Origin of the sequence: Dyadobacter sp. CY351 (assembly GCF_021502625.1) — a bacterium.
Classification (GTDB): domain Bacteria; phylum Bacteroidota; class Bacteroidia; order Cytophagales; family Spirosomataceae; genus Dyadobacter; species Dyadobacter chenhuakuii.
Genome location: NZ_JAKFFU010000012.1, coordinates 57,672 through 115,342 on the forward strand (window position 1 = coordinate 57,672; position 57,671 = coordinate 115,342).

Genomic DNA, 57,671 nt, shown 5'->3' on the forward strand with positions numbered 1-57,671 from the left:
GTAATCTCGAAATTATTGTAGTAGGAACAGGTTTAGCGGGAGCTTCGGCCGCTGCTACGCTTGCGGAAATGGGCTATAAGGTAAAAGCATTCTGTTTTCAGGATTCCCCACGTCGCGCGCACTCCATTGCTGCACAAGGCGGGATTAATGCTGCAAAAAATTACCAGAACGATGGTGACTCGGTTTACCGTCTTTTTTACGATACGATTAAAGGAGGTGACTACCGTTCGAGAGAAGGGAATGTGCATCGCCTGGCCGAGGTTTCGGGAAATATTATTGACCAATGCGTTGCAGCAGGGGTTCCTTTTGCACGCGAATACGGTGGTTTGCTTTCCAACCGTTCTTTCGGTGGAACACAGGTTCAGCGGACATTTTATGCTGCCGGACAAACCGGGCAGCAGTTGTTATTAGGTGCATATTCAGGTTTACAGCGCCAGGTGGGCATGGGAACCGTGAAAATGTACAACCGCCACGAAATGCTGGATGTGGTGAATATCGATGGCAAATGCCGTGGTATCATTGCAAGAAACCTCATTACGGGTGAAATTGAGCGTCACGGCGGCCACGCGGTGTTGCTTTGCACAGGAGGTTACGGAAACGTATTTTACTTATCGACCAACGCCATGGGCAGTAATGTTACTGCTGCGTGGAAGGCGCATAAAAAAGGGGCTTATTTCGGTAACCCTTGCTTTACACAAATTCACCCGACTTGTATCCCGGTTTCAGGAGAGCATCAGTCTAAGCTTACATTGATGTCTGAATCCCTTCGTAATGACGGAAGGATTTGGGTGCCAAAAGCAAAAGGAGATGCCCGTCCCGGAAATGAGATTCCGGAAGAAGAAAGAGATTATTACCTGGAACGTCGTTACCCTGCATTCGGTAACCTGGTTCCGCGTGATATCGCTTCCCGCGCTGCCAAAGAAAGATGTGATGCCGGATATGGTGTAGGAACATCCAAACTGGCTGTTTTTCTTGATTTTGCTGCTGCTGTTGAGCGTTACGGAAGAGGAGAAGCGAACAAAAACAACATTGTAAACGCATCCAAGGAAGATATTCTGACATGGGGTAAGGCTGTTGTAAAAGAAAAATACGGCAACCTGTTCGATATGTACAAGCAAATTACGGGTGAAGATCCATATGAGGTGCCTATGCGTATCTATCCCGCGGTGCATTACACAATGGGAGGACTTTGGGTAGATTATAACCTGATGACCACAGTGCCTGGTTTGTATGCATTGGGAGAAGCGAATTTCTCTGATCACGGTGCAAACCGCTTGGGTGCTTCGGCGCTGATGCAGGGACTTGCGGATGGTTATTTTGTAATTCCTTATACCATTGGTGCTTATCTGGCGAAGGAAATTGGAACTGGTAAAATTCCAACGGACCACCCGGAATTTATTAAGGTTGAAAAAGAAGTTACAGATCGGATTGACACATTGTTGTCGATCCAGGGAAAAACTTCTCCTGAGTTATTCCACCGCCGTCTTGGCAAGATTATGTGGGATAAATGTGGTATGGCGCGTAATGAGCAGGGTTTGAAGCAGGCGATCATTGAAATCCGGGAGCTTCGCAAAGAATTCTGGAAGGATGTGAAAGTAATGGGAGGCAAAAATGAATTCAATCCTGAACTGGATAAGGCCGGCCGCGTTGCTGACTTTATTGAACTGGGTGAGTTGATGTGCATTGATGCCTTGACGCGCGAAGAATCTTGCGGCGGTCACTTCCGCGAAGAGCACCAGACGGAAGAAGGAGAAGCGATGCGTGATGATGACAACTTCATGTTTGTGTCGGCCTGGGAGCATAAAGCGCAAGAGGAGTGGGAGCTGCATAAAGAAGAGTTGATTTACGAGAATATTAAGATTGCCCAAAGGAGTTATAAATAGGAGCCGTTTGGCTGTCGGCATTCGATCAGAGTCGTTTGCAGCCGGCTATCAGCTTGTTTCAATATTATTGGTTAATTACTAACCGTTAACTATTACAACAATGAGTGCAGGTAACATGCATATTAAGCTTAAAGTCTGGAGACAAAGCAATAGCAATACAAAAGGAGATTTTGAAAATTACAGTCTGGACCACGTATCCCCGGATATGTCTTTTCTGGAAATGTTTGACGTCCTCAACGAGCAACTGATTGAGGAAGGCAAGGAGCCGGTAGCATTTGACCACGATTGCCGCGAGGGAATTTGTGGAATGTGTTCCATGTACATCAACGGAAGGGCTCATGGACCATTGAAAGGCGTAACAACTTGCCAGTTGCACATGCGCTCGTTCAATGACGGAGATACGATCGTAGTTGAGCCTTGGAGAGCACAGGCATTCCCTGTCATTAAGGATCTTGTTGTGGACCGCGATGCGTTCGACAGAGTGATTTCTGCGGGAGGCTTTGTTTCGGTAAACACCGGTAATGCGCAGGATGCCAACAGCCTTCCGATTCCAAAAGTGGCTGCGGATGAAGCGTTTGCAGCAGCAGCTTGTATCGCTTGCGGTGCTTGCGTGGCAGCTTGTAAGAATGCGTCTGCCATGCTTTTTGTTTCTGCAAAAATTTCTCAGCTGGCATTGCTTCCGCAAGGACAGGCAGAAAGAAGCATTCGCGCAGAGAAAATGGTAGCGCAAATGGATGCAGAAGGATTCGGGAACTGTACGAACACAGGCGCATGCTCTGCGGAGTGTCCTAAGGAGATCGGACAGGAAAACATTGCCCGTATGAACCGCGAATATATTGGCGCTAAGCTTTCATCTTCGGCAGTTTAATATACCGAGTTATTTAGTATAGCACATAAAAAAGCAGGCCGCTAATTCAATTTAGCGGCCTGCTTTCGTTTTATACTTTATGTTGCTTACTTCTTTTTAGTAGAATCAGCTTTTGAAGCATTGCTTCCTTTGTATTCTTTGTTCAGGCCGTCAAGGATCTTTTGTGTTACGTCCAATGATGGATTAGCAAACAAAATCCCACCGCCTAACGAGTAACCCAAAACGTATTCGAAACCATTCTCTTTGTTGTATTTCTCAATATAAGAACGGATGTTTTTGTAAAGCTCCTCGTTTTTCTTAGCCTCTTCCTGCCCAAGCGCTTGTGCGGATTGGTCACGGTAAGCAACCAGGTCCTGCTGTTTTTTCATCAATTGCGCCTCTGTCGAGCGTGCTTGCTCAGGCGTCATTGTTTGTGCTCTCTGCTGAAAAAACTGAACTTCATTCTGCAATGAACGGCCTTTTGTATTCAATTCGTTTTCAAGCTGGAAGTTCTTATTTTCCAGTTCTTTTCTTGTATCCTTAAAGAATTCGTAGTTTTTCAACAAAGAATCAACCTGAACATACACGGTTTTACGACCTGCTACTACACCACCATCTGCTGTTGCACCTGCATCTCCCGAAGGCTTACCTGAAAAATGTAAAAAGAATAACACCGCCACAGCCAGGGAAAGCACGATGTTCCAAATCAATGAAGTATTGTTGTTCACGTTTTTTGAGTTTTGTTTTTTTGAACGAGCCGCAAAGATAATAATTTGTGTTTAAGTACAATGAATATCAGAGGCTGTGTAACAATTACGCGGCGTTTTATAAAGATATGCTTTTAGGCGGTGCAGAAATGAACATCCGGCGCACGAGCTGCCCCGATAATCCGGCCAATCCGCCCGTCAACCCGCCTATTAATGCTGAAACCAGCAGGAGCAATATGCCATTGGGCAAAGAAAATATGCCTGCAATCCGGTCGGACATGGCACCGTCGGAAATGAAGTGTAAATAAAAGCCATAAGCCATCCATAATAGCCCAACAGCCGCAAATCCTGTCCAGAATGCATTGGCTGCATTGGTTTGCCTTAGTAGGAAAACTAAAAATGGCACGATGGCTACCACCCACCACGGGGCGAAAATTTGCAGCAATGCGGTCACCACTAATATGATCAGGAAATTCATGAGGATTAAGGTTTTTGAAGCTTTACACTGGATGTCATACGCGGATGCTTCTGAGCTGGTTCAAGTAGATAGATGAGCTCATTAAGCTCCCCGTTTTCCCATTTTTTTAACAAATTCAAATAATAAGGACTTCCCGGGTTCCCCGATTGTCCGCCCGGATAAATGCCATAAGCCCGTGGCACAGGCCCCAGCTCCACCACCATCCGCCAGGAAGGTCCGTTCCGTTTTGTAATCGCATTTACAATGCTGCGGCCACCACCCACTTTCAACGGCGGCGCATTAAATGGTTTAAGGCTTCTGCTCAAATGCCTGATTTCCGTCCCTTTCACCTTCGCCCACTGCCACGATTGGCTCATCGGGCCGTGGTGCTTGGTTAAGGTGTCGAGTGCCGCTTTAAAGCTGCTTACCGTCAGATCGGCCAGCGTTTCCTTTTCAGGGGTTGCAATGTTGTCAAACCATTTTTTATCAGGCTCGTGGATGATCATATATAATGTTCGGTCACGCGTAGGATATTCCAGGTTTTCACCGAATTCGTCATTCCATATGCCAGCGTGCAGCAATGGCATCCATTCTTCAAAAATAGAGGTAGCAACCGATTCAGGTGCGTTTTGATAGTTCCAGTTAGCCAGTGTGATGGCTGCGGCTTTCTGAGAGGGAGTTAATGTTTTTGGTTTTAATATTTCCAATAGTTTCGGTAAAATGTTTCTTGCCAAAACACTGAAATTATCGTTTTGTAACATTCTCAAACTATCGGCATTGGCGCTTGTCATGGACATTAGTCGCTCATTAATACGCACGCCGCGTTCCGTGGGAGCGAAAACCCAGTTGATAAAATAAGGATAGGAGGGATCAGTGGAGGATTGGTTTGCACTGCTGACGAAACCTCTTTTCGGATTTTTCACATATGGATTCTGTGCTGCCGGGATCCAGCCCTGCCAGTCTTCCGATGCATTCGTGCCATCAAGTACAAATTTCCCTTGTTCCTTGTATTTCAATGGCAACTTGCCATTTACAGTAAGCGCAATATTCTTGCTGTTATCTGCAAAAATAAAATTTTGCGCGGGGCCCACATAATAGGTCAGTGCCTTGCGGTAATCGTCATAATTTTTGGCCTTATTCAGCTCATAAAATGTCAGAAAGCTATTTCCGGCCTCGTGTCCAATCCATTTGATGGCTAATTCCGGATGTTTTCCCGAGCTGTTGTCTGTTTCTGTAACCGGTCCGTGATGGGTGTATATAACTTCCTCTTCGTAAGGCTGCGCCTGTCCCTTCACATGAATTTGCTCCATGCGTTTCCTGGTCGGTTTCCATTGGTTATCATGCCAGTATTGCGCCCTGGATTCGTCTTTGAATTTTATTTTATATAAATCAAAAACATCTGCATCCGTATTGGTAACACCCCAGGCCACATGCTGATTGAAACCGATAATCACACTCGGAATACCTGGCAGCGAAACGCCATAAACATTCATCGACGGCGAATGCAGTTGAACCTGATACCAAATGGACGGCAATGTGAGTTCCAGGTGCGGATCATTGGCAAGGATAGGATAGCCGGTGATCGATTTCTCCGCGCTCACTGCCCAGTTATTACTGCCAATCCCCTCCGGTTTCGCTTCCCGTTGCGTTAATGCACCGGGAATTTTTTTGAATCGGGCCAGACTGTCGCTGTTGGCATGATTACTAGGCTTTCCAGGAATAGGAAGCGGCTCGAAATCCCACTTCGTCCCTGACGGAATGATAGGGCTTTCCTGGAACATTGGATAATCCGGGAACAGATCATTGACCACTTTTTCGCCGTACTTCTTCAAGACATTGCTCATATTGAGCTCATTGGACCGCCCGGCCAATGTTAATGTCATCTGTTCCAGCATATACATCGTATTGATCGGCTTCCATGCTTCCGGCTTGTAACCCAGCAGCTTAAACTCAATGGGATAATCTTTCGGCGCGAGCTGGTCAATATACGCATTCACGCCAGCGGTATACCCTAGCAGCGCTTCCCTTGATTGCGGGTCTTTCATAGCCACCTGAATGTTGGCTTCGGCACCATAACGCATACCCAGCCGCCTGCTTTGCTGGTCCATTTCCAATGTTGCCTTGCCCAGCACTTCCGAAAGTCTCCCCGAGGCAGCGCGTATTTGCAAGTCCATTTGCCAAAGTCGGTCCTTAGCCGTTACAAAGCCCTGTGCGTAGAAAAGGTCAAAGTTGTTTTTGGCAAAAATATGGGCAACACCCGCGTCGTCGTAACGGATCGTCACTTCCTCTTTCAGTCCGCTGAGTTTCAGGATTTCTTCCCCTCCCTTATCAATGACCTTGTCGCCATTTTGCCCAAACCCAGTAAACGGACTCAAAAACGGGCCTAATGCGGGAGCCGGGCCGAGGGGCTTGTTCAGGAAATAAACAAGGCAAATTGTCGCAGCGAGTGAAACAAAAGCTTTCAAATACTTCATAGAGGGAGAATTGGGTGGCGCACTTTTAAAAGTCGCGCGGCATCAGGAAACTACTTGCACAATAGCCTCAACGAGAGCCAGATCGGCATACATAACCGAATGTTCGTCGGGAATGCCACCTGCCATAGAAATGTCTGCCGGGAAGTATTTCTGTCGACCCGGACGGAATGCCTTGGCCGTCAGATGCAGCGAATGCACACCAGCCGCCGCTAACTGGGCAGCATTATCATGGTTTACACCAGCTCCCGCCATGATTTCGATTGAATCCCCTGCTTCCTTTGAAAGCTGTTCCAGCAGCGCAATGCCTTCCACTGCGGTTGGTTTCTGGCCGGAGGTCAGAATGCGCTCAGCGCCTGTTTCAATTACTGCTTTCAATGCTTTAACAGGGTCAGGCGTAAGGTCAAATGCGCGGTGGAATGTCACTTTCATAGGTTTCGCATGCTCTACGAGCGACTTCGTACGAGTGACATCGACCTGGCCGTCACTGGTTAAAATGCCTAATACTACACCATTTGCCCCTAATTTTTTAGCCAGATCAATATCCTTTCTCATGATTTCTTCCTCGAAAATATCGTAAACGAAATCGCCGCCACGGGGCCTGATCATGACAAAAATATCGATATCAATGTGTTGTCTTACGAGTTCTATCAAGCCTGCGCTGGGCGTTGTCCCGCCTTCGCCCAGTCCGCCGCACAATTCAATCCTCCCTGCGCCGCCAGCCTGTGCATTGATACAAGATTCCAAAGAATAAGCGCAAACTTCAATAGTCATAATATTGCTTTTATAATGATTGGGAAAATTACAAAAAGGTTTTCAGGATTGAAGACAGTGGCTGGGAATTGTACGCAAAGGCTTAGGCATATCTGCTGCGACTTTATTGGCTTCTTGAATATTGTAACTGGTTGGTAAATAGAGGATTAGTAATATTGGGAAAATTAAATTTTGAGGGAAGCAATTATTTTTGTTTTTTTTCGCTTTAAGCTTTTAAAAGATGTCAAATTTTTTACTTTTGCAGAAAAGTAAGTAACTATTAATAGGCGAAAATATTATGTACTGGACTCTCGAACTCGCGTCATATCTTGAAGATGCTCCCTGGCCAGCTACCAAAGACGAGCTAATTGACTTTGCAATCAGAACAGGCGCTCCGTTAGAAGTAGTTGAAAACCTACAGGAGCTTGAAGATGACGGTCAGCCTTATGAAAGCATTGAAGAAATTTGGCCCGATTATCCCACCAAAGACGATTTCTTTTTCAACGAAGATGAATACTAGATAGAGAGGACGGCACTAACCAGTGCCGTTTTTTTTGTCCCAATGCCCGAAAACTTTTACAGAATCTGCTGCGCATTATTTTTTTTATCTGATAAAAGGAATGTAAATTGTTAGCGTTATCATAGTTCAGATATCTATCCATTCCAACCGATGGAGCTTCGATTATTGAAAGAGTTGGTTAAGAAAGGTGAGGGTGAACATTTGGAATTCAAGTTGAAATCCAATCACCCGGAAAAGATCGTCCGTGAGGTTGTGGCATTTGCTAACTCCGGTGGTGGGAAACTCTTCGTCGGGGTGGGAGACGACAAAACGATAAAAGGCCTGAAAGATGCGGAGGAAGATGAGTACACACTCACGAAGGCCATCGACAAACTTATTTATCCCAAAATCAGCTATAAAAAAGAAAGGATCCCGGTAAGTTCGGACCGCGATGTGCTCGTGCTGACCATTCCCAAAAGTATTGATAAGCCGCATTATGTGGTGGACAACACGGGAAACCGGCAGGCTTATATCCGCGTTGAAGACAAATCAATCCAGGCTAGCCGGGAAATGAAAGAAATCATGCGCAGGGGAAGAGGCGAGCGGGATATCCGTTTTCAGTATGGTGATAAGGAGGAAAAGCTGATGAAGCTTCTGGACGAAAAGGAATCTGTTACGGTGGATCTGTTTGCTGCCTTCGCTGGAATTCCGAGAAAAATTGCTTCCAACACTTTGGTCGTGATGGTGCTGGCGCGGATCCTGGAAGTGCATCCGCACGAAATGATCGATAAGTTTACGATGTCAATGGCTTATCAATCCAATTAGTATCAAAAAAATAAAAATCCCGGCTCTGCACCATTTGCTGTCCATAGCAATGTGCGGAGCCGGGATTTTATATGCTTGATTTTAGAAAGGAAGATCGTCCGATTCGTCTTCGCTGAATGTGGTTACGGGTGGTAATGGCTGACCGCCTGCGTTCGAGCCTGAGTTGCCGCTTCCTGCTTTGTCCACTTTCCATGCCTTAACCTCGGTATACCAGCGAGAATTGTATTCGCGGCTTTCCACGTCGATCGACGCCGTTACCTGGTCGTTGATCTGCAAGTTGGCCTGGTCGATTTTATCTCCCCACAGCGCGATGCATACTTTTTTAGGATATTGAGAAGGGATCTCCAGAATGAATTCCTGCTTGCGCCAAGCTCCGTTTTTTCCCTGTCCTGTTACTTCGGGAAGCAAAGCGATGACCGTTCCTGTTAATTCCATTATGATTATATTTTTTAGTGCCTGAAAAAAATGTGATGCCAAAAGTAAGGTTTTTGAACTTTGATTGCAAAGCAAACAACAACCTATCCGATGGCCTGTTCCAGATCGGCTATCAGGTCTTCCACGTCTTCAATTCCGACACTGAGGCGGATTAATGTGTCTTTTAAGCCTGTTTTGAGCCTCTCTTCTTTGGGAATGCTGGCGTGCGTCATACTAGCCGGATGCGTGCAAAGCGATTCCACGCCTCCCAATGATTCGCCTAAGGAAAAAACTTCCAGGTTTTCCATCACGCGCACGGCTTCTTCATACACATCGCCTTTTAATTCAAATGACAACATGCCGCCATAACCGCGCATTTGCCTGCTGGCCAGGTCATAGGATGGGTGCGAGGGCAGCCCGGGATAGTAAACCTTTCCAACTTTTGGATGCGCTTCGAGCCATTGGGCCACTTCCAATGCGTTTTCACAATGCCGCTGCATGCGGATATGCAGTGTTTTTATTCCTCTCAAAACCAAAAAACAATCCTGCGGACCCGGAACCGCGCCGCTGGCATTTTGAATGAATGCCAATTGCTTAGCCAGCTCGTCATCATTGGTAATCAACGCGCCCATCACCGTGTCTGAATGCCCGCCGAGATATTTTGTCACCGAATGCATGACGATATCGGCGTGCATATCCAGCGGATTCTGCAAATAGGGCGAGGCAAATGTATTGTCGACAACGCTGTGAAACCCTTTTTCCCGGCAGAGATTGGTTATGGCTTTAATGTTCACGATTTTGAGCAGCGGATTGGTGGGCGTTTCGATCCATATCATTTTGGTTTTCTCAGAAATTGCGTTCCTCACATTTGTAACATTGCTCATATCCACAAATTTGAAAACCATTCCGAATGGCTCAAAAATGCGTTTCATAATGCGGTAGGTGCCCCCGTAAATGTCGTTGGTGGCGATAATTTCGTCGCCGGGCTTGTATAATTTCAGCACCGCGTCGGTGGCAGCGAGCCCGGATGCGTAGCAAATGCCGTGTTTGCCATTTTCCAATGCGGCAAGTGCATTTTGCAATGCGGTTCGCGTGGGATTATGGGTGCGGGAATATTCGTAGCCCTTATGCTTGCCCGGACTCTCCTGCACGTAGGTGGACGTCTGGTAAATGGGCGTCATAATAGCGCCGGTGGTCGGGTCCGGCTCCACGCCGGCATGTATGGCTTTTGTTGCGAATTTCATGTTTGTGATTTTGTTTGCCACGGATGCACCGCGCGGCGGACCGTGGCAAGAAGAACAAGGCATAAAGTCAAGATTAGGAAAAACCTTTTAACCAAACAAGTGGTTATCATTATACGCGGAACGAACTAAAAAGTTAAACAGAAAAGCATTGGAGACTTCCTCCCCCAAAAAGTTATCATTACCCGTCATCATAAGCATCCTGCTGACGGTGGTTCCGCTTGTTACAACCTCCATAGCAACGGCCTGGGCCGTTGGGCATGAGAGTCAGCTGCGCAGCTGGCCTTTTGAATGGTGGGTTATCGCAACGCTTATATTAACATTGGCATCCTCCGTCGCACTTACTCCGCCCACGTTTCTGGCATTGGTTTACGGATATTTCCTGGGATGGACCGCATTACCCTTGCTTTTTGGCTTGAATTTGGGCGCAATCGCTATCATTTACGCTTCTGCTAATTTCCTGCACGCATCTTCCATCCGCGGTTATCTGATCCAGGTTTACCCGCAAGTGAACTCGCTGCTCCGCAGGTTTTATCAAAATGAATTAAGGCTGATATTTTTCGCTAAACTTTCACCCGTTCTGCCTTTCGCCATTACCAACCTTTTTTTCGCTATGGCAGGCGCGCGGTTCAAACAAGTGATTGCTGGCGGGACGCTGGGAATGATTCCGCGAACGGTCCTGGCAGTTTGGGCGGGCCGTGAAGCGCGTGACATTCGTTATCTGCTGGAACATCCTAATGAGGGTTTAGCGACAAAAATTATATTGATCCTCCTCATCGTCGTCTCGACAATTGGCATCGGTTATTTCTTCAAAGACAAGAAGATAGCAGAATAATCACATTACGCTTTTCAAAGCGGCTCTCCTTTGGTAATATCGTACAATAAATAGGCATAAAACGACATAAATCCAGTGGTTCGATCCTGTTTCTTTGTCATAAAGTTATAATTGTCCGAAAAGTTTAATGAAATCCTTACCATTCGTCGATCTCGTCATCGTTATTGCCTACCTGGTTGGGATGGTTGGTGTCGGCATTTATTTTTCGCGCAACAACAACAGCACCGACCAGTTTACGAAAGCTTCGGGCAAAATTCCGGGCTGGGCAATAGGAATCTCCATTTACGCTACTTTTTTAAGCAGCAACACATTTTTAGGCGTTCCCGGAAAAGCTTATGGGAGCAACTGGAATTCGTTTGTTTTCAGCTTATCCATGCCATTTGCTGCCTGGGTTGCAACGAAGTTTTTCATTCCTTTTTACAGAAATACAGGAGCAGTTTCTGCTTATACGCATCTGGAAGAGCGTTTTGGTCCCTGGGCAAGAACTTATGCCGTAGTCTGCTTTTTGCTTACTCAACTGGCCAGAATGGGTTCTATCTTTTTTGGAATTGCATTGAGTCTTCAGGCGCTTACGGGTTACCCCATGTCTACAATCATGATCGTAGTGGGCATTTGCATTGTGCTTTACACGGTAATGGGCGGAATGGAGGCGGTGATCTGGACGGAGGTTGTGCAAGGGGTGATTAAAACGGTGGGCGCATTTGTAATTCTTTACCTGGTGGTGTCAGGAATGGAAGGAGGTTTTCCAAAGATCGTGGAAATCGGTAAGGCCAATGACAAATTTAGTCTGGGGAGTTTTGCGCCTGATTTTACGCAAGCATCGTTTTGGGTGGTGCTGCTATATGGGTTTTTCATGAACCTGAACAATTTCGGCATGGACCAGAATTACGTCCAACGCTATCATACGACCTCGTCGATTAAAGAGGCAGCCAGTTCGGTTTGGCTTTGCGTTTATCTTTATTTGCCCGTTTCGCTGATATTTTTTTTACTTGGATCTTGTCTTTACGCATACTACCAAAGCAATCCTGAGCTGCTCAACATTGTACGCATGCAGGTGGCAACAGAACGATTGCCGAACGGCTCTTCCCAGGCCATTGCCCAATTGGCTTCCACATTGACCCCAGCCGATTATGGCGATAAGGTAATGCCGCATTTTATGGTTAACAAAGTGCCCGTGGGCTTGCTAGGACTCATTATTGCCGCCATTATGTCTGCTGCAATGAGCACGATCAGCTCTGGCATGAATGCATCGGCAACCGTATTCTCTGTGGATATTTATCAAAAATATATCAAATCGGATCTCACACAAAAGGAGTCGTTGCGGCTGCTATACATTGCTACGACGGTTTTCGGACTGCTGGGAATGATCACCGGAATTGCCATGATCGGGGTGAAAAGTGTGCTGGATGTGTGGTGGATGCTTTCGGGAATTTTCGCCGGTGGAATGCTGGGGCTATTCTTACTGGGCATTGTATCAAGATCAACTAAAAACACGGAAGCGCTGACTGCCACATTAATAGGCATTGCGGTTATTATCTGGATGACATTTTCTACACAACTTCCCGCCCAATATGAATATCTGCGTAACCCGCTGCATCAGAATATGATCATGGTCGTAGGCACGCTTACGATATTTTTAACCGGCATGTTGCTGACGAGGCTGAAAGGCAAAACGCAGCCGGAAGAAGAAGTTTTTGCAGACAAACACTAACACAATACATTCGACATCAATATCATGAACTACGCAACACCCTCCTCTGACTCATTGCCCCAAGGATTCATCCCTGTTATGTTAACCCCGTTTCTTAAATCAGGAGCGGTGGATTATGTTGGATTAAGAGCATTAACAGAGCTGTATCTGGAAGCCGGTGCAACGGGCTTGTTTGCCAATTGCTTGTCAAGTGAAATGTTTGAATTGTCGGAGCAGGAGCGCCTGGATGTAACTCAGACTGTTGTGGATCAGGTGGATGGCCGGGTGCCGGTGGTTGCAACGGGCACTTTTCCTGGAAGTGTAGCCGAGCAGGCGGCATTTACAAAACGTATATATGCAACCGGTGTGCAGGCTGTAATCGTCATTACGGGACTTATGGCCGAAGAAACAGAATCAGATGAGGTTTTTACCAGCCGCATTCTTGAACTGATCTCGCTTACAGATAGCATTCCTCTTGGACTGTATGAGTGTCCCGTTCCTTACAAACGATTGATTAACAGTAAAATACTGGAAACGCTCATGTTGACGGGCCGCATCATTTACCATAAAGATACCAGTCTGGATCTGGATGAAGTGAAGCGGCGGATAGCCGTCGCGGATGGACATAAGTTTGGTCTTTACGATGCCTATATGGTGAATGCAGTGGCATCGCTCCGGGCGGGCGCTGCGGGGCTATCGTGCATTCAAGGTAATATTTTTCCGGAGCTTGTCGTCTGGATATGTGAGCATTACAATGATCCGGCGGCAGCGGATGCGCTTGCCGAAGTGCAGCAGTTTCTGGAAGATTCCATGGACGTTGTCCACTCCGCTTATCCTACGATTGCCAAGTACAGCCTGAAACGCCGCGGCTTCCCGATCTCCACTTACACAAGAAGGGAAGTGGATGCATTAACGCCCGCATTACAGTCACAAATGGACGAATTGCTGGAAGAAGTGGAGCATTTACAGGCATCATTAGGCATTACCAGCATTTTTAAAAAGAACCTGGTTAAATAAAAAACCATTTCTACCCTTAATTCTTAAAGCTATGGATTTCCCAAATCAACACATTCTTTATCAGATCAAACAGGGGGATGAGGCTGCTTTCACGCAACTTTGCTCATACTTTTACTTTCCTGCGGTGAAATTCTGCACAGTGATTTTAAAAGATCAAAAAGAGGCTGAAACGATTACGGAAAGCGTTTTTGCAAGAATTTGGGACCAGCGTGTTGACATTAAAGCAGAGGAAAATTTTCAGGCTTATCTTTTTTTAAATTTAAAAAGTGAAATCTTTTGCCAGATGAACCGCTACAACAATCCGGCGGCCAAGGAAAGATTTTTGAACAAGATCCATTCTTTCAGCAGCAATCAGGCATTTTCGACCAGCCATAAGAAGTAACCATAGTAAATTAAAATAATTGCCGGATTTGATATAACTATTTTAAACTTTTTACGATAAACGTAGATAGATATTCCAAAAAATTTCTTTTTAGATTGAATGTTGGCAACATAATGTTGTCAAGAAGATTTTTAAAAATGAAACCGCACTTTCATAAAGTTCCGATTGCGTCCCGGACTTCTTTCAGCATCCGCCACGACAAAGATTCCGGCTTCGGCACAGTATGGCATTACCATCCTGAATTGGAGCTTCATTACCTGATTAAGGGAACCGGCGTGCGGTTCATCGGAGATAATATCAGCAATTTTTCAGACGGAGAGCTCATTCTGCTGGGCGAAAACCTGCCGCACACCTGGCGTGTTGAAGAGGGTTCGAGCAATACAGCTGTGGAGGTGATCATTGTTCACTTTTTGCCTAATTGTCTGGGAAGTGAATTGCTACAATTGCCGGAAGCGTATCAAATCCCCAAACTTTACGAAAAAGCGCGGCGCGGACTTTTGATTAAAGGCAAAGCAAAGGAGGGGATTATTCCATTGATGAAAGCGGCCGTTAATGCGCAAAACCTGGACAGGCTGATTGCATTGCTTTCTATATTAAAGATTCTGGCGGAAGCAACAGATTTAGAAACCATCGCATCGGCACACGCCTTTTACAAATCCAATGATTCGGAAACGTTGCGGCTTAACAAAATATATGCCTATACGCTCTCAAACTACCGAAACGACATTTCCTTGCAGGACGTCGCGTCCATTGCGAACCTTGGGATAACTTCCTTTTGCCGTTATTTCAAATTAATGACCAAGAAGACTTACAATGATTTTCTGGTGGAAATCCGCATCAGCCAGGCTTGCCGGTTTTTGATTGAGGATAAATTGGCGACAGAAGTGATTTGCTTTGAGTGCGGCTTTAATAATGTTTCCAACTTTTACCGGCATTTCAAGAAAGTGACGGATATGACGCCATTGGAATACAAAAGAAAATATTTGTATAAAACCGCACCCGAGCTGATCTAACGGCTACCGGTCGTGCATTTTCATCCATTCATCCATCGAAAGCTTGCCGGAACCGACAACGGCGAAAGTGACTACCAGAATCAATGTGATCATGGAAAGCCAGAGTTCGGAGTTCAGGTAAGAAAATCCTGAGCGAAAGTTGACGAAAAATACCGCGACGAGCAAGATTGGAATTTGAATGATCGCAGAAATGCGTGTAAGGCAACCAAGTGCGATCAGAAATCCACCAAAAATATGTGCGAACGCTACGTAATGCACAGATGCAACCGTATACAAATGAAGATCAAGTCCTGTTACCAGCTTCGATAAGCGCGTGGTGTCGCTGATAAAGCTGATGCCTTTCACAAACAGAAATACTCCCAAAGCAATACGAACTATATCCAGCCATGCCGGATGATGCGTATCGCCCCAATGCTCGATTCGGTTCATCATGTTCATAACTTCTAAAAGTTTTGGTTTTCAGAAAGTTATACATTCGAATGGATTATGTCAAGAGATAATTTATCTTTTCCAAGGCTCTAATCGATGAGCGAAGTGTGTTTGGTATCCTTCATTTTGAAATAAATGATGAGCGAGATAAATATGCACCCAGTAACATACCAGTAATAGTAACTTTCATGACCCAAGTTCTTCGCCCAGAGCGCCAAATATTCTGCCGTCCCGCCGAAAACTGCAACCGTAATCGAGTACGGGAGCCCCACGCCCAAAGCCCGCACTTCCACGGGAAAAAGCTCTGCTTTTACAACTGCGTTAATGGAAGTATAGCCGCTCACAATGATGAGCGCCGCCATAAGCAGGCCAAATGCCGACCACATATCCGTCGTGTGGCTTAATGTGCTTAGCAACGGATAAGTGAAGATCGTCCCCAGCACACCAAATGAAATCAGCAGCGGACGACGGCCTATTTTATCGCTCAATGCTCCGAAAACGGGCTGCAAAAGCGCAAAGATCAACAAAGAGCAGAATGTCAGGATCGTCGATTGATATTTGGTCAGGCCGACGGTGTTAACCAGAAACTTCTGCATGTAAGTGGTGTATGTATAAAAGGCAAGTGTGCCGCCTAATGTTAACCCAACCACAACCAGAATGGCCTTAGGATGCTTCAAAAGCTCTTTCAGAGACCCTTTTTTCTTGATCGTTTCCTCTTTGGCAATGAATGCCTCAGTTTCATTTAAATGCGTCCGCAGGTAAAGGGCGACCAGCGAAAGTGCAGCGCCAACCACAAAAGGGATGCGCCAGCCCCATTCGTGCATTTGCTTATCATCCAGAAATACATTTTGAAGAATAAGCTGTAAGCCCAATGCCAGCAACTGGCCACCTATTAATGTCACATATTGAAAGCTGGAATAGAATCCACGCCGCTCTTTGGTAGCGACTTCGCTCAGATACGTGGCGGAAGTTCCATATTCACCTCCCACGCTTAACCCTTGCAAAAGCCTGGCAACCAGCAATAAAATAGGCGCTGCTATGCCAATGCTGTTATAACCCGGCAGAAATGCAATCAGCAATGAGCCAAACGACATTAGCAGCACCGACAATGTCATAGCCTCTTTTCTCCCTTTCGTATCAGCCAGTTTACCAAAAATATAGCCACCGATCGGGCGCATGAGAAAGCCCACGGCGAAGATTCCGGCGGTGTTGAGAAGCTGAACAGTGGGATTGGAATCGGGGAAAAAGCTGTTGGCAAAATAGAGGGAAAAAGCGGAATAGGCGTACCAGTCGTACCATTCAACCAAGTTTCCGGCGGAGCCGCCCATAATGGCTTTCAGGCGCCAGTTTGTATCATTCTTCTGTAAAGTTTGCTGCATGCGGCGGGTTTAGTTTCCTCAATTTACTTAAATAAAGCAAAAATCCATGAGGCCGCCTGCTCAACCAGCTGCGTATGACCGCTTTTGAGTTGAATATATTGGTTTTTAGGAATTAAATCGGCAAGTCGCCTGACGGCTGTGGGTTTCAATAGTTTATCAAATTGCCCTACGAACAAATAAATCGAAACATTATTGATTGAAGCCTTCTGGTAAAGCGCAGAAATGTCAAATCGCAAATCCCGAAAATGGACCCAGGAATTGTAAATGGTTTGCCGTTTTTCAGGTGTATTAAGCACTTGCTGCGTAAAACGATACAAACTCGCATTCACCAAGCCAGCTTTTTGAAGCACATCAGCAACCTTAAAAAAGGCATCCGGACGCTTCATAGACCAGCGAAAAAGCCCCCGTGCAGGAGCAAAGCGGCTCGCCAGCGAATAAAGCGGATGCTCCGAAACCCCATCCGGAGCAATCAGAAATACATCATTAACCCGCTCCGAAAAACCCTCCAAAGTAGCCAAAGCAAACCGTCCACCCATGCTGAAACCGGCAATGTCGAAACTGTCAATCTTCTCTGTTTCAAGAAAATGCCGCACCTGTTCCACCCAAAACTGCTTGGTAACAACCCCTGACTGGCTCCCCCAACTCAGCCCATGAAAATAGAGATCAAAAGCATAAATGGTATAACGTTCGCCTAGCATCTTCTCAAAAGGTCGGAAGCAACTCGCCCCATCCTGCCCGATGCCGTGAAATGCAAGGAGAATGCGGTTTCCGCGGCCTAGTTTGTGAAAGGGGAGTGGGACGTCAGAGGCCATACATAGATTTGGATTGCGGATTAAAAAAACCTCCAAGCATATCCATCGACCTGGACTTGCAAGGAGGTTTTGTTTTCAGAAATCTTACGACTCCATCAGATATGCCTTGATAAAATCATTGATCTCGCCATTCAATACAGCATCTGTGTTCGATGTCTGGTGATCGGTTCGGTGGTCTTTTACGCGGCGGTCGTCGAGAACGTAGCTGCGGATCTGGGAGCCCCATTCGATTTTTCGCTTGGATGCTTCCACTTCTGCGCGTGCAGAATTCCGTTTTTCGAGCTCGATCTGATAAAGCCTTGACTTCAAAAGCCTGATAGCCACTTCTTTGTTCATCAACTGCGAACGTTCCTGCTGACAGGCAATGATGATCCCGGAAGGCTTATGGTGCAAACGCACCGCGGTTTCCACTTTGTTCACATTCTGGCCACCTGCTCCACCGGAACGATAGGTGTCCCAGGTAATGTCGGCGAGGTTAACATCAATTTCAATGTTGTCATCGGCCAGCGGATACACGTAAACGGATGTGAACGAAGTATGCCTTCTGGCGTTGGAATCGAAGGGAGAAATGCGGACAAGCCTGTGCACGCCGTTTTCTGATTTCAAATTCCCGTAAGCGTATTCACCATCAATTTCCAATGTAACGGACTTAACACCAGCCACATCGCCATCCTGCAAATCCACTTCCCGGACCTTGTAACCATTTTTCTCAGCCCACATAATGTACATGCGCATGAGCATGGATGCCCAGTCCTGCGACTCCGTTCCGCCTGCGCCTGCATTAATCTCAATTACAGCCGGCAGTTCGTCGCCTTCTTCCCCCATCATTTTCCGGAATTCCACTTCTTCCAGCTTGTTGGAAAGTTTCAGGCCTTCTTCATCCACTTCTTCCTCTGTTGCTTCGTCGGCTTCATAAAATTCCCAAATGGTGTCCAGATCGTCCCGCAAGCGCGAAAGTTCTTCGTATCCATTGGTCCAGAATTTCAATCCACGGATTTCCCGCATTGTTTTCTCGGCACGTTCTGAATCATTCCAGAACTCCGGTTGAACGGTCTGCTGTTCAAGATCTTCTAGTTGTTTTTTTCGGTTATCGTAGTCAAAGATACCTCCCCAAAGCCTCTACACGGGCCTTCAAGTCTTTCAATTGCTCTGCAGTCATTGAATTTTTTGAATTTAAGTTTGAAAATAGTCTTGTTGGCCGTCGCCTATGAGTCTCTCTGTCAGCCTGAGCGGAGACGAAGGCACGCTACTCCTTGGTAACGCGTCTTCGGCTCCGCTCAGACTGACAAGGCCCGGCCGCAAGCAACAAAGCTACAACAAATAGCAATAACCCTCAGTTTCACGGCAAATACGAGGCGTTGTAGATGTAGTCTTTCCGGCAAATCGTCTTAACTTTGCAGGAAATTTTTGTCAACCCATTTCGTACAATAAAAATACCGGAAAATGGCTCAAGCATATGATGTGATAGTAATTGGCAGCGGCCCGGGAGGTTATCCCGCAGCCATTCGCGCTTCCCAATTAGGACTTAAAGTAGCAATTGTTGAAAAAGAAAGTTTAGGTGGAATATGCCTTAACTGGGGCTGCATTCCTACCAAAGCACTTCTGAAAAGTGCGCAGGTTTTTGAATACATTAAGCATGCAAAAGATTACGGGATCAATGTTGGTGAATATGCTGCTGATTTCGGTGCAGTGATCCAGCGTAGCCGTGGCGTTGCGGATACCATGAGCAAAGGCGTTTCTTTCTTGATGAAAAAGAACAAGATCGACGTCCTCATGGGAACGGGCAAAGTTAAGGGCCAGAAAACAGTTGCAGTTACAGACAAAGACGGTAAAACAACGGACTACACAGCTGGTAAAGGCGTTATTATCGCCACCGGCGCACGTGCTCGTGAGTTGCCGAATATCAAAATCGACGGTCAGAAAGTTATCGAATACCGCAAAGCAATGAGTCTTGAAAAACAACCTGCTTCTATGCTGGTAGTTGGATCAGGTGCGATTGGAATGGAATTCGCTTATGTATACGCTTCTATGGGCACGAAAGTGACTGTGGTTGAATTCCTGCCAAACCTGGTTCCGGTTGAGGACGAGGACATATCAAAAGAAATTGCAAAGCAATACAAAAAGCTGGGCATCGAAACTTACGTAAACTCAACGGTTGAGACCGTGGATACATCCGGAAACGGTTGTAAAGTTTCTGTAAAGACGCCGGACGGACAGAAATCATTTGAAGTAGATATCGTGCTTTCGGCTGCCGGGATCGTTGCTAATCTTGAAAATATTGGTCTGGAAGAAACAGGCATTAAAACGGATAAAGGCAAAATCACGGTAAACGAATGGTATGAAACCAGCGTTCCAGGATTTTACGCGATTGGTGACTGCACGCCTGGCCCTGCTTTGGCACACGTTGCTACGGCTGAGGGAATTATCTGTGCTGAAAAAATCGCAGGACACAAAACGGAAGCATTGGACTACGGAAATATTCCGGGATGTACTTACTGCCAGCCTGAAATTGCGTCTGTTGGATTTACAGAGAAAAAAGCAAAAGAAGCTGGTTACGACATTAAAGTAGGTAAATTCCCATTCAAGGCGTCGGGTAAGGCGGTTGGAGCAGGTGTTACCGACGGTTTTGTGAAAGTGATCTTTGACGCAAAATATGGTGAGTTCCTTGGTGCTCACATGATTGGTGCCAATGTTACGGAAATGATCGCTGAGGTGGTTGTAGCCCGTAAATTGGAAACTACTTCTCATGAGATTATGCGTGCAATCCATCCGCACCCAACAATGTCCGAAGCACTGAAAGGAGCAACGGAAGCGGCTTACGGTGAAGCGATTGATTTGTAACATTAAATAAGTTATTGCTTGAAATAAGGGTATTCATTCATTTGGATGCCCTTATTTTTTGCTATTTATGTAAATTTGGATCATTGTCCGACCGACAGTCTCAACCTTATTATCAGCGCATTTAAATTGCTCTTTCTTGAATAAATCTACATATACGAACGAGTTCAACGAACTGTGGAAAAAAGAAAGTGAGTTGAAGTCGCGGTGGGGCAACATTATCTTTTGTGTTGCTTATCTGGTTGGTTATCCTGCTACATCCATCCTCTATTTTTTGCGAAAAGATCCTGCGTTCCCGGAGGTTTTGGCGGCAGAACTGGTCCTGAGCGGCGTTATCATCTTTTTGCTCACACTTCATTTTACGGGCAGGCTAAGCGCTCAGAAAGCATCTTTCTATACAAATCTCGCATTGGTGCCGGTGCATGCGTATATACTGGCCGAAGTGCCGCATGCCTCCTACGACCGTGCCAGCCTGAACATGACGCTTGGCTTAATGTTCTCGTTCTTTGTACTCCGGTGGCCTGTGCATTACAGCATTATCCTGACCGTGTGTGTTATGACGATCTTCCCACCGGCATTGTATTACCGCCACCCGGGCTATCTGTATAATTTTTTCAGTCAGGGCGGGTTGTTTTTCTTTCTTGGGCAAATGCTGTTTCCCTTCATGATGTATTTTCATGAGAGCCGTAACAAACATGAATTTTTCTATCTTTTTTCGCTGGCCGAGCAAAATGACCTGCTGGAAAAGCAAAAGCAGATTGCGGAAGATGCAACATTGGCCAAGTCGGAGTTCCTGTCCACGATGAGCCATGAGATCCGCACGCCGCTGAATGGCATTGTGGGCATAGTGCATCTTTTGGAAGAGAATAAATCGCGGAGCGAGGAGGAAATGGAGCTGATAGAAACGCTGAAATTCTCCTCTATTCACTTAATGGCGGTTGTGAATGATATTTTAGACTTTAATAAAATCAATTCCAATCACGTCAAGCTTCATCCCGTTACGTTCGACATTGAAGAGCTTTTCAAAAACCTTTATAACAGTTTTCTGCCTCGCGCACGGGAAAAAGGCCTTGAATTGTCAGCAGATCTTTCGCCTAACCTTCCCCAACTTCGCGGCGACCAGGTCCGGTTGAGCCAGGTGATAAACAACCTGATCCATAATGCCATTAAATTCACGGATTCGGGCTTTGTAAAGTTCTCGGTTAAGGAGTTGGAGCGTACGAACGATGGCATTATCAAGCTTGAATTTGCCGTTTCCGATACAGGAATTGGTATTTCGGAAGATCAGCAATCCAATGTTTTTGAAATATTTACACAGGTAAGAAGCCTGGTGAAAAGGCAGGATGGCGGGACGGGGCTCGGATTGGCCATTTCCAGGGAGTTGGTCCGTTTGTTTGGCGGAGAGCTGAGGCTTAAGAGTAAGCTTGGAGATGGTTCTGTATTTTCATTTCAAATTGCGCTTCCCTATTCCGTTACCGTGGAAGATCCGGCAAAATCAGAAAAGGTGTCTACACCCGCATTAAACAAAGGCTCGAAAGTGCTGGTTGTGGACGATAATGCCACAAATTTGATTTTTGCCACCAGTCTTTTAAAAAGAAAGAACATTCCCTTTGATCTCGCATCGGACGGAAAGCAAGCGGTCGATAAATATTTCTCCGACCGCTTTGACCTCATATTCATGGATCTGCGGATGCCTGTCATGGATGGTTTCGAAGCCACAAGTATGATCCGCGAACGCGATCCGCAAATCCCCATTGTGGCGCTTACCGCATCTGCATTCGAAGACGAGCGCGAACGTGCATTAGCGAATGGTTTCACCGATTATCTCGTAAAACCATTCCTGCCACCCGATTTCTATAAGATCGTGTATGCACACATTGGGATTGAAAATCAATGATTTGATTCCCTCATCACTTCACTTTCTGTCTCCGCTGCATCGCCTCCCGCCAGGTGGTGAGAATGATGCCTTCTTTTTCAATGTATTTTTTCAATTCGGGATCAACCATCGCCAGGTAATCGCCCTCACGCGTAGGCCATGAATCCGAAATGTGCGGAAAGATGTCGGAGTGGATTGTGCAGTGCATAATGACCATCGTCAGGCCTGGTTTGAGCGCTTTGATGGCATTGATGTATTTGTCGGTCTTGTATTTTTGCAGCGCTTTTTCAGATTTGTCGCCGTTTTCAGGCCCTTTCCAGCCGTAACTGGTGTTTTCCAGATCGTCCAGCACAGGAAGTCCGGCATCCCAGAGTTGCTTTCCAATGGCTTGTGTCATTTGAAAACGCTCCGCACTCATTCTTTCGTCGGCCTGGATAGACGTGTTATGCCCGCCCGGGAACATGACCGGGATTTTTTCCTGCATGCCTACTTTCAGGTAACGCTCCAGAAATTCATTCTTTGCGAACAGTGTGCCCATGTGTGAATCCATATGCGTGGGTTCGAAACCCATCGCCCGCGCGCGGTCCAGCTGCGCCCGGATCTCCATTTCCACTTCATCGGCGGAAGCATTTTTTACAACATCGGCCACACTCCGCCACATTGCACCTTCGGGATCGACCAGCCCTTTCACATTCGGCTTCCCGGCAAGCGGTCCCCAGCGGTAATCCTTCCACTCAGACGTCATAGTAAGGTGAAGTCCCGCATCGAGATCTTTGTTTTCTTTCCAATAATTTACAAAACCCGGCACCCAGCCGCAAGGCATCATTACGCTCAGGGAATTGGCAACACCATTACGGATCGCCTTGATCGCGCCCTGGTTAGATTCATAAGACATGCCAACATCATCCACATGAATGATCAGCACTTTTTTCCCTTTCGGGTAACCCAGTTTTTCAGCGTAAGTTTCAGCAGTTTGCGCCATGGCAACATTGGATAGCAGAATGAATAAGAAAAGTAATGTTGTTTTCATATGAGGATTCATTCACATTGTTTTTAAGTTAAGGCAATTTGCGCTAGTTATTACCCGCTTTGGCGCTGATTGTACTATCACCGTGCAAGCCGGATCTGCTTTCAAATACAATAGCCCCCGGTTTTTCACGTTATTTGCCAAAATCAGCCACCCCGACTTTTCCGCATGATCCATTCCCGAAGTCTGCTAACCTGCTCATTTCTTTTACTTTTCGGCGCCGCGCAAGCGCAGCATTTCTCGCTAAGCCGCCTTTTTTATCCCAATTTGACATTAAAAGCAGATTATGCAGTGCCTTCCAGCATGAACGGGACGCAGGATTACGGCGTGACGAGAACCGGTTTTTTAGGCATAATTCCCATCCACAGCGAAGTGCAGTTGGGTTATAGTTTGAGAAAAAAGTTTGATCTGCGCGCTGTGCACACAGTTATGCTGGCGCAATACAACCAGATCCAGCCAACCGTTGATGGAAAAAATAATCCTGAACATGGGTATAAAACGCTCTCGCTGGGTGTAATAAGGCTGCAAGCCAGCATTAAGGACCGGCTTTGGGTGTATGGGGGCGGCTTGGGTATGACGGAGACCAATGAGACTTTTTTCAGTCCGCAGCCTTTTTTCTGGGGCGGCGCGGCGCGGATGCACATTCTCGGTTTGCGGACTCAGATCATGTATGGATCTGTTTTAGCATATAACCAAAAGCTGCGTTTTGTGCCTGTTTTTGGGGTTAATAAGGGTTTGGGTAGACATTGGCGCGTTTCCGCATTACTGCCTTTTATGGCGAATGCCAATTATAAGGCCACCAAATGGTTTAATGTGGATTTGCTCGCAGGATTAAGCGGTTATAGCGGCGGGTTCCAAATACAGATGCCTGAGGAAAAGATGCTTAGGAGAGAGAATTATCGTCAGATCAAAACCGGGATTTCTGCCAATGCGCACTTGTTTACGGCCATCAATGTGTCAGTTGAAGCTGGTGTAAGCACTTTCCGGCAGATCAAAACATTCAATAGTGCCCGGGAAAATCTTACTTCTTACACACCCGCAACGACTCCTTACATTGGCGCAAGTGTTCGCTATATCACGAGCCGGTCGAAGCTTTCTTCTAAATTTACGAGAAGAATGGGCTTAGGGCAGTCCGGGATCAACTGGTAATTTAAAACTTCATCAACTCCGGTTGTTGCTTATGCAAAAGCGGGTGGAATAATGAGGTTCATTGCTTCTGTTTTGAGCAATTCCTTGTCAATGGGCACCACACCCACCAATTCGCAAACCAAGCCTCCGCCCAGATTGGAAATCGCAGCAATGGTTTTTGATGGCAGTCCTAATGCAACGCAGCATGCCGCAATGCTGATCACCGTGTCGCCAGCCCCGGAAACATCCGCAATTTGTCGGATATGCGCGGGCAGTTTGTGGACTTCATCCTGATAATCAATGATTACGCCTCGCTCTGAAAGGGTTATTAATGCACCTTTCACATGCAATGCTTCTTTCAAATGCCGTACGGCATCACGAAGTTCCTCAGGATTATCAACGTCAAATTCGATTTTCAGGCCTTCCCGCAGTTCTTTGAGATTTGGCTTAAACAGCGTCGTATTGTTATAAGCCAGGAAGTTTCGTTTTTTGGGATCAACAACGGTAGGAACATTGTGCTCGTTGGCAAATGCAGTGATCGCGGAAATGGACTCAGGGGTTAGCACGCCTTTGTCATAATCTTCAAAAATGATCACATTACTGCTCGGAATCAGCTCCTTGGCTTTGGCAATAAGTTTTTCGGTTTCAATGGCGGAAATGGGTCTGTCGGTTTCCGTATCAATGCGGACAACCTGTTGAGAACCTGCAATAATGCGCTCCTTAATGGTCGTGATCCGGCTTTCGCTGCGAATTAAGCCTTCACAATTCAGGCCTTTTTCCTTCAAACTGTTTTTCAGCAGATCGCCTGAGCTGTCCGTGCCGATTACCGTGCATATAATAGCTTCCGCACCAAGCGATTGTACATTTAAAAGGACATTGCCGGCACCGCCGAGGCGATACTCGCGCTTTTGAACATTAACAACCGGAACCGGGGCTTCGGGGGAAATCCTTTCTACTTTTCCCCAGACATAAGAGTCCAGCATTACATCTCCGATAACCAGTACACGCAATGTGTTAAATGCTTCAAAAACCTGATTGATATCCATTTAAAATTCTGCCGCTATTAGTACAAATATTAGATATGACTTGACTGAAACATCATTCCTTACCCCTTATTAACCGGAATGGTAAGGTTGCTCAAATTGTGACCCATTTTATCTCTTTTTGTCAAAAGATATTTTTCATTGTGCGGGTTAGAAGGAATTTCAACGGTCACCGAATCCACAATTTCAAGACCGTAACCGATCAGGCCGGCGCGTTTTTTAGGATTGTTGGTAATCAGTTTCAATTTTGTCACTTCCAGGTCGCGGAGGATTTGGGCTCCAACGCCATAATCGCGGTCGTCCATCGGAAAACCGAGTTCCAGATTGGCCTCAACCGTATCTCTGCCCATTTCTTGCAGCTTATATGCCCTCAATTTATTCAAAAGCCCGATCCCGCGTCCTTCCTGGTTCATGTATACGATCACACCCTTGCCTTCTCTGTCCACCATTTCCATAGCAGCATGCAGCTGGGGACCGCAATCGCAGCGGCACGAGCCAAAAATATCGCCGGTAACACAGGATGAATGTACGCGGACAAGCACGGGCTCATCTTTTTCCCAGGTTCCTTTTACCAATGCCAGATGCAAATCGCCGGTGTTGATCTGGCGGTAAGCGATCAGATCGAAATGGCCCCATTTGGTGGGCATATCCACGCCGATTTCTCTTTTTATTAAAGACTCTTTTTGAAGTCTGTATTCAATAAGGTCCTTGATACTAACCAGTTTAAGGTTAAAACGGTTGGCAATTTCCCTGAGCTGAGGCAAACGGGCCATGGATCCGTCCTCATTCAATATCTCCACCAAAACCCCGGCTGGTGCCAAACCGGCAAGCCTTGGAAAGTCAATCGCAGCTTCGGTGTGGCCTGTTCTTCGCAAAACACCGCCTTGTTTCGCCTTCAATGGAAAAATATGTCCCGGACGACCCAGATCTTCGGGCAATGTATCCGCATCAACCAATGCTTTGATCGTTTTGGAACGGTCGCTGGCCGAAATTCCTGTGGTGCATCCATGCCCAAGCAAATCCACTGACACAGTAAATGCTGTTTCGTGCAACGCCGTGTTCGTGCCGACCATCATTTCGAGGTTCAGCTCGGCGCAGCGCTCTTCGGTGATAGGAACGCAGATCAACCCACGGCCTTCACGGGCCATAAAATTGACAATTTCGGGGGTTATGAGTTCGGCGGCACAGATAAAATCGCCTTCATTTTCACGATCTTCATCATCAACGACAATGATCATTTCTCCTCTTCTTATAGCCTCTATGGCCTCATCTATTGAATCCAGAACTATTGGAATGCTATTATTATTCATTAATCAGGTTGACGAAAAATAGTTTTAGGCAAAAACTCGTTTTTACTCAGCAAAGGTACATGCTTAATGTTGAAAAGTTCTATTTTTGAACCTCCATTGCATGCTAACAAAGCTTTTGGCTTATCCGTTTCAATGATGCGCAGGAACTGTCCCGTCCGTCATTTTGAAATAAATTTACTCACCTATGAAGATTAATCTACTGATATTGTTCCTGTTAAGCGCATGTTTGTTTATTAATAAAAACGTATCCGGACAAAGCTTCTGTGGTTCAAGCGGTAAATTTATCGTCACGCCTACCGAAGGTTGCGCGCCACTGACAGTGAACATTACCAATCAGATGGTTAATGCAGAAAACGTAACCTACGCCTATAACTTCGACAAAAACAGTACTTCACCGCCAGAAGAAAAGGACCGGTCCTTTGAGCTTTCGCATGTTTATGATCTGCCCGGGACTTACACCATTCTGCAATACGGCAGTATAAAAGATGTGGCGGGATTCAGTCTTTGCAAAGAAGTTATAGTCAAGGAAAATCGCGCTCCCAAGGCGGATCTGATGACTTGTAACAGCGGACGGGTGCGGCTTACGCTGGTTGATGATGCAATTGCACAGGCTTATGATGCCATCGAAATCAATTGGGGCGATGGTAAAAGTCAGTCCGTAAATATCAAGAATGGCGGGAGGCTTTTTTATGATCATCAATATGCTTCAGCCGGGAACATTCCTGCTATCACTGTGCAAGGGAAACATACTTCGGGGAATTGCAGCCAGACATTAAAAACAACATTAACCAAAGAAACCGCACCGCAGGCGCTTGCTAAAATCAGGATCCGAAGTGTGGAAATGCTTGCTTCCGGCGAGGCAAAGATCCTTTATGATGGCATGGAAGGCATAGCGACAGAGATCTGGATTGATAAGGGCGACGGGCAATTCGTATCAACGGGCAAAGGCGGTCAGTCGGACGGCGCGCAATCGGCAACCATTTCGGGTTTGAACGCCAGGCAGATTTACCGTTTTAAATTATCGTCCAAGAATTTTTGTGATAACCTGATAGACAGCCCGATTGTCAGCAGCATGGTGGTTAAGGAAGGTTTAGTGTCATTGGATGAGATCATTTCTGTGGCGTGGGAGCATTATCCCAACACGGATAATTTAATTCAGTATCAATTAAAACGCGATGGTTCTGTGATTTTTTCATCAGCAGAACAGCTTTCTTATCTCGATACGGATGTAAAATGCGGGACTAATTATCAGTATGAGATTGTTGCCATCATTGAAAATGACGTCCGTTCATACTCCACACCATTCAGCATTGCCCCTAAAAGTGCACTACCTGAGACGATAACGACCGGCAGTGTAACAGTCAAGGACGAAAATACGATTTCCACCCAGGTCGCACTGGTCGGTGAAGGCCTTACCAGCAGCTACAACCTGATTATCGAACGTGCTGCATTAGGAAGCCAGGATTTTCAGCAAGTGTCCCAACCGGGCAACCAAAGTCTGTTGTTTGACGACATCGACGTCAATCCAAATGAGAATTCATATTGTTATCGGTTTACTTACGAAAATGCCTGCAACCTCAGATCGCCTGCACCCAGCGTGCCGATCTGCTCAATTTTACTTCAAAACCGCATTTCTGATGTGTATTGGAATGCTGACGCTCCGTTTACTGCCAGCTTAGGATCTTATGATTTGATTCAAACCGACAATGCAGGGGTTGTTAAGGATGAGATTCCGAAGCAATTGGAAACCAGTCATATGCTTGATATCGGCTCCCAGTCTGCATTTTCGTTTCAGGTAAAGGCCCGGTCGGCAGACGGAAATATGGAAAGTTACTCCAATGTCCTCTCGCTGCGGAGAGACCCTATTGTGCTTATCCCGGACGCATTCACACCGAATGGTGACGCCCACAACGAACGGTTTGAAGTGAAGGCTTATTTTGTATCCAAATTCAGTATGTCTGTTTTTACGCGTTGGGGTGAGGTTGTGTTTCAAACAGATGACATTGCAGACGGTTGGGACGGAAACATTAAAACCGGGAAAGCGCCGGGAGGTTATTATTTGTACAAAATCGAGATGACGGACGCATTAGGAAATCAAATTTCCAGAAATGGGAGCTTTTTATTGATCCGATAGGATTTTTTTATTGGCTTGTAAATCAGAATAATACTTTGGATGCAATCCCGTTAAAATAGTAAGCGGCATTCTCGCCCGAAATAGATTATTTTTGCAGACCCTTTACAACCATCGCTTCTTGATAACACTCCATTATTAATATGGAGTCTCTAAAAAAGTCATGTTATAACATTGCACACTTATGAGATTAATACTACTATCACTTTTCTTCCTCTTCATTTTAGTTGGTAATACACTGCAGGCCCAGGGACTTTGCGACCGCGGAGGGGGCGGTTTCACAATGGACAAGTCGGAAGGCTGTGCGCCGCTCGTAGTTAGGGTGACAAATACGGTCCCGAACCCAATTTTGGTTGGTTATGACGCTTCTTATGACGGAAAATCTCCAAAAATACAGAATGGCCCCAGTTTTACATATTCTCTTCCAGGCACTTACACTATGTTGCAGCAGGGGGCCGTATCCTCCGGACAGTTCTACGCTTGTCAAAGTGTTAAAGTCTTCGAGACCCGCGTTGTCACACCGCAATATTCCTCGTGCGGTGGTGGAAAGATATTTCTAAGCCTCACCGACGATGTCATCCTGAGCGCCTATGACGAGGTGAAAATAGAATGGGGAGATGGAAAGACGGACATCTGGAAAAAAGGAAGCCCACTCGTGATAGAACACAGTTATGCCGATGTAAGCAGTAATCCGACAGCATTGATTACAGGACTATATGTCGGGAAAGGATGCGCTGCCGGCCGTGCGACGTCACTTCCTATCACTTTTCAGCAGGCGCAGCTTAATGATATCGCCATCAAATCGGTTGAAATGCGGGGGGACGGCACGCTACGGATCGTTTATCAGGGTTTGAGCGGTGTTTATACAGATATCAATTATAGTACAAATAATTCAACCTATACATCAGCAGGAAGACGGTCATCCGGCGGCGTACAGCCTTTTGATGTGAAAAATATGGTTACGACACAGGCCTATCAGGTGAAGCTCTCTTCTGAGGACCTTTGTTCGGGTAAAAATGACAGCCGTGTTTACAGCAGCATGACGCTTTCAGGAAAGTCGGAAGACGGGAAAAACATTCTGACATGGAGCAAATATCCGGATGCGACTGATTTTACATCGTATGATCTTTTACGCGACGGGACCATTGTGAAAACTTTCACTTCCATTAATGACATTACCTATACGGATGAAGACGTGGAATGCGGCAGTTATTCTGAATATCAGGTTGTTGCCAAGATCAATGATGTAACTTCCACATCGGCGCCGGTTGGTGTGAAAGCGGAAATTGCTTCTCCCAAACCGATCAAGGACGCAGCCGTAACGGTTGACGGAGATCATCTGGTAACGATTAAAGCAAGCGTTCCGGGAGCCGGTCCCAACAGCACTTACGACCTGACCATCGAGAAAGCGGAGGCTGGCGCAACATTGTTCAAGAAAATCATTACGCTTTTTAATCAAAGTGAATATTCCGATCCGGAAGTTAAGACTGACGAGCTTTCTTATTGCTACCGCATCAGTTATACCAATTCCTGCGGTCAGAAAGTCCCCGCTTCGCAGCCCATTTGCACGATTTTACTCAAAAAGAACTTAACCACGCTCAACTGGAGTACTGAGTCTCCAATTCTTGCAGGCGTTTCCGGTTATGATGTTATCCGTGTCGGTTCGAGCGCGCCGGAAGAGGCGATTCCGGTTCAGATGAATTCAAGCTACACGGTCAAGGTGAATGCCCAAAGCGATCTTGAATACAATTTCAAAGTCCGGGCAAATTCCACGCAGGGTGGTTTTGAGAGCTTGTCCAATGTAGTCAATTACAAAAGGAGTGCAGGCGTTTTTGTGCCGCAGGCTTTCAGTCCAAATGGTGATGGCTACAATGACGTTCTGGAAGCTAAATCCAATCAGCTTCAATCCTTTAACTTCTCGGTGATGAACCGCTGGGGACAGGTTGTTTTCCATTCCAACGACATTGCAAGCGGCTGGGACGGGACTATAAACGGGGCAAATGCGCCGGAAGGATCGTATGTTTACAAAATGACTTTCGTGGACGATATCAATCAAACTGTTGAAAAAAGTGGTACATTTATGCTTTTACGATAGGAACCATTTCCGGTAAAAAGGTTTTATAAAAGCATCACTTAATTAGTACGACTATGTTTGGTAATATGGCGGATATGATGGGGCTCATGGGCAAAATGAAAGACCTTCAGTCTCGCATGAAAGACGCGCAGGATTCATTGGTAACGCTGACCCAGGTTGCTGAGTCAGGCGGCGGAATGGTGAAAGCGACTGTAAACGGACAAAAAGCATTAATAGGACTGGATATTGATAAAGACCTTGTCAATCCGGACGATAAGGAAATGTTGCAGGATCTGATTGTTGCCGCAGTTAATAAAGCATTGGATAACATTGAACCAAAAATAAAGGAGCATTTGCAAAAAGCTACGGATGGTGTACTTCCCAACATTCCCGGGCTTGATTTAGGAGGGTTTATGAAATAACCACCTCATCAATGGCTCCCACTGTTGCGATTGTCATCCTGAATTATAACGGCAGACACCATCTCGAACAATTCCTTCCCAACATTTTAAAATATTCGGCAGGCTATTCAGTCTGGATAGCTGATAATGCATCTACGGACCATTCGCTAGACTGGTTAAGTGCCTCATATCCAGCATTAAATACGCTCACCATTTCCGAGAACAAAGGTTATGCGGGCGGATATAATGATGCATTAGGACGCATTGAAGCTGACTATTACATCCTGCTGAACTCCGACATTGAGGTTACCGAAAACTGGATACAACCGGTGATCTCCTTCATGGATTCGGACGAAAGGATTGCTGCCTGCCAACCGAAAATACGCGCCTACGATCTTCCAACGCACTTTGAATACGCAGGTGCGGCCGGCGGATACATGGATTACCTGGGTTACCCCTTTTGCAGAGGGCGCATTTTTGACACCCGGGAAGAAGATCTGGGTCAATTCGACGACGAGCAGGATGTGTTCTGGGCAACGGGTGCTTGTCTTTTTGTGCGTGCCTCAGCTTTCCATCGCGCAGGTGGTTTTGACGAGTCGTTTTTCGCGCATATGGAGGAAATTGACCTTTGCTGGCGGTTGCTGAACATGCAATATCGCATTACCTATTGCGGTAAATCAGTGGTTTACCATGTGGGAGGCGGCACTTTGCACAAATCCAACCCGCGCAAAACCTTCCTTAATTACCGGAACAACCTGATCATGCTTTTTAAGAACTTGCCAAAAGGCAGGAGATGGAAAACCGTTTTTATCCGGCTGATACTCGACGGGATTTCAAGCGTGCGGTTTATGGCTACCGGTGCCTGGCCCGACGTTGTTGCGATTTTGAGGGCGCACATTGCATTTTATATGATGATTCCTGCGCTTATCAAAACGACGAAAAGAACGTCATATCGCGCACCACTTTATTACAGAAGCATTGTTTGGGAGTATTTTGTGCTGGGAAAGCACCGTTTTAGTCAGTTGACGGGGATTGCTATCAATAAAATTACAGTTCCCAGATCGTAGGACTGTTGTGACGGCGCCAGTGTTTTTGCAGCTCCATCCAGAAAGCAAGCACCAGATAAAGGATAATCGGCGAACCGAAGGTCATGAAGGTGGCATAAATAAAGTATAACCGGACGCTGCTAGCCGGGAAATTGAGCTTTTCGCCCAACTTTGCGCATACACCAAATATTTGATCCTCAACGTAATACCGAAGTCTGCTCATACCCATTTTTCAATAATTACATCATAATTAAGGATTTTTACCCGCATATACAATTCGGTATTCAAATTACCCAAAAAAACAGGGCGAATTGGCAAAATACCGCTAAGTCGTAAATTTTCAAATTCTTTAATCAAATAAATTGTTTTCCAAACAATTTTTGTTTCTTTGTGATTCAAGATTTTGTAATTTGTTCATTATAATCGAGATGTCTTGATGAAAAAATCCAAAGTTTCTTTTACCAATGCAGTGAGCCTCCCTCAATTATTTGGTTAAGCGTTTTGGGTTTTTGATTGAAACGATTACAATTGTCTTGTATTTTCACCTTATTTCAATTTTTTTTATTCAACCATTATGCCAACAGGTACTGTAAAATTTTTCAATGAAGCTAAGGGATACGGCTTCATCGTTGAAGACGACACAAACAGAGACATCTTTGTCCATGTGACAGGATTGGGAGGACTTACTATCCGTGAAAATGACCAAGTGGAATACGAAGTCGTTGAAGGGAAAAAAGGACTAAACGCTGTCCAGGTAAAAAAGATATAATCGTATTTTTTTTGCAGGAATGAAAAATGCCACTCGGTCAGAGTGGCATTTTTCATTTGTTCTTTAAGCTATCCAAGCCTTTACATCATCCAGTAAAGGCATTTTTTCATCTATTTTAAGCTTTTTCCGCATACCGCCCAGATCATTGAAAATCTTGTTCGGATTAGCTGCTTTCAGCTGTTCGATGGTAAGAATGTTCATTTTCTGTAATGCAGGGACCCATGCAGCAGGCACTCCGGCATTAATATAATCCAGTTCCTTAGCCATTTCAACCCTGCGTTCCGGACGCATTTGCGGGAAGAAAATCACTTCCTGAATGCTGGAATTATTGGTAAGCAGCATAGTAAGCCTGTCAATCCCGATGCCTATGCCTGAACTTGGCGGCATCCCATATTCAAGGGCTCTTAGGAAATCATCATCCATTTCCATCGCCTCGTCATCGCCACGTTCTTTCAGTTTCAGCTGGTCTTCAAAGCGCTCGCGCTGTTCCAAAGGATCATTCAGCTCGGAATATGCATTGGCGATTTCCCTGCCATTGACAAAAAGCTCAAAACGCTCCACCATGCCTGGTTTTGTGCGGTGCTTTTTAGTCAGTGGGGACATTTCAACGGGATGGTCGGTAATGAATGTAGGCTGGATAATGTTCGCTTCTACTTTTTCGCCGAAGATCTCGTCAATCAGCTTTCCTTTACCCATGCTTTCGGTCACTTCCATTCCCCATGCGCGGCATTGCTGGCGGATGCTGTCCTCGTCGAGCGCTTCAACATCCAGGCCTGTGTATTGCTTGATAGCGTCTGTAATGCTCAATCTTAGGTAAGGGCCGGCAAAATCCAGCTCTGTTTCGCCGAATACAACGGTTGTTTTCCCGTTCACTGCCAGCGCAACCTGTTCGAGCAGTTGCTCGGTCATCTGCATCATCCACAGGTAATCCTTGTAGGCAACGTATAGTTCAACCGTCGTAAACTCAGGATTGTGCGTCCGGTCCATTCCTTCGTTCCGGAACAGTTTCCCAAATTCATAAACACCTTCAAACCCGCCTACTATAAGCCGTTTTAAATGCAATTCCGTCGCAATACGAAGGAAGAGATCCATATCCAGCGAATTGTGATGCGTTTCAAACGGCCTCGCCGCAGCGCCTCCATGAATGCTTTGCAAAACAGGCGTTTCCACTTCAAGCCAGCTTTTTGAATCAAAAAACGAGCGCATCGTTGTAATGATCCGAGCCCTTTTGATAAAAATATCACGTACTTCCGGATTCACGATCAAATCCACGTAACGCTGGCGGTAACGCAATTCCGGATCGGTAAAACCGTCGTAAATGTTGCCTTCTTCATCGCGTTTTACCACGGGAAGCGGGCGCAATGATTTATTTAACAGCTTAAATTCCTGTACATGGACTGATATCTCTCCGGTTTGCGTAGTAAATACAAACCCTTGAATACCAATGATATCCCCGATGTCCAGCAGTTTTTTGAATACGGTGTTGTAAAGTGTTTTGTCTTCTCCCGGGCAAAGATCGTCCCGGCGGAAATATAATTGGACACGTCCGGTGCTGTCCTGAAACTCGGCAAATGCAGCGCTTCCCATAATCCGGAAACCCATGAGCCTGCCTGCCATTGTGACGTGCTTATAATCTATCTTATTGTTTTCGTAATTCTTGGCAATGTCTGCGGCATATGTATTCACCACAAATTCTTCGGCAGGATATGGTTCTATGCCCATCCGCATTAATTCTTCGCGCTTTTGTCTGCGCAATATTTCCTGTTCGCTTAATAGCATTTTTGACAGTAATGGTTTGAAAACGACAACCTCAATGTTCGAAAAGAGTCCGCAAAAGTACTATATTTTGCTTGAATAACGAGGATGAAACCATTAACCTGCATTCGTTCGTTGTAAACGTATATGTGCTGGCACGTTATTAATAATTTGTTTAATGCCGAATGCCGCTTTTATTATCAGGCAAGTCGGACATTAATTGCGTTAAATCCCTCTTTTCATGTTTGCAAGAATTTTAAAAATCTTTGGAATAATTGCCCTCTGTGCATTCTTCCTTTTCGGTGCAGTCGAGATATGGGTTTACAGAAACAGGGATAATATCTTTCAGAAAACCAAAGAATTTGCGAACGAAAACCTGAATGGAAATCTGGAAATTGAAGACTTTAAGTTCAGGCCTTTCAGCGGATCTTTCGGTCTGAATTTCACATTAACCAACATTAAGCTTACCGACAGCCTTTACCAGCGTCACCAGAAGCCGTTCTTAGAAGCGGAGCAAATGCACATTGCGCTGGATCTTGCGGGGTTTTATAAAGGGAATATCAAGATTAAGAACCTGATCCTGGAAAACGGGAAGATGAGATTATTTGTCCAAAAGGACGGCTATTCCAATTTGAGCATTTTTAAAAGCGATTCTGGGAAAAAGAAGAAAAAAGACTCAGACGGAAACGACGGGCTCTTGAAAAAGCTGGGCAACATGCGTTTTGTTAACTTTTCCGTCAGCTATTCCGACTCTTTAAAACAAAAATATTACGGAGCATTGCTTCATGATGTAACGAATATCTTAACCACAACGGATTCCACGACAAATGCCAGCCTGAACGGGTCTGTGTTATTTAATCAACTGACTTTCAAACCAAAGAAAGGTGGTTTTCTGATCAATCAGGAAACGAGGATTGGCGTTGCGCTGGCCTACGACGCCGAAAATAAGCTGCTTAAAATCTATCCTTCTGTATTGGAAAGTGCTACCAATGATAAAATCGGGATTAACGGGATATTTGATTTTGCCGATTCCTCGAAACAATTTACGCTCAATTTCGAAGCCAAGAAAATTGCGATCAAAAATGCGCTTCCGTTATTGAATCGAAGGATTAAGGAGCAGCTTGACTCCATCGGCATCCAAACGGAGGTGGATACAAAGGTGCATGTGAATGGTGGGATAGCGAGTACGGTGCAGCCGCACGTTGACGTATATTTCAAGACGGATACCTTTCAATACAGCCTGCCTGTGGGCGTCTTAAGGGATATGCAGGCAGAAGGCACCTTCACCAACCAGGCCGATACGACACAAATACCCGGACCGCTCAATTCACGGGTAACAGCACCGGATGTCAAAGGAAAATTTGAAAGCATCCCGTTCCGGCTGGCCATTGCCATTACCAATTTCCGGAATCCAGTTGCAAGGATCACTGGAAACGTTGATGCTGATTCCACGAACCTGGACCAGCTTTTGGATCCAAAGCGCTATCGATTCAAAAACGGTACGGCGAAAATAGATTTCAATTTTGACGGCAGTCTGAAAAACTTTTACGACCCTGACCGCGACCGGTTCAATGGCAAACTGAGCGGCAAGGTTTCCATTAACAACATTTCGATGGATTATCTGCCCCGGCAGGTGCATTTGAAAAAAATAAAGGGCGACGTAACATTTAACGAACAGGCATTTGTATTCCCGGACCTAAGCTTTTCCGATGGCCAGAATATGCTCTATATCAGGGGGAAAGTGCTCGATCTGATCCCTTATTTATTTGGCTCGCCTAAACCGTTACGGGCTAATGTGGACATTAACATTCCCAACTGGAAAATGAACTGGCTGGAAACGCTGCTGGCGCCCCGGCAAGTGGTAACGAAGAAAAAGAAGAAGCTGAAACTGGTGGAATTGCTCGACGATGCTATCGACCAGATGCAGATCGTTGCCAAACTGGATGCTAAGAAGCTGAATTACAGGAATTTTAATGCCAAGGATGTAAAAGGGCAGTTTACGATCAAAAACAATGCTGTCAGCATTGAGTACTTTGTCATGAAAGCATTTGGAGGCGGTAATGTGCGTGTTTCCGGGGAAATGGACAATTCAGGAGCAAGCCAGCTTCCTCATATGGCCATGCGCGGCAAAATTTCCAATGCGGATGTACATTCCGTGTTTTATTCGTTTGATAATTTTGGACAAAAGACCTTTACCCATGAAAATCTGAAGGGAATTTTGAACACCGATTTCAGTTTTGAGTCAAGGCTTAATAACAATGTCCGGCTGGTTCCCTCCACGATGAAAGGTTTGTTGCGCATCGACCTTACCAATGCCTACATTCTCAATTTTGAGCCTTTTATGAAGATGAAAAAACTCATTTTCAAACGAAGAAACTTTGAGCGTGTGAAGTTCGCGCCCATCCGCAGCGATTTCAAGCTGAGTGGCCAGGAGATCGAAATTGCGCCAATGGAAATTGAGTCGAATGTGGTGACGCTTTACATTGATGGCATTTACAGCTTTGGTAAGAAAACGGATATCAACATTCAAATTCCGCTGAGCAATCTCAAAAAGCGCGATTCAACCTACGTGCTCGACCCGAACAATGAAGAGAAAAAGCAGGGCTCGAAAATCTTCCTGAGGGCGATCGACGAAAATGGTGAAGTAAATATTAAGCTCGCATTCAGGAAGAAAAAAGACAAGGAAAAGGACAAAAAGGACGAACCGGAGATTGACCCCGATCTTATCGAAAAATAAGATTATTCCTGCTCATTGCTGAACATATAACCCACACCTTTCAGGGTTTTAATGTAACGGTCGCCCAATTTTTCACGCAGTTTTCTGATATGGACGTCCACAGTCCTTTCGAGAACGTAAATGTCCGCACCCCAGATTTTCTGCAATAATTCGTCGCGGTTAAACACTTTATTCGGCGTCTGCGCGAGAAAAAACAGCAATTCAAATTCCTTTTTAGGCAGTACAACAGACTTTTCGGAACCTTGCGTAACCGTATAATTTTTCCGGTTAATGGTCAAATCCAGAATGTCGATCTGATCACCGGATTCTGCTTTCTGAGCTTCCCTACGGAACAATGCATTAATGCGGCTCATCAGAGCCCGCGGTTTGATAGGCTTGGTAATGTAATCATCAGCGCCCACATCAAATGCTGCAACCTCCGAATACTCTTCCGACCTGGCCGTTAAAAAAAGAATGTAAGTATTTTTGATTTCCGGGTTGCTGCGCAAAATGCGGCCGGTTTCGATGCCGTCGAGCTGCGGCATCATAATGTCCAGAAGGATCAGATCAGGAATAAATGTCTTGGCGATTTCGATCGCTTTCTTGCCGTTGGAAGCGGTAACCACCGAATAGCCTTCCTTAATTAAATTATATTCCAGAAGTTCAACGATATCGGAGTCGTCGTCAACAACTAGGACTTTTGGGGCTGACGCGGCAGATTTAGCAATGCTCATGTTTTTTCTATTAAAACGCAGTTCGAAATTAGCAGATGTTATATTCAGATTACATGCATTACAACATTGTTAACAGAAACATAATATCATTTATAAGTAATCCGGTAAATATCGCCCTGCTCATTTGTCACGAGCATATCGGTATTATTCAAAAACAGGAGCGCCTCATTTTGTTTTTTCACCAACCGAAAACAGCCACGTGGTTTACTAAAATCAATACGGTTGCCTTCCACGCCAAACAGCAGGATCTTACCATAAGTCAGCAAAGCGAAAGTCTTACCGTCGGGGCTGATATCGGCCGCTGTAACCTGCGAATCAATGGCAATGCTGTCAACCGCAGTTAGGGTGTGATTTCCAGGCGTTGCAGGAAGGCGGTAAAGTTTGACATATTTGTTTTTATCCCAATTTTTTGAAAAGAGATAAAGATTTTTTTGATAATAAAATAGAGATTCACAATCGAATGCGGGTCTGTTGTTGATCCTTCCGGTCGATTTCTGATCCGCATATTGAAATGAAATCTTTTCGGTAGTATGCTGTTTTTCGTCAAATTTATAGACATCGAACTGGTCCCTTGGCGTCCCGTTATTTCCGAAATCACCAATATAGAAATTGCCTTCCCCGTCTTTCGTTACATCTTCCCAGTCGACATTCTTTGAGTCAGGGACTTTTTTTGTTGAAATAAGCTTGCCGGAAAGGTCGAATTCGTAAAGCTCCGCATTGCCGCCGCTATCATTATGCGTAGTGAAAAAGCCAGGCGCCGAGCCATTTGCCAAACCCGAACTTTCCGAGGCAACAGCGGGAAGCTTGCCTATTTTGCTAATTTTGTATTGAGAACGTACTTTCTTGAAATCGTTGATCTTATGATCAGGCTGGCAAGTACAGAACACAGTTTTGACAGCAAACCACAGATACATTAATTTATTCATGAATTCATCGTTACGTCCTCTTCCAAACAAAGATAAAGAAACACCTCTTTACCTGAAACTGGCGAGCATACTGGTCGCACTTATTGCGTTTGTCTATATCCTCTTTATTCTTCGGGAAACGATCATTCCCATTGCGTTTTCTATTTTGCTCGCTATCCTTCTGCATCCCGTTTGCGCTTGGCTGGAAAGGCATCGTGTACCGCGGATCGGGTCCATCCTGCTAAGTATTCTTGCCCTTTTTCTGGTGATCATCGTGCTTGTGTATGTTGTGTCTTTGCAAATCGGCAGTTTCGCAGAAGAACTTCCCAGGATCACAGAGAAAGCGGAAACCATTTTGGATCAAACACTTACAATGGGCGAGCGCTATCTCAACATCAGCCGCAGCCAGCAGGTCAGCGAAGGCAAAAAATATTTGATCAATGCATTGAGTGAGGGTAGGGCTGTTTTGTTAAATACCCTGGTTACCACCACCGGCGCTATTTCCACATTCATTTTAATCCCGCTTTACATATTCTTCTTCCTGCTTTACCGCGATTTTTTCAGGCGTTTTGTTCATAAAGCCATTACCAATGTGCCTAACGAATCGCTGAATGCGCTTTTGAAAAAAATATATGAAGTGATTCAAAGTTACCTGTCGGGATTGTTCCTGGTGATTCTGATTGTGGGTGTTTTAAACAGCATTGGATTGCTGCTATTAGGCATTCCGCATGCGATTTTCTTCGGTTTTCTGGCCGGGTTCTTAATTCTAATTCCATACATTGGGATCCTTATCGGGTCCGTACTGCCTGCGCTGTTAGCCGTTGTTACCATGGATTCGCCCTGGTATGCGGTGGGTGTGATCGGGATTATGAGCTTTGTTCAATTTTTGGAAGGGAATTTTATTACGCCAAACATTGTGGGTTCCAAAGTGAGTGTCAACCCGCTGGCTGCCATTGTCGCGCTGTTTTTAGGCGGGCAATTATGGGGTTTGTCCGGATTGATCCTGGCCTTGCCGGTAACTGCAATTCTGAAAGTGATTTTTGATACGATCCCAAGTATGGAACCTTACGGATTTTTGCTCGGCGAACCCGTCCATGAAGTGAAAGAAGATCAAAAAGAAGCGGTTATAGAGCAGACTGTGGAAAAGGAATTTAAGAAAAAACCTTATCGCAGATATCGCAACAAACCCCGCAACCGCCCTGACGAGAATACGCCGCCTGCCAGCAAACCAGAAATTTGAGCTTTATTTCACCGCCACTTTTTCGACACTAATGCCCACGCTCATCACAAACGGTAGTGGGTTTTGGCGCATGGATTGGGTCAGCGTGAATGTATAAGTTCCGGATCTTTGGAATTTATGATTTTTGAGGAAAGGGATTTTGTGGTCAAAAAGATCTCCTAACCCGTGGCCGTAAGGTTTTCCTGTGGTTTCGTTGGAAAGATAAACCTCTTCCAATGTATTAGAAATCACTTTTTGATCCGGACCGGTGAAATTCCTGGTCAGATACATGTTATAATAAGGATACTGCATCGTGTTACGAAGCAGATAATAGAGATTATAAGTCGCCGTAGTATCCGTTATCTCAACTTTAAAGGTCGGCTTGTTTTTGATATACCAAAGTCCGTCATCAATGTCCTCGTGCGCTTTGTAAACCACGTTTTCATCACAGCCCGACAATGTAAGGCAGAGCGTAAAAATTGAGACAAACCAAAGAAACTTCATTCCGGACCGTTATCGTTTAGTTGACAAAACTAATCATTTAAAACTAAACGCTGGATTGCGCGGAAAAGTAGCGGTTAAGCCAGGAGTTTGACGCTGGCGTTTTCCAATGGTTCATCCACTGCGCTTTTGTCGTTACCTGGTTATCAAAAATAATGGTCGAAGGCAAAAGGATTTCATCCGTAACAGCCTGCTTAATGCTCGGAACCGGCACGGTATGAATCTGATCATCAGCCCCTAAGTAAGCGATTGAGCGATCAAAGAAATTAATGTTCATCGATCCGCCCACAGCTTGCATCCAATGTACTGACTTGTCAATAGAGCAGCCGCTTGGAAGCTCATCGTTTTCATCCACCGCAATAACCACAAAACGATGTTCGAACACTTTCCCCGAGGCTGTCAGCGGTTTTCCGTGTGCTTCCCAGCCATCCAGTGATGCTTTCAAAGTTTCGGTCAAAATGCCAACTTCTATGTCAGTTAGCTGACGGTCAGCCTGATAGATCCAGACACGGGATTGAAAATGGATATCGCTAAATGGAATGTACATGATTCAAAATTTTTAAATAAAACTAATTGATAGTGCGCAGGGCAACATTATAACCCTTCGGCCTGAGCGATCAGTTCCGCGAGGTCATAAACTTTAACTGCGCTTTCCTTTTCTTTATTTTTAACACCATCCGTCATCATAACCATACAAAACGGGCATGCAACCGCAATGGTATCGGCACCTGTTGCCAGCGCCTCTTCAATTCTTTCAATGTTAATGTCCTTTTTGCCCGGTTCCGGTTCTTTGAACATTTGTCCGCCGCCCGCGCCGCAGCAAAGTCCCTTGGTCCGGCATCTTTTCATTTCGACCAGATCGGCATCCAATGCTTCCAAAACATGCCTTGGCGCTTCGTAAATGTTATTCGCACGACCCAGATAGCAGGAATCGTGAAATGTGATCTTCTTGCCTTTGAATGTTTCCCCGCCTTCGATCCGCACCCGGCCTTCATCGATAAGCTGCTGCAAAAACGTCGAATGATGGATCACCTCATAATTGCCGCCCAGCTCCGGATACTCGTTTTTTAATGTATTGAAACAATGCGGGCAAGCCGTCACGATCTTCTTAATTCCATACATATCCAGCACCTGAATGTTGGACATAGCAAGCATCTGAAATGTAAATTCATTACCCGCCCGCCGCGCCGGATCACCCGTGCAGCTCTCCTCCGTGCCTAACACAGCAAATTTTACGCCAGCCTTATTCAATATTTTTACAAAAGCGACCGTCACTTTCTTATAGCGGTCGTCGAACGAGCCGGCGCACCCCACCCAGAACAGAACCTCGGGAGCTTCATTATTTGCCGCCATTTCGGCCATTGTAGGCACTTTATATACGAGATCGCTCATTTATTCTTTCGGTTCAAGGGCTGCGGCCCAATTAAAACGGTCACCCGGTGAAAATTTCCATGGCGCCTGATTCGTATCCAGGTTTTGGAACATCATATTCCAGCTTGCGGGCGCCTGCGATTCATCCATCACCTTATGTCGGCGTAGTTGCAAAATAATGTCCAGCGGATTAATGAGCACCGGGCATTCCTGCACGCACGCATTGCAAGTAGTGCAGGCATTTATTTCTTCGACCAAAATATAATCCCCGATCAGGCTTTTGCCGTCATCCACAAACTGTCCGCCGTTTTTCTGCATGTTCCTGCCCACATCTGCCAGTCTGTCGCGCGTGTCCATCATGATTTTGCGGGGAGACAGTTTTTTTCCCGTCATGTTAGCCGGACAAGCTGCCGTGCAGCGTCCGCATTCCGTGCAGGAATACGCGTCCATAAGGTTTTTCCAGGAGAGATCCGGCACATCCTTCGCTCCAAACCGATCAGGAATCACAGCTGCTTCGCCCGTTTGGATGGTTTCAATTCCCAGCATAGTCCTCACCTCAGCTGTAATTTCCGGCATGTTGTCCATTTTTCCCTTCGGCGCCAACTTTGCAAAATACGTGTTGGGAAATGCCAGCACAATGTGTAAATGCTTGGAATAAGTCAGATAGACAGCAAAAACGAAAATGCCGATAATGTGAAACCACCAGGCAAACCGCTCGTAAATCACAAGCGTATTTTCATTCCAATTTTCAAAAAGCGGTTTGAGGAACTGGCTGAACAAAAAGTCACCTGTTTGCGGATAGTGTGGATTTCCCCTGTCCTGAAGTGCCAGGTCGGCAGCATTCATAGTCAGGATCGCGATCATGAGCACAATTTCAAATACCAAAATCAGTTTGCCATCCAGCGCAGGCCAGCCGTTCATTTCGCGGTGGCGGACAGGCTGTAATCTTTCCACTTTAACCGCCGTGCGCCTGAGCAGGAAAATTACACAAGCAACCAGCACGCCCACGGCAAGCACCTCAAAAAAACCAATCAGCACCGGATAAAACCCACCCAGAAACGGCGCAAACACGCGATGCTGCCCCAGAACGCCATCCAGAACAATTTCCAGGATTTCAACATTAATCAGGATAAAACCAATATAAACCGCGAAATGCAGGAAGCCTATCAGCGGCCGATCAAACATTTTCTTTTGCCCGAAAGCAATGCGCAGCATTGTAGAAAGCCTTTCTCCGGGATTATCTGAGCGGTTTTCCGGCTTGCCCAGCAGAATCGTAGACCGGATCAGCGTAACCCGCCGATAAGCCAGCCAGGTGACTGTTGCCAGGACGGCTATAAATAAGATTTGCTGAAATATTGCCATTTCGAATCATTTAAACGCATCATTAGTATGCAAGCATACCTTAACAAATATGGTAAAAATGTAAGTCGGTGCAAATGTTTTTAAGATAAAATATGCGGCTATGCTCGTAAAACAAAGATTATCAAGGCAGTAGGTTGTTGCGACAAACAAATTGAGAAATATTTCAGCAAATTGTTTGCAAAGCAAAACCAAACTTCTAGTTTTGCAGTCCCAAAGGGAACCAATTGAGCCTGGTGATGTAGCTCAGTCGGTAGAGCAAAGGACTGAAAATCCTTGTGTCGGCGGTTCGATTCCGTCCATCACCACAACTTAAAGCCGCTACGAGCAATCGCAGCGGCTTTTTTGTTGCTTATAACCTTCAACATTATTCGCCGCATTTTATGCGGTGATTAGGCCGCTTATTCACCGCAACATTATTTTATTTATTTCCTAATACAACATATACGTTGTGTAACCCTTCGGTCATCCAATTTATTTTTGCAAACCAATGCTTTGAAAGTAAATCTAAACCAATCTTACACACATGAACTTCAAAATCATAACCCTCCCCAAACCAGAAATCCAAATCTGCCTCCACCGTGATCGCAGCGAAGAAAACCAGGAAATCGTTCGCATTACTGCATTCGTCGTCGACTCCGCGAGTCAGGAGTTAATGTTGGAAACGGTAGCACAATTTGCGGATGCGGGATCGGCAGGGCGATTTGTGTCTGATTTTTCGATAGAATCGGGGAGAATATTTTTGGAAGAATGTCTGAATGAAGATGGAATCGTAATTATTCGTTGAACATTATTGCCTGAGTCGTTATCTGGTATAAACCAAATCGCGGAGCGATGCCATATTGGTAGCCGCAGGGCGGTAGCCAACGTGTTCATAATCAATAAAGAAATCCCGGAGGGATGCAACATCGCGTAAGCCGTCGCATCCCTCCGGGATTTGCCTTTGCATCGCCATTATTTTTGCTACCAATATTGCATCCCTCCGGGATTTGACCCGTTTCATGTTCGGGGTTACCAATATGATATCCGGGATTTCCATTTTGCCCGGCTATTATCAATTAAATCCAATTTACCTCCGGACACAAACTGCCTGCCTTCATTAAAAATCGATTAAAAAATCCTGAATTGTCCAACAAAAAAACGGTTCGATTCTATTTTGGCATCGTTCCCGACATCGTTTGCATAAATATATTTGTCCAAAACCTTTGGCATTTCTTGCTAAACGCTAACCTTCCTTTTAGCGAAGGCGGCGTCCGTGAAAAAGATAATCAATAATTTCTTTGATTATTAATATTCTGATCCGCTTCGGCATTCACCTGAACATTCATTTCCAGACACAAGCTCCGAACCGTTTTTTCCGGCAGGATTGTACCCGTTTTTGAATGTCACTTTTGCATTAATAAATAGAATAATATAAACTGTTATGATGTATGTTTAGAAAACTACAAAGCGTATCGGCCCTGGGGCTGGTGCTCATGTATGGAATCTTACCGGTTGGTAGTCAGCAGGTTTATGCGGGAAGCCATGCCCATATCGCGGCAAATCCGGTGGTGTTGACAGTTGGGAAGGAAGGGTTGAATTCTGTTTTGGACATTTCAGGAAAAGTGACGGGCGATAATGGAGAGGAACTTCCAGGCGTCAGTATTTTGCTGAAAGGAACGACGACGGGCGCTACGACGGATGCAAATGGTTTGTACAAAATCACGATCCCGGCCGGAAACGCGACGCTCGTTTTTTCTTACGTTGGTTATACCAGTCAGGAAATTGAGGTGAGTAACCGCTCGGTTATCGATGTGAAACTGCTGGCTGATACGAAGGCGCTGGAAGAAATTGTGGTGGTGGGTTACGGAACGATGAAGAAAAGTGACGTGACGGGGGCGATTACGTCGGTGAAGGCGAAGGATATTACGGCGATTCCGACTACAAATGCGCTGAGGTCGTTGCAGGGGAAGGTTTCAGGAATCGACATTACGCAGAGCTCTGGTCAGCCGGGTGCGGATATTAACATTGTTTTACGCGGAAATAGGTCGTTACGGGCTGATAATAAGCCGCTTGTGCTGGTGGATGGGATTCCATACGGTTCTTTTATTGACATTAATCCCACGGACATTGCGTCGATTGAGGTTTTGAAAGATGTGGCGTCAACTGCGATTTATGGAACGCGCGGTGCGAACGGGGTGATCATTATTACCACGAAAAAGGGCTCATCGGGCAAGTCGACGCTGTCGTTTAATTCCTATGTGTCGATGAACAAAAAGGCGCTGTATCCGCGGATGATGAACGGGGAGGAATATGCGCAGCAAAAACGTGAGGCTTATCGGACCACAAACGGCGATGTTTACCGGAAGGATGAAGATATTTTCCAGGTCACGGAATTGCAATACATTAAGGATAAGCAGTTTGAAGATTGGCAAAGCTACATTTTCCACAACGGCTTAATGCAGAATTATGAGATCAACCTCACTGGCGGCAGCGAAAAAACGACTTTCTCGACGTCATTTGGTTATCAAAAAGATAAGGGACTGCTGCTCAATGATGTATATCGCAGATTGAATGGTAAGATCAGCGTGGATCATCGGTTGAATGACTGTTTCCGTGTTGGGTTAAGCGCCATTTATTCTTATAAAAACCAGGATAAGCGCGATAATCCGCTGAATATGGCCAACAAAATCCTTCCTATTGCAAAGGCTTTTAATGACGATGGCACATTGATCCTGAACCCCGCACCCGGTTACAGCGCGCAATTCACGCCGCTGGCCGATGAGCAGCCTGGCGTTTTTGTAAACAACATTGTGGATAAGCGCCTGTTTTCTTCTGCTTACCTGGATGTGAAAATCACGAATGATCTGTTTTTGAAATCAACGATCGGTCTGGATTTCAGGGACTTCCGTCGCGGATATTACAAAGGTTATAACACGGTTGCGAATGCGGGCCGTAACTCGAACTCGGGGGTTGAGATCAATAATTACTTCAACTACACCTGGGAGAACACATTAAATTACAACAAAACCATTGGTAACCACCAGATCCAGGGGCTGTTGGGAACGAGTTCGCTGGGGACTAAATATGAGGAATACACATCTTCCGGCAACAACCAGGCATCGCCGATCACTTCTTACCACGACCTCAATTCTAACACCATTTCCAAAGCCATCGGCAGCCGGTTGCGGGAAACGACCATTGCATCGTTTTTCGGAAGGGTTAATTACAAGTTGAGCAACAAATATATTTTCCAGGCGTCGCTGCGTGCGGATGGATCTTCGGTTTTGGCCGCAGGGAACAAATGGGGCTATTTTCCTTCCGTTTCGGGAGCTTGGCGCGTGATCGAGGAGCCGTTTTTACAGGATAGCAAGGTTTTCAATGACCTTAAATTGCGCGTGAGCTGGGGAAGATCGGGGAATTCGACCATTGATCCTTATGCTACAAAAGGCGGCTTGGGACTTTCTGCGTATGCTTTCGGGACGAGTGCGGCATTTGGTTACTGGCCAAGCGTGATCCCGAATCCAGCATTAACCTGGGAAACAACGGGCACCTGGAATGCCGGTCTGGACTTTGGGTTGGCCGGAAACAGGATTACGGGAACGGTCGACGTTTACCGCTCACGGACGCGTGATCTGCTGTTGCCCAGCTTGCTGCCGACGCACACGGGTTACAGCGAAATCCTCGAAAACATTGGTCAGGTTGAAAATAAGGGGATTGAGCTTGCGATAACGACGCAAAATATTGCCGGCAAAGCATTCAACTGGTCTACGGACTGGACGTTCACGCTGAACCGCGAAAAGATCATTGCCTTAAATAATGGCGTAACACGCAATGAAGCCAATAAATGGTTTGTGGGCGAGCCTACGAAGGTGTTTTTCGATTATAAAAAGATCGGCATCTGGCAGTTAGGGGAGGAGGAAGCGGCTTTGGATTTTGGACAAAATAAGCCGGGCGATGTAAAAGTGGCCGATATGAACGGCAACGGCGTGGTGGATCCGGGTGACCGCACGACATTCTCGAATGTGCCAAAATTCTCTTTCGGGGTCAATAACCATTTTGAATACAAAAACTTTGACCTGAGCGTGTTCGTCTACGGCCGCATTGGGCATTATATCAATTACGAATATAATGCTGGCGCTTACAAGCCGAGTGCACTTGAAAACTCTTCGAATGTAGATTATTGGACGCCGGAAAATCCGACCAATGCTTTTCCTAGGCCAAACAGCTCATACTCAACCACAAATTATTTATATCAGTCTACTTTGGGTTATGTCAAAGGTTCCTTCGTGAAGATCCGGGATGTGTCGTTGGGCTACAACATTCCTTCGGCTTTAACCAAAAAGATCGGTGTGGGCCGGGTGCGGGTTTATGGAACGCTGCAAAACTATTTCACTTTCAGCAAGATCAAGGATTACGATCCGGAGCGCGGCGGCAATTTGGATTTCCCGCTGGTGAAGCAGATGATCTTTGGTGTAAACATTGATTTTTAATACAAAAACAGACATTCCAATGAAAATAAAAATAACGGCCTTACTCATGGCTTTTTCGCTCGTGGGGCTCACTTCCTGCGAAGACTATCTTTCCGAAACCAATAAAAGCGGCCTGACCGAAGACCCGTTTTTCCAGACCGAACTGGGAATGACAGCAGCCGTAAATGCCTCTTATTCAGGTACAAGACTCTGGTATGGCAAAGAATTTCCATCTGCATTTGCCGAAACTGGCACCGATCTCTTCCTGCGCGGCGGTGATAACAAGGCCAATCAGATTTCGGATTATACCGTCGATCTGAATGGTGCTCAAACGAATTTGAAGGATTACTGGGGACATTTATATAAAGCCTTAAACACTTGTAACACAGCATTGAAGCTGCTCCCGGCGCCGATTTTGTCGGAAGCTATGAACAAGCAATATGAAGGCGAAGTGCGCTTTTTGCGGGCACATTACTTGTGGCTCATCACCGAAACCTGGGGCGATGTAGTGCTGCAAACAGAGCCAACTGCCGGTGCCGTTACTACTGCAAAAAGGTCGAGTGTAGAGGATTTTTATAAAGTGATTTTTGCTGATCTGGACATTGCAATCGCAAACCTGGCGCCCGCAAAATCCACAAACGGCCGCATTACGCAGGACGTGGCAAAAGCATTTAAAGCCAGAATGGCCCTTACCCGTGCGAGTTCGACCAACAATGCTGAGATGTATGCGTTGGCGGCCACATTAGCCAAGGAAGTGATTGCATCGGGTCGCTATGCCTTGTTTTCTGATTTTAAATCGCTTTGGGATATGAAAAATTCCGAAGGCGGCACTAATTCCGAGGTCGTTTACTACGTGAATTACACCAATGACGACACCATGAACGGAGATTACGATGCGGCCGCGGGCAAGGGCAATAACAGCCATTTGCATTACATTATGGTGTACGATAAGCAGCCCGGCATGGAGCGTTCGGTCGCCTACGGGCGTCCTTACCAGCGCTATGTGCCCACATTGCATTTGCTTGATTTGTTTGACGAAAAGGTCGATCAGCGCTATGCAGGCACTTTCCAGACGGTTTGGCTTGCTAATGTGGCCAATTTAAAAGCCGGAACGGTGAATGGTTATCCTAAGATGGCTTTTGGCGACACATCCATGGTTTTCATGAAAACGGTGGCTACGCCCGCACAAATTGCAAACGCGGCAGGTCGTTACAAAATCTTCGACCGCAACACCATGTATAAGGAAGACGGATCGCTGCTGTTAAGGTCTCAGTTTATTCAAATGAGCAAATTAATGGACCCAACCCGCCTGACGGCCAACCAGGAATGGAGCGCACGCGACGGGTTTGTGATCCGGATCGCCGAACTATATCTGATTGCCGCGGAAGCGTTGATGAAGACAAATCCTGCCGAAGCGCTGACTTACATTAACGATCTGCGCAAAAAACGTGCGATTCCGGGCAAAGAAGCGAGTATGACGGTCGCAGCCAAAGACCTGAACATTGATTTCATCCTCGACGAACGCGCCCGCGAGCTGGCAGGCGAACTGCTCCGCTGGTACGACTTGAAACGGACCGGAAAACTGGTAAGCTACGTGCAGAAATACAACATGGACGCCAAAGCGAACATTAAAGAAACCCATAATCTCCGCCCGATTCCGCAAGTGCAATTGGATGCGATTACGAATAAAGACGAGTTCAAACAGAATCCAGGTTATAACTGATTGTTTTTTAAACATTAAATTATCGGAGAGGGACGCCTTATGAGCAGCCGCCAGACGGTAGCCGCCCACAAGGAATCCCTCTCCGATTTACGTAAGCCGCTCCGCATCCAGCCGGAATCGTACAACCACTGGGTGTAATTGCTAACTTTGGTCCCGAGCGTAGAACACGGTCAAAGTTGGCGTAAGTAAATTAGTCATTTTTGAATGCATAAAAATCTTCACAAGGCAGGCATAATCGTTGCGGCTTCAATCCCTGTTTTTATTTTGCCTGCCCGCCTGTCAGAAGGACAGTGGAATGACCCGGTAAACCTGATCGGCTCGGAAATTGTCATCTTCTTTATGAGCCTCGCTTGCTGGTATTGCATCAATTATATCCAACAAAAACAAGGGCGCTGGGCAGGGTTAGTTCTTTCATTGCTATGCTGCTGTGTGCTTTCGAATGTGTTTTATTTCACATTCAACCCCATTTTCAAAGATTTTCCATTCAGGACAGCCCCAAACCCATTAGGGATCAAGATCCTCATGCTTTGCAGCCGTGGCATTCTTATGAGCGTTATCCTGATCCCGGCAGCCTATTTTCTTAAACGAGACGCCGAAACGCGCTTTCAGCGGAAGGAAATTGAGCGGCTCGCTATTGAAAAAGTCAAAATTGAAAACCGGCTTCTCGAGCAGGCCGTTATGGAACGCACCCAGGCTCTTCAGCAAGCATTGATCTCGTTGGAAAAATCGCAGGAAGTTCTTGAACATCAGTTATATATCCAATCGCGCCTGGTCGCCTCCATTACCCATGACATTCGCGGGCCATTTGGCTTTCTGATAGTTGTTTCCAGAGAAATTTCCCGGTTGGCGGACGCGAAAGATTACGCGCCTATACATGAATATAGCACCGAACTGCACAAATCACTGGAAACGATGATGGGTTTTGTGGAAAACCTGCTGGACTTTACCAAGCTTCCCGTTCATCAGAAGCTGGCTATAACCGAACAGGTAAATCTTGCACAGCTTGTAAAGGATAAGGCGGATTTGTTTGACGGAATTATAAGGACACATGGCAATGAGCTTGAAATAGATGTTGACCCATCCATTCACGTTTCCAGTAACCCGAATCTTTTGGGGATTGTCTTGCATAATTTGATTGACAATGCAAACAAGCACACGCTAAACGGGAAAATAACAATTGCAGCTTCGGTAAAAGGGGACGAAGCCCTGGTCATGCTTCAAAACACCGGTAATACTGTCCCCGATAACATTATGCAATGGCTGAATTCTAATGCAGGTTCAGATGGTGCATACCCGCCGCTGGGTATGGCCGAAAGACTGGGAATCGGACTGATTCTTGTGAAGGAAATTACGTCGCTTCTGAAAATCAGACTGTTGATGGAATCCGTGGAGCAGGTAACAACGGTTACCCTTACATTCTCCCAGGATAACGCATAGTGCGCCTATTGCCTCATCTGTGACCAGGAAAACTTGTAAGAATAAGAAAATTCAATTTCCAAAAATCCTCAAATCCGTAATTTCACCCCGGTGAGTTTCCAAAAACTCGCAGAAGGACTTGATTTGCATCATTTGAGCGGAAAAATCCATTGAATGGTCATATTCTTCCTGATAAACATCTTTAAAATCCGTAATTACATATTTCAGGCTGCGGATTCCTTTGCCGCGTAATGCAGGAAGATAAAAATTCTGATGGCTTGCCGCATAACATCCTTGCTGATAGTTACTAGTTGTTTTAATGTCGACAGCAACCATCTTGCCAAGCACATCCACATAGCCATAAAGCAGCACATCCTCAACCTGATATTCGCAATACACCTGCGTTTTCAGCATCGGCCGAGGCAGGAGTGCGCGTACGCGCGAAAGGATTTCCGGGTCAAATTCCTCTTCGTCAATGCCTTTGATCACCGCTTCCTCGAATGAAACACCTTTCCGCTGCGCTTCCGTTTGCGGGACTGGCAGGCGGTTCACACTATTAAGAAGCTCCGTTTCAGTGATATAGCCTTTTTCGAATCGGTCGAAACGGTTAAGTAATGTTGGATAAAGTTTGTATTTGACGGCGTTTGAGAACATTATGGACTTCTGCTAGTGGGATAATTTAAAACGATAGGCCAATGTTACGGCAATAAAACTGAATTTGTCATTGGGTGTATCACTATATGATTCACTTTCTTCCGCATTGATTAGCCGCATGCCGGAAGTTGCATCGAGCTTATCTGTCCTCACAAAATAAAAACGATAATCGATGCCGATCTTCCAATGTTGAAACAATTTGTAATCGAGGGAAGTGCCTAATGGCAGCATCCCTTCACGTGTTTTTTTAATGTTACGAAGGCTTTTGGGCCTTCCCCATCTCAGGAAATTCGGATTGCGAGCGCTTAGTTTGCTATTGGTAAAACGGAGCAATTGATTGTTCTCCAGATCAAAAGCATTGGCATTAAAATGAATAAGACCTAACCCTCCATAAACGCTGAAATCAGCATTACCCGGCTCAAAATGGCTGAATTGTTCCGTCAAATTCCATTTTACAAACACTTCCACGCTATTAAAAGCATTGACAAACCAGGAATTAAAAAAATCGGTATTCTGACCGCCCAGCTTGCCTGAATGGTAATCAAGATGCAGGGAAAGCTGTTTGTTATAAGCCCTGCCAATACCAAATCCCAAAATGCTGCGCATATCCTGCTCATTCATTTCCCCAAAAAACTGTGTTAATCCGGCATTACAACTTAGTGTAAAGGGTTGATAATCATTCCTGTCATAAGTTTTTTTCTGGCTGATGCCATTGGACGAAGCCAAGCGCCGCGTTTGCGCTTCTGCCGCCAATGTGGCCGTTACCAGCAGGGCAGCGAGTAAATATTGATGCATGATTGACAACCGATTAACCATTAGTCCTGAGTTGATTCTCCGTTTAGACGCAGGTTTTTGGTTTCGGTCACTATGGCATTTGAATAACCTCATTCAGGCAGTCAGAATAACAACATTTATCTGTTAGTTTTGTTTAATTGTTATATCAACAGCAGAGCGAAATGAGTGTAGTACCATATAAGGACAAAGAGGGCAGCAAGAGGGAGCAAGTGGCCGAAATGTTTGACAATATTTCACCAAAATACGATCTGCTGAACCATCTGCTTAGCGCGGGAGTGGACATTTATTGGCGTAAAAGGGCCATTAAGCTGCTCAAAAAACAGGCGCCGAAAGTGATTTTGGACATTGCAACGGGCACCGGTGATTTCGCCATAGAAGCATTGGCATTAAAGCCCGAAAAGATCATAGGCGTTGATATTTCGGAAGGAATGCTGGCTGTTGGCCGGGAAAAAATCGCCAAACTCGGTAAGCAGGACATCATTACATTACAAAGCGGCGATTCCGAAAACTTGTCTTTCGAGAGCAATTATTTCGATGCAATCATCGTTTCGTTTGGAGTACGCAATTTCCAGAATTTGCTGGTCGGACTGAGCGAGATGAACCGCGTGATGAAGCCAAACGGAACTTGTGTGGTGGTTGAATTTTCCAAGCCGCGCGCCTTTCCTTTCAAGCAGTTTTATAATTTTTATTTCAAATATATATTGCCGTTGATCGGTAAAAGCGTTTCCAAAGACAGTTCGGCGTATACATATCTTCCCGAGTCTGTTCAGGCGTTTCCAGATGGGGAAGCTTTTCTTGAAATCTATAAAAAAGCAGGTTTTATCAATACCAAATGCATTACACTTACCTTCGGGATTTGTTCGATTTACATAGGGCAAAAATAATATTAGGCATTCTTTTGCTGCTGATGGCGGCTCAGGAAGTGAAATCACAGGGAATAGGGTATAGGCGCCGTCATTTGGAATTTTACGATGACAAGCCTATCCATTATGGTATCCTTTTCGGCGTGCCATTCACCCGCTTCAATATCAAGCACAGCAACGATTTTGTCTCCAAAGACTCCGCATTCGTAATCCAGTCCCCAACCAACGCGGCATTCCGCATGGGCTTTATCGTCAACGCATTTCTAACGGACCATTTCGACATCCGCACCACGCCTTCCGTCTCCCTGTACGACCGGAATGTCAAGTACAGCTACCCTAATGGCGTCGAAAAGACTGAAAAGCGTGAATCGACCTGGATTGAGATTCCTTTGTTGTTGAAATACAAATCCTTACGCAGGGTAAATTCCAGAATGTATATGCTTGCCGGTTTTACTTTGGGTTTGGAAACCAATGTAAAACGAAACCGGGGCGGCGGCCAGCTGGACACAAAATCGAGTGATTTCTCGCTTGACTACGGCATTGGCTACGAGCAGTTTTTCGAATTTTTCAAATTCGCGCCAGAACTGCGCTTTTCTCATGGGTTAACCAATGTTTTCAACCCTTCTAAAAATTCCTTAGGGACCGGGATCAATAAATTGTCCACGCACACGGTTACATTGTATTTAAATTTTGAATAAAATGTGCCTTGATCTTCAATGAATTGCAATTTTTTTAAATTTTTTTTATCAAAAAAGTTGCAGAGAAGATTTTCGTCCTACATATTTGCACTCCCAAACGACGGGGAAAAAGGGAGTTTAGCTCAGTTGGTTCAGAGCATCTGCCTTACAAGCAGAGGGTCGGGGGTTCGAATCCCTCAACTCCCACGATTAAAAGAGCATCGAGAAATCGGTGCTCTTTTCTCATTTATAACTGCCCGTGCGGCGTCCGCTTGCAAGCAGAGGGTCGGGGACGGTCCGCCGCGCGGTTCGAATCCCTCAACTCCCACTGATTAAAAGAGCATCGAGAAATCGGTGCTCTTTTTTCGTTTACAACTGCCCGTGCGGCGTCCGCTTGCAAGCAGAGGGTCGGGGACGGTCCGCCGCGCGGTTCGAATCCCTCAACTCCCACGATTAAAAGAGCATCGAGAAATCGGTGCTCTTTTTTGTTATAAGCATCTGTCCGCGCTGCGTCTGCTGCAAGCAACGGATCAGGGACCGTTCAGTTCTTTACAAAAAGTTTGCTTGTCACACCTGCTCTCACAACATACAAACCTGGCTGCAACGAACTGATGTCAACCGGTAAATGATTACTGGATACAGGGACGGTTATTACAGTAATGCCGATCATATTTACGATTTCCAGCTTTGTCAGCGTTTTTGAAGATTTGATATTTACTCGGTCATGGGAGGGATTTGGATAAATGCTGAAATCTTCATCCCCGACGGATTCTACCACGGCCATTTTACTGTAAGCAAATTTCCTGTCATGATCGAGTTGCCTGAGGCGATAGTAATTAATTCCTGAGATGGGGGCAGGGTCAGTAAATCGATAGTGTTTTTCGGCAGCTGAATCAGACGAAGCTAAAACCTCACCGATCTTTTCAAATTTTTTGCCGTCTCTGCTTCTTTCAATGTCGAAACGCTCATTATTTGTTTCCATTGACGTCGTCCATAACAACTGAACCTGGCTATGCTCAGCAAAGGCGTCAAATGCAATTAGTGTCACTGGCAAAAGAATCTGATTGTTTGTTAAGGTGCCGTATATCTGGCGTGGTTCAATTCTCCGGTCTAACCAAAAGACAAGAGCTTCATAATTTCCATTGCTAACCATTCTGATTCTAGCTTGATTGTTATCTGCACTGCAGATTGTGGCACCCTTAATGTGCCACTAATGAACACCCAAGCCTGTAACTCGTTGTCCACGGATATCGGATGTAGCATCTGTCCATGCAATAATAGCCCCGTCCGTTCCGTCAGTTACAAGTTGATAGTCATATACCCTGGTATTTCTATTTATAACAGGTAATCCTATCGTTGGCCATAGCAATTGACCAGCAGCGTTTACTCGCTGGCCGTGGATAGCATTGGGTTGCAAAATTGGCCCGTGTGCCCAAATAACTATTGCACCTCCACTATTATCAGTCACCATCTCTGGAAACGCGCGGCCGAGTATACTTTCACATACATAAATGGCTCTGCCAGGCCACATTGATAAACCAGTTGAATTAATGCGCTGGGCGAGGATTTGGTGACTATCTCCAAGGTGCTCATACCAAGAAACAATCGCTCCGCCTTCACCGTCAGCTATAATTTCCGGCTTTATAAAAGGGTCAGCGTAGCCAAGCGTGATAACCTGGAGCCCGCCATTTGACCATTGCTGAGCGCCCGTTTTGCTAAGGTGCTGGGCTTTATAATAGCGGTCGTAGGGCGATGTAGTTTGATGCCAAAATACCATTAACCCCTCATTCCCATCGGCGACCAATTGCGGACGGATATTGGGATTTACATTGTCTTTACTAACAGGCATACCATTAGCTGTCCATTCAGCCTTGCCGGAATGATTGATGTGTTGGGCGTAAATATTTGGGTTAATGTCCCGCTTATCCTCCCATACAATAAATACGCCGCCAGAACCATCTTCCATTACATCTATGCTGTGTTGTAGTCCTAACGCATCACATATGGTTTCCCCATTGAAAGTCCATTGAACCTCACCATTAGCATTTATTCTTTGGGCGTAAATATCCGCATCGAATTCATAAGGAGCTTGATTTCGTGCGTCTGCCCAAACGATAATAACACCACCATCTCCATCCGCAACAAGCTTGAAATCCATCAAATATTCGTCGCTTTCCGTCGCAGTGGCTATTGGCACACCTTCGCCTGGCCATTTCTTAAATCCTTCCGAATCAATGTGTTGAGCATATAAATGAAGAGCTCCCGAACGTAAATCTTTCCATGCTATAAATGTTCCACCTGCATTGTCAGTAGCAAGCTCGTGATCATCTTGGAAGGCTTCAGAATCGCAAATCCTCGTGTTAATTGACGGGTTGTCATTCCATTGCGCGAAGGCATAACACGGAAATACAAGGAGAGAAAATAGAGTGAATAAATGTTTCATATCAAATTAATAGCTTGATTAGCAAAACTATGACACTTAATGCTTCACAAAAACCTGACTCAAAGCACCTCCCTTGATGATATACATTCCAGGTGATAAATCCTTAACATTAATGTGTGTTCTGGGCTTAACTACGCGCTTGTCAAGAACAGTTCGACCAAGCATATCTATAACTTGTAGACGCTCACTAACGTGCTCTGTTTCAACGAAAAGATCACCTATTGTAGGATTGGGATAGACGGATATATGGGAAGTCTTGGGAAGGTTGACATGAACCATCTTGCTGTAAGCAAATTTTCCGTCGTGATCGAGTTGTTTGAGGCGGTAATAGCTAGTGCCCGGGAGTGGGGCGCGGTCGGTATATTGATAGTTTTGAGTCGTGTCGGATCCGCTGCTATAAGGATTTACGAACGCAATCTTATCAAAATGCTTAGCATCGGCGCTGCGTTGAATTTCAAAACCCTTATTAACGGTTTCCTGACTGGTTGTCCATGTTAAAACTGCATTGTCATTTTCAGCACGAGCCTCGAATGTGACCAGCGTAACGGGGAGCACACCGTCCTTGCCAAGGCGAGATGCAAATATGCTGTCGTAGTCACCAAGCCAGACGATCACAAAGGCTCCATTATCATCAGTGGTGATTGCAACACCGCCCTGATCACTCTCGCCAATGGCAACCGGAATGCCGTTACTTTCCCATAGTAAAGTTCCGGAGCCATTCACGCGCTGGGCATACACGTCTCTGTGGTTATCTGTAACCCCGGCATTCCTGGCGTCAGTCCAACATATAAC

At 45.7% G+C, this 57,671-nt stretch carries 52 protein-coding genes and 2 tRNA genes (2 of these 54 cut by a window edge); 27 read left to right on the forward strand and 27 right to left on the reverse strand.

All coding sequences use genetic code 11. The annotated features are described in order from the left end of the window. Together L0660_RS20840 and L0660_RS20845 are read left to right on the forward strand one after the other, a co-directional pair. On the forward strand, positions 1-1,883 hold the 3' portion of the coding sequence (locus tag L0660_RS20840; RefSeq protein ID WP_235161180.1) for a fumarate reductase/succinate dehydrogenase flavoprotein subunit. It extends 106 nt beyond the left edge of the window; 1,883 of the gene's 1,989 nt are visible here — the last part of the coding sequence; the start codon falls outside the window, past its left edge; the stop codon is at positions 1,881-1,883. Positions 1,884-1,998: 115 nt separating this feature from the next. Further along, positions 1,999-2,751, forward strand: a complete 753-nt coding sequence (locus tag L0660_RS20845; protein ID WP_026629474.1) for a succinate dehydrogenase/fumarate reductase iron-sulfur subunit — start codon at positions 1,999-2,001, stop codon at positions 2,749-2,751. Between the two features lie 86 nt (positions 2,752-2,837). Here the strand turns inward: L0660_RS20845 and L0660_RS20850 are convergent, their stop codons facing one another. The 4 genes from L0660_RS20850 to L0660_RS20865 form a co-directional block, all read right to left on the reverse strand. Beyond that, positions 2,838-3,458: an OmpH family outer membrane protein gene (locus L0660_RS20850; RefSeq protein WP_235161181.1), complete on the reverse strand. Its 621-nt coding sequence runs from the start codon at positions 3,456-3,458 to the stop codon at positions 2,838-2,840. A gap of 97 nt (positions 3,459-3,555) precedes the next feature. Then, positions 3,556-3,915, reverse strand: coding sequence for a hypothetical protein (locus tag L0660_RS20855; protein ID WP_235161182.1), 360 nt, complete (start codon positions 3,913-3,915; stop codon positions 3,556-3,558). 5 nt (positions 3,916-3,920) lie between these two features. Then, positions 3,921-6,368: a penicillin acylase family protein gene (locus L0660_RS20860; protein WP_235161183.1), complete on the reverse strand. Its 2,448-nt coding sequence runs from the start codon at positions 6,366-6,368 to the stop codon at positions 3,921-3,923. A gap of 42 nt (positions 6,369-6,410) precedes the next feature. Beyond that, the gene (locus tag L0660_RS20865; RefSeq protein WP_233794772.1) at positions 6,411-7,139 is read right to left on the reverse strand and encodes a copper homeostasis protein CutC; all 729 of its coding nucleotides are present in this window, start codon (positions 7,137-7,139) and stop codon (positions 6,411-6,413) included. A 277-nt stretch (positions 7,140-7,416) separates the two neighbouring features. On the opposite strand from L0660_RS20865, the gene L0660_RS20870 reads away from it, so the two are divergent. After that, a complete protein-coding gene (locus L0660_RS20870; protein ID WP_013927448.1) occupies positions 7,417-7,638 on the forward strand; it encodes a DUF2795 domain-containing protein in 222 nt (73 codons plus the stop codon). Between the two features lie 150 nt (positions 7,639-7,788). Next, positions 7,789-8,442 carry a helix-turn-helix domain-containing protein gene (locus L0660_RS20875; protein WP_235161184.1) on the forward strand — a complete coding sequence of 218 codons (654 nt, stop codon included), beginning with the start codon at positions 7,789-7,791 and terminating at the stop codon, positions 8,440-8,442. Between the two features lie 81 nt (positions 8,443-8,523). Here the strand turns inward: L0660_RS20875 and L0660_RS20880 are convergent, their stop codons facing one another. Both L0660_RS20880 and L0660_RS20885 read right to left on the reverse strand, forming a co-directional pair. Further along, on the reverse strand, positions 8,524-8,877 hold the full coding sequence (locus L0660_RS20880; protein WP_233794774.1) for a DUF3127 domain-containing protein: 354 nt from the start codon (positions 8,875-8,877) through the stop codon (positions 8,524-8,526). A gap of 83 nt (positions 8,878-8,960) precedes the next feature. Next, on the reverse strand, positions 8,961-10,163 hold the full coding sequence (locus L0660_RS20885; protein WP_255712401.1) for a cystathionine gamma-synthase: 1,203 nt from the start codon (positions 10,161-10,163) through the stop codon (positions 8,961-8,963). An 85-nt stretch (positions 10,164-10,248) separates the two neighbouring features. On the opposite strand from L0660_RS20885, the gene L0660_RS20890 reads away from it, so the two are divergent. The 5 genes from L0660_RS20890 to L0660_RS20910 all read left to right on the forward strand — a co-directional run bounded on the left by L0660_RS20890 (position 10,249) and on the right by L0660_RS20910 (position 15,034). Beyond that, positions 10,249-10,932: a TVP38/TMEM64 family protein gene (locus L0660_RS20890; RefSeq protein WP_235161186.1), complete on the forward strand. Its 684-nt coding sequence runs from the start codon at positions 10,249-10,251 to the stop codon at positions 10,930-10,932. Positions 10,933-11,059: 127 nt separating this feature from the next. Continuing rightward, positions 11,060-12,643: a sodium:solute symporter gene (locus L0660_RS20895; RefSeq protein ID WP_235161187.1), complete on the forward strand. Its 1,584-nt coding sequence runs from the start codon at positions 11,060-11,062 to the stop codon at positions 12,641-12,643. Positions 12,644-12,667: 24 nt separating this feature from the next. Further along, on the forward strand, positions 12,668-13,639 hold the full coding sequence (locus tag L0660_RS20900) for a dihydrodipicolinate synthase family protein (protein WP_235161188.1): 972 nt from the start codon (positions 12,668-12,670) through the stop codon (positions 13,637-13,639). Between the two features lie 31 nt (positions 13,640-13,670). Further along, a complete protein-coding gene (locus L0660_RS20905) occupies positions 13,671-14,021 on the forward strand; it encodes an RNA polymerase sigma factor (RefSeq protein ID WP_235161189.1) in 351 nt (116 codons plus the stop codon). Between the two features lie 137 nt (positions 14,022-14,158). Further along, a complete protein-coding gene (locus L0660_RS20910) occupies positions 14,159-15,034 on the forward strand; it encodes an AraC family transcriptional regulator (RefSeq protein WP_026629464.1) in 876 nt (291 codons plus the stop codon). A gap of 3 nt (positions 15,035-15,037) precedes the next feature. Here the strand turns inward: L0660_RS20910 and L0660_RS20915 are convergent, their stop codons facing one another. The 4 genes from L0660_RS20915 to prfB all read right to left on the reverse strand — a co-directional run bounded on the left by L0660_RS20915 (position 15,038) and on the right by prfB (position 18,813). Next, positions 15,038-15,472 carry a DoxX family protein gene (locus tag L0660_RS20915; protein ID WP_233794780.1) on the reverse strand — a complete coding sequence of 145 codons (435 nt, stop codon included), beginning with the start codon at positions 15,470-15,472 and terminating at the stop codon, positions 15,038-15,040. A gap of 80 nt (positions 15,473-15,552) precedes the next feature. After that, complete coding sequence (locus L0660_RS20920) at positions 15,553-16,842, reverse strand: MFS transporter (RefSeq protein WP_235161190.1); 1,290 nt, start codon at positions 16,840-16,842, stop codon at positions 15,553-15,555. 23 nt (positions 16,843-16,865) lie between these two features. Continuing rightward, the gene (locus L0660_RS20925; protein WP_235161191.1) at positions 16,866-17,654 is read right to left on the reverse strand and encodes an alpha/beta fold hydrolase; all 789 of its coding nucleotides are present in this window, start codon (positions 17,652-17,654) and stop codon (positions 16,866-16,868) included. An 84-nt stretch (positions 17,655-17,738) separates the two neighbouring features. Further along, a protein-coding gene (gene prfB / locus L0660_RS20930; protein ID WP_157486611.1) for a peptide chain release factor 2 occupies positions 17,739-18,813 on the reverse strand; the annotation gives its coding sequence in 2 pieces (ribosomal slippage) (positions 17,739-18,752 and positions 18,754-18,813; 1,074 coding nt in all). Positions 18,814-19,097: 284 nt separating this feature from the next. Here prfB and lpdA point away from each other — a divergent pair. Continuing rightward, entirely contained in the window at positions 19,098-20,495 is a 1,398-nt protein-coding gene (gene lpdA, locus L0660_RS20935) for a dihydrolipoyl dehydrogenase (protein ID WP_233794784.1), read from the forward strand. A gap of 136 nt (positions 20,496-20,631) precedes the next feature. Beyond that, on the forward strand, positions 20,632-22,389 hold the full coding sequence (locus L0660_RS20940) for a response regulator (protein ID WP_235161192.1): 1,758 nt from the start codon (positions 20,632-20,634) through the stop codon (positions 22,387-22,389). Between the two features lie 13 nt (positions 22,390-22,402). On the opposite strand, the gene L0660_RS20945 is transcribed toward L0660_RS20940, so the two are convergent. Further along, a complete protein-coding gene (locus tag L0660_RS20945) occupies positions 22,403-23,398 on the reverse strand; it encodes a polysaccharide deacetylase family protein (protein ID WP_233794786.1) in 996 nt (331 codons plus the stop codon). A 165-nt stretch (positions 23,399-23,563) separates the two neighbouring features. On the opposite strand from L0660_RS20945, the gene L0660_RS20950 reads away from it, so the two are divergent. Then, complete coding sequence (locus L0660_RS20950; RefSeq protein ID WP_233794787.1) at positions 23,564-24,544, forward strand: hypothetical protein; 981 nt, start codon at positions 23,564-23,566, stop codon at positions 24,542-24,544. Positions 24,545-24,573: 29 nt separating this feature from the next. Here the strand turns inward: L0660_RS20950 and L0660_RS20955 are convergent, their stop codons facing one another. Continuing rightward, positions 24,574-25,569, reverse strand: coding sequence for a bifunctional heptose 7-phosphate kinase/heptose 1-phosphate adenyltransferase (locus L0660_RS20955; RefSeq protein ID WP_235161193.1), 996 nt, complete (start codon positions 25,567-25,569; stop codon positions 24,574-24,576). Positions 25,570-25,628: 59 nt separating this feature from the next. Further along, positions 25,629-26,876 (reverse strand): bifunctional 3,4-dihydroxy-2-butanone-4-phosphate synthase/GTP cyclohydrolase II, encoded by a 1,248-nt coding sequence (locus L0660_RS20960; RefSeq protein WP_233794789.1) that lies wholly within the window; start codon positions 26,874-26,876, stop codon positions 25,629-25,631. 184 nt (positions 26,877-27,060) lie between these two features. Between L0660_RS20960 and L0660_RS20965 the strand changes: the two genes are divergently transcribed. From L0660_RS20965 to L0660_RS20980, 4 genes are all read left to right on the forward strand, one after another. After that, positions 27,061-29,010, forward strand: a complete 1,950-nt coding sequence (locus L0660_RS20965; RefSeq protein WP_235161194.1) for a gliding motility-associated C-terminal domain-containing protein — start codon at positions 27,061-27,063, stop codon at positions 29,008-29,010. Positions 29,011-29,191: 181 nt separating this feature from the next. Then, a complete protein-coding gene (locus tag L0660_RS20970; protein ID WP_235161195.1) occupies positions 29,192-31,102 on the forward strand; it encodes a gliding motility-associated C-terminal domain-containing protein in 1,911 nt (636 codons plus the stop codon). A gap of 53 nt (positions 31,103-31,155) precedes the next feature. Continuing rightward, positions 31,156-31,503 carry a YbaB/EbfC family nucleoid-associated protein gene (locus L0660_RS20975; protein ID WP_233794792.1) on the forward strand — a complete coding sequence of 116 codons (348 nt, stop codon included), beginning with the start codon at positions 31,156-31,158 and terminating at the stop codon, positions 31,501-31,503. An 11-nt stretch (positions 31,504-31,514) separates the two neighbouring features. Next, positions 31,515-32,549, forward strand: coding sequence for a glycosyltransferase family 2 protein (locus L0660_RS20980; RefSeq protein ID WP_235161196.1), 1,035 nt, complete (start codon positions 31,515-31,517; stop codon positions 32,547-32,549). Here L0660_RS20980 and L0660_RS20985 read toward each other — a convergent pair. Further along, positions 32,530-32,751, reverse strand: a complete 222-nt coding sequence (locus L0660_RS20985) for a PspC domain-containing protein (protein WP_026629451.1) — start codon at positions 32,749-32,751, stop codon at positions 32,530-32,532. The genes L0660_RS20980 and L0660_RS20985 overlap by 20 nt on opposite strands. Before the next feature lie 351 nt (positions 32,752-33,102). On the opposite strand from L0660_RS20985, the gene L0660_RS20990 reads away from it, so the two are divergent. Further along, positions 33,103-33,297, forward strand: a complete 195-nt coding sequence (locus tag L0660_RS20990) for a cold-shock protein (RefSeq protein WP_026629450.1) — start codon at positions 33,103-33,105, stop codon at positions 33,295-33,297. Positions 33,298-33,360: 63 nt separating this feature from the next. Here L0660_RS20990 and lysS read toward each other — a convergent pair whose 3' ends face one another. After that, complete coding sequence (lysS, locus tag L0660_RS20995) at positions 33,361-35,076, reverse strand: lysine--tRNA ligase (RefSeq protein ID WP_235161197.1); 1,716 nt, start codon at positions 35,074-35,076, stop codon at positions 33,361-33,363. 217 nt (positions 35,077-35,293) lie between these two features. On the opposite strand from lysS, the gene L0660_RS21000 reads away from it, so the two are divergent. Next, positions 35,294-37,789 (forward strand): AsmA-like C-terminal region-containing protein, encoded by a 2,496-nt coding sequence (locus tag L0660_RS21000; RefSeq protein WP_235161198.1) that lies wholly within the window; start codon positions 35,294-35,296, stop codon positions 37,787-37,789. Positions 37,790-37,791: 2 nt separating this feature from the next. Here the strand turns inward: L0660_RS21000 and L0660_RS21005 are convergent, their stop codons facing one another. Both L0660_RS21005 and L0660_RS21010 read right to left on the reverse strand, forming a co-directional pair. Next, a complete protein-coding gene (locus tag L0660_RS21005; RefSeq protein WP_233794796.1) occupies positions 37,792-38,502 on the reverse strand; it encodes a response regulator transcription factor in 711 nt (236 codons plus the stop codon). A gap of 86 nt (positions 38,503-38,588) precedes the next feature. Then, positions 38,589-39,428: a hypothetical protein gene (locus L0660_RS21010; RefSeq protein WP_235161199.1), complete on the reverse strand. Its 840-nt coding sequence runs from the start codon at positions 39,426-39,428 to the stop codon at positions 38,589-38,591. Here L0660_RS21010 and L0660_RS21015 point away from each other — a divergent pair. After that, positions 39,427-40,647 carry an AI-2E family transporter gene (locus tag L0660_RS21015; RefSeq protein ID WP_235161200.1) on the forward strand — a complete coding sequence of 407 codons (1,221 nt, stop codon included), beginning with the start codon at positions 39,427-39,429 and terminating at the stop codon, positions 40,645-40,647. The two genes, L0660_RS21010 and L0660_RS21015, sit on opposite strands and share 2 nt — an antisense overlap. A gap of 3 nt (positions 40,648-40,650) precedes the next feature. On the opposite strand, the gene L0660_RS21020 is transcribed toward L0660_RS21015, so the two are convergent. The 4 genes from L0660_RS21020 to L0660_RS21035 are packed head-to-tail and all read right to left on the reverse strand — an operon-like array spanning position 40,651 to position 43,860. After that, a complete protein-coding gene (locus L0660_RS21020) occupies positions 40,651-41,130 on the reverse strand; it encodes a gliding motility lipoprotein GldH (RefSeq protein ID WP_235161201.1) in 480 nt (159 codons plus the stop codon). Positions 41,131-41,173: 43 nt separating this feature from the next. Continuing rightward, positions 41,174-41,674: a hypothetical protein gene (locus tag L0660_RS21025; protein WP_235161202.1), complete on the reverse strand. Its 501-nt coding sequence runs from the start codon at positions 41,672-41,674 to the stop codon at positions 41,174-41,176. Positions 41,675-41,721: 47 nt separating this feature from the next. Further along, the gene (locus tag L0660_RS21030) at positions 41,722-42,519 is read right to left on the reverse strand and encodes a (Fe-S)-binding protein (protein ID WP_235161203.1); all 798 of its coding nucleotides are present in this window, start codon (positions 42,517-42,519) and stop codon (positions 41,722-41,724) included. Continuing rightward, a complete protein-coding gene (locus L0660_RS21035) occupies positions 42,520-43,860 on the reverse strand; it encodes a (Fe-S)-binding protein (protein WP_235161204.1) in 1,341 nt (446 codons plus the stop codon). 232 nt (positions 43,861-44,092) lie between these two features. On the opposite strand from L0660_RS21035, the gene L0660_RS21040 reads away from it, so the two are divergent. Continuing rightward, positions 44,093-44,165, forward strand: a tRNA-Phe gene (locus tag L0660_RS21040). 218 nt (positions 44,166-44,383) lie between these two features. Next, positions 44,384-44,644 (forward strand): hypothetical protein, encoded by a 261-nt coding sequence (locus L0660_RS21045; RefSeq protein ID WP_235161205.1) that lies wholly within the window; start codon positions 44,384-44,386, stop codon positions 44,642-44,644. A gap of 18 nt (positions 44,645-44,662) precedes the next feature. Here the strand turns inward: L0660_RS21045 and L0660_RS21050 are convergent, their stop codons facing one another. Beyond that, positions 44,663-44,896, reverse strand: coding sequence for a hypothetical protein (locus L0660_RS21050; protein ID WP_235161206.1), 234 nt, complete (start codon positions 44,894-44,896; stop codon positions 44,663-44,665). A gap of 391 nt (positions 44,897-45,287) precedes the next feature. Between L0660_RS21050 and L0660_RS21055 the strand changes: the two genes are divergently transcribed. From L0660_RS21055 to L0660_RS21065, 3 genes are all read left to right on the forward strand, one after another. Further along, positions 45,288-48,329: a TonB-dependent receptor gene (locus tag L0660_RS21055; RefSeq protein WP_235161207.1), complete on the forward strand. Its 3,042-nt coding sequence runs from the start codon at positions 45,288-45,290 to the stop codon at positions 48,327-48,329. Between the two features lie 19 nt (positions 48,330-48,348). Continuing rightward, positions 48,349-50,031: a RagB/SusD family nutrient uptake outer membrane protein gene (locus L0660_RS21060; protein WP_235161208.1), complete on the forward strand. Its 1,683-nt coding sequence runs from the start codon at positions 48,349-48,351 to the stop codon at positions 50,029-50,031. A gap of 204 nt (positions 50,032-50,235) precedes the next feature. Next, on the forward strand, positions 50,236-51,468 hold the full coding sequence (locus L0660_RS21065; RefSeq protein WP_235161209.1) for a HAMP domain-containing sensor histidine kinase: 1,233 nt from the start codon (positions 50,236-50,238) through the stop codon (positions 51,466-51,468). A gap of 51 nt (positions 51,469-51,519) precedes the next feature. Here L0660_RS21065 and L0660_RS21070 read toward each other — a convergent pair whose 3' ends face one another. Next, positions 51,520-52,101: a hypothetical protein gene (locus L0660_RS21070; protein WP_235161210.1), complete on the reverse strand. Its 582-nt coding sequence runs from the start codon at positions 52,099-52,101 to the stop codon at positions 51,520-51,522. A gap of 12 nt (positions 52,102-52,113) precedes the next feature. After that, on the reverse strand, positions 52,114-52,896 hold the full coding sequence (locus tag L0660_RS21075) for a hypothetical protein (protein WP_235161211.1): 783 nt from the start codon (positions 52,894-52,896) through the stop codon (positions 52,114-52,116). Positions 52,897-53,057: 161 nt separating this feature from the next. On the opposite strand from L0660_RS21075, the gene ubiE reads away from it, so the two are divergent. The 3 genes from ubiE to L0660_RS21090 all read left to right on the forward strand — a co-directional run bounded on the left by ubiE (position 53,058) and on the right by L0660_RS21090 (position 54,643). After that, positions 53,058-53,780, forward strand: coding sequence for a bifunctional demethylmenaquinone methyltransferase/2-methoxy-6-polyprenyl-1,4-benzoquinol methylase UbiE (gene ubiE / locus L0660_RS21080; protein WP_026629415.1), 723 nt, complete (start codon positions 53,058-53,060; stop codon positions 53,778-53,780). Positions 53,781-53,803: 23 nt separating this feature from the next. After that, positions 53,804-54,457: a porin family protein gene (locus tag L0660_RS21085; RefSeq protein WP_235161329.1), complete on the forward strand. Its 654-nt coding sequence runs from the start codon at positions 53,804-53,806 to the stop codon at positions 54,455-54,457. A 111-nt stretch (positions 54,458-54,568) separates the two neighbouring features. Continuing rightward, positions 54,569-54,643: transfer RNA gene (locus L0660_RS21090), tRNA-Val, on the forward strand. A gap of 334 nt (positions 54,644-54,977) precedes the next feature. Here L0660_RS21090 and L0660_RS21095 read toward each other — a convergent pair. The 3 genes from L0660_RS21095 to L0660_RS21105 all read right to left on the reverse strand — a co-directional run. Then, positions 54,978-55,484: a T9SS type A sorting domain-containing protein gene (locus L0660_RS21095; RefSeq protein WP_235161330.1), complete on the reverse strand. Its 507-nt coding sequence runs from the start codon at positions 55,482-55,484 to the stop codon at positions 54,978-54,980. A gap of 162 nt (positions 55,485-55,646) precedes the next feature. Beyond that, entirely contained in the window at positions 55,647-56,879 is a 1,233-nt protein-coding gene (locus L0660_RS21100; protein ID WP_235161212.1) for a hypothetical protein, read from the reverse strand. A 36-nt stretch (positions 56,880-56,915) separates the two neighbouring features. After that, positions 56,916-57,671 carry the end of a T9SS type A sorting domain-containing protein gene (locus L0660_RS21105; RefSeq protein WP_235161213.1) on the reverse strand. It continues 1,155 nt past the right edge of the window, so the window shows 756 of its 1,911 coding nt (coding positions 1,156-1,911); its start codon lies beyond the right edge, outside the window; its stop codon occupies positions 56,916-56,918.

Coding starts and splice junctions, on each gene's coding strand:
- L0660_RS20880 (WP_233794774.1), bottom strand. CDS start 8,877: ATGGAATTAACAGGAACGGTCATCGCTTTGCTTCCCGAAGTAACAGGA.
- L0660_RS21015 (WP_235161200.1), top strand. CDS start 39,427: ATGAATTCATCGTTACGTCCTCTTCCAAACAAAGATAAAGAAACACCT.
- L0660_RS21055 (WP_235161207.1), top strand. CDS start 45,288: ATGTTTAGAAAACTACAAAGCGTATCGGCCCTGGGGCTGGTGCTCATG.
- L0660_RS20865 (WP_233794772.1), bottom strand. CDS start 7,139: ATGACTATTGAAGTTTGCGCTTATTCTTTGGAATCTTGTATCAATGCA.
- L0660_RS21010 (WP_235161199.1), bottom strand. CDS start 39,428: ATGAATAAATTAATGTATCTGTGGTTTGCTGTCAAAACTGTGTTCTGT.
- L0660_RS20900 (WP_235161188.1), top strand. CDS start 12,668: ATGAACTACGCAACACCCTCCTCTGACTCATTGCCCCAAGGATTCATC.
- L0660_RS21045 (WP_235161205.1), top strand. CDS start 44,384: ATGAACTTCAAAATCATAACCCTCCCCAAACCAGAAATCCAAATCTGC.
- L0660_RS20970 (WP_235161195.1), top strand. CDS start 29,192: ATGAGATTAATACTACTATCACTTTTCTTCCTCTTCATTTTAGTTGGT.
- L0660_RS21035 (WP_235161204.1), bottom strand. CDS start 43,860: ATGGCAATATTTCAGCAAATCTTATTTATAGCCGTCCTGGCAACAGTC.
- L0660_RS20925 (WP_235161191.1), bottom strand. CDS start 17,654: ATGGCCTCTGACGTCCCACTCCCCTTTCACAAACTAGGCCGCGGAAAC.
- L0660_RS21050 (WP_235161206.1), bottom strand. CDS start 44,896: ATGGAAATCCCGGATATCATATTGGTAACCCCGAACATGAAACGGGTC.
- L0660_RS21075 (WP_235161211.1), bottom strand. CDS start 52,896: ATGCATCAATATTTACTCGCTGCCCTGCTGGTAACGGCCACATTGGCG.
- L0660_RS20870 (WP_013927448.1), top strand. CDS start 7,417: ATGTACTGGACTCTCGAACTCGCGTCATATCTTGAAGATGCTCCCTGG.
- L0660_RS20965 (WP_235161194.1), top strand. CDS start 27,061: ATGAAGATTAATCTACTGATATTGTTCCTGTTAAGCGCATGTTTGTTT.
- lysS (WP_235161197.1), bottom strand. CDS start 35,076: ATGCTATTAAGCGAACAGGAAATATTGCGCAGACAAAAGCGCGAAGAA.
- L0660_RS20895 (WP_235161187.1), top strand. CDS start 11,060: ATGAAATCCTTACCATTCGTCGATCTCGTCATCGTTATTGCCTACCTG.
- L0660_RS20960 (WP_233794789.1), bottom strand. CDS start 26,876: ATGAATAATAATAGCATTCCAATAGTTCTGGATTCAATAGATGAGGCC.
- L0660_RS20950 (WP_233794787.1), top strand. CDS start 23,564: ATGATCCATTCCCGAAGTCTGCTAACCTGCTCATTTCTTTTACTTTTC.
- L0660_RS20885 (WP_255712401.1), bottom strand. CDS start 10,163: ATGCCTTGTTCTTCTTGCCACGGTCCGCCGCGCGGTGCATCCGTGGCA.
- L0660_RS21100 (WP_235161212.1), bottom strand. CDS start 56,879: ATGAAACATTTATTCACTCTATTTTCTCTCCTTGTATTTCCGTGTTAT.
- L0660_RS20915 (WP_233794780.1), bottom strand. CDS start 15,472: ATGAACATGATGAACCGAATCGAGCATTGGGGCGATACGCATCATCCG.
- L0660_RS21000 (WP_235161198.1), top strand. CDS start 35,294: ATGTTTGCAAGAATTTTAAAAATCTTTGGAATAATTGCCCTCTGTGCA.
- lpdA (WP_233794784.1), top strand. CDS start 19,098: ATGGCTCAAGCATATGATGTGATAGTAATTGGCAGCGGCCCGGGAGGT.
- L0660_RS21060 (WP_235161208.1), top strand. CDS start 48,349: ATGAAAATAAAAATAACGGCCTTACTCATGGCTTTTTCGCTCGTGGGG.
- L0660_RS20980 (WP_235161196.1), top strand. CDS start 31,515: ATGGCTCCCACTGTTGCGATTGTCATCCTGAATTATAACGGCAGACAC.
- L0660_RS20855 (WP_235161182.1), bottom strand. CDS start 3,915: ATGAATTTCCTGATCATATTAGTGGTGACCGCATTGCTGCAAATTTTC.
- L0660_RS20860 (WP_235161183.1), bottom strand. CDS start 6,368: ATGAAGTATTTGAAAGCTTTTGTTTCACTCGCTGCGACAATTTGCCTT.
- L0660_RS21025 (WP_235161202.1), bottom strand. CDS start 41,674: ATGTACATTCCATTTAGCGATATCCATTTTCAATCCCGTGTCTGGATC.
- L0660_RS20955 (WP_235161193.1), bottom strand. CDS start 25,569: ATGGATATCAATCAGGTTTTTGAAGCATTTAACACATTGCGTGTACTG.
- L0660_RS20910 (WP_026629464.1), top strand. CDS start 14,159: ATGAAACCGCACTTTCATAAAGTTCCGATTGCGTCCCGGACTTCTTTC.
- L0660_RS21070 (WP_235161210.1), bottom strand. CDS start 52,101: ATGTTCTCAAACGCCGTCAAATACAAACTTTATCCAACATTACTTAAC.
- L0660_RS20945 (WP_233794786.1), bottom strand. CDS start 23,398: ATGAAAACAACATTACTTTTCTTATTCATTCTGCTATCCAATGTTGCC.
- L0660_RS21030 (WP_235161203.1), bottom strand. CDS start 42,519: ATGAGCGATCTCGTATATAAAGTGCCTACAATGGCCGAAATGGCGGCA.
- L0660_RS21065 (WP_235161209.1), top strand. CDS start 50,236: ATGCATAAAAATCTTCACAAGGCAGGCATAATCGTTGCGGCTTCAATC.
- L0660_RS20975 (WP_233794792.1), top strand. CDS start 31,156: ATGTTTGGTAATATGGCGGATATGATGGGGCTCATGGGCAAAATGAAA.
- L0660_RS21005 (WP_233794796.1), bottom strand. CDS start 38,502: ATGAGCATTGCTAAATCTGCCGCGTCAGCCCCAAAAGTCCTAGTTGTT.
- L0660_RS20990 (WP_026629450.1), top strand. CDS start 33,103: ATGCCAACAGGTACTGTAAAATTTTTCAATGAAGCTAAGGGATACGGC.
- L0660_RS20920 (WP_235161190.1), bottom strand. CDS start 16,842: ATGCAGCAAACTTTACAGAAGAATGATACAAACTGGCGCCTGAAAGCC.
- L0660_RS21085 (WP_235161329.1), top strand. CDS start 53,804: ATGGCGGCTCAGGAAGTGAAATCACAGGGAATAGGGTATAGGCGCCGT.
- L0660_RS20985 (WP_026629451.1), bottom strand. CDS start 32,751: ATGAGCAGACTTCGGTATTACGTTGAGGATCAAATATTTGGTGTATGC.
- L0660_RS20845 (WP_026629474.1), top strand. CDS start 1,999: ATGCATATTAAGCTTAAAGTCTGGAGACAAAGCAATAGCAATACAAAA.
- L0660_RS20905 (WP_235161189.1), top strand. CDS start 13,671: ATGGATTTCCCAAATCAACACATTCTTTATCAGATCAAACAGGGGGAT.
- L0660_RS20875 (WP_235161184.1), top strand. CDS start 7,789: ATGGAGCTTCGATTATTGAAAGAGTTGGTTAAGAAAGGTGAGGGTGAA.
- L0660_RS21020 (WP_235161201.1), bottom strand. CDS start 41,130: ATGAAGTTTCTTTGGTTTGTCTCAATTTTTACGCTCTGCCTTACATTG.
- ubiE (WP_026629415.1), top strand. CDS start 53,058: ATGAGTGTAGTACCATATAAGGACAAAGAGGGCAGCAAGAGGGAGCAA.